Consider the following 56,315-nt stretch of genomic DNA (forward strand, 5'->3'; position numbering starts at 1 on the left):
GAAGGGGATCGTCCCGTCGATCACCGAAAGGTCGCTGTGGCAGAGCCCGGCCGCGGTGATCGCGACCAGCACCTCCCCCGGTCCCGGGTCCCGTATCTCCAGGTCCCCGACCACCTGGGCCTGCTTGCCGTCGAACACGACGCCTCTCACCTGGGCTCCTTAGGCAGGCCGAGCACCCGCTCGGCGATGATGTTCCGCTGGATCTCGTCCGAGCCGCCGTAGATCGTGTCGGCCCGGCTGAACAGGAACAGGCGCTGCTCCTGGTCGAGTCCGAACTCGTACGGGACCCCGCGCGCCCAGGGCCCCGGCCCGGCGGTGGCCCGGGCGCCCCCGACCGCCACCGCCAGCTCGCCGAGCCGCCGGTGCCAGCCGCCCCACAGCAGCTTCGCGACGCTCGGCGCACCGGCGTCCCCGGCCTCCCCGAGGGTCCGCAGGGCGTTCCAGCGCATGGTGCGCAGCTCGGCCCACTGCCGTACGAGCCGCTCCCTCAGCACCGGATCGGGCGCACCCGAAGCCGCGTACGCCGCGACCACCCGCTCCAGTTCCGCCGCGAACCCGATCTGCTGGACCAGGGTGGAGACCCCGCGTTCCAGGGCCAGCAGTCCCATGGCCACGGTCCAGCCGTTGCCCTCGCCGCCGACGACCTCCTCCGCGACGGCCCCGTCGAAGAAGACCTCGTTGAACTCGGCCGTCCCCGACATCTGCCGGATGGGCCGGACCTCCACCCGGCCCGGCTGGTCCATCCGGACCAGGAGGAAGGACAGGCCGCGGTGGCGGCGCGAGCCGGGCTCGGTGCGGGCGAGGACGAAGCACCAGTCGGCCTCGCGGGCCAGGGAGGTCCAGATCTTCTGGCCGGTGACGCGCAGCAGCCCGTCCGCCGGGTCCCGGACGGCCGCGGTGCGCAGCCCGGCGAGGTCGGACCCGGCGTCGGGTTCGCTGTAGCCCTGGCACCACAGCTCCTCGCCACGGGCGATGCCGGGCAGGAAGCGGGCCTGCTGCTCGGGGGTGCCGTGGGCGAGGAGGGTGGGGGCGAGGAGGTTCTCGCCGATGTGGCCGACCCGGCCGGGGGCGCGCTGCGCGGCGTACTCCTCCGCCCAGACCACCTGCCCGGTGAGGGAGAGCCGCTGCTGTCCGTAGGCGCCGGCCGGGGCGTCCCAGCCGGTGCCGATCCAGCCGCCGCGGCCGAGCTCCCGTTCCCAGTCGCGGCGGGCTCCGAGGCCCTCGTGCTCGCTGCCGGGCCCGCCGAGGCCGATGGCCGCCTCGTACGGGCCGACGAGGTGTCCGGCGAGCCAGGCCCGGGCGCGGGCGCGCAGTTCCCCGGCCTCCGGGCCGAAGCTGAAGTCCACGCTGCTTCCCCTTCCTCCCCCCTTCCCCGGCCCTCAGGCGTTCGGGCGGTCCTTGGCGGCGGCCGCCTTGGCCATGGCCTCCAGCTGGGCGAGCATCGGCATCGGGTCGGTGCCGACGGTGCCGGGGAGGAAGTCGGCGATCTTCTCGGGGGTCCAGGCCCCTTCGGCGTACCCGGCGCGCAGTTCGCGCGGCTGGGCCCAGACGGCGATCTTCGGACCGGCGATCGTGTAGACCTGCCCGGTGATGCCCTCGGTCCTGGCGCGGTCGCTGAGCAGGTACGTCACGAGCGCGGCGACGTCCTCGGGCTCGCCGATCTCCTTGAGCTCCATGGGCACGTTGGCGGACATCCGGGTCCGGGCAACGGGGGCGACGGCGTTGGCGGTGACCCCGTACTTGCTGAGCCCGAGGGCGGCGCTGCGGACGAGGGAGATGATCCCGCCCTTGGCGGCGCTGTAGTTGGCCTGGGCGACGGAGCCCTGGTGGTTGCCGCTGGTGAAGCCGATGAGCGTGCCGGTGCCCTGCCGGCGCATGACGGCGGAGGCGGCGCGGAAGACGGTGAAGGTGCCCTTGAGGTGGGTGGCGACGACGGGGTCCCACTCCTCCTCGGACATGTTGAAGAGCATCCGCTCGCGCAGGATGCCCGCGACGCAGACCACGCCGTCGATGCGCCCGTACTCGGCGAGGGCGGTGTCGACGACGCGCTGGCCGCCGGCCATGGTGGAGATGTCGTCGGCGACGGCCACCGCCTCGCCGCCGGCCGCGAGGATCTCCTTGACGACGTCCTCCGCCACCTCGCTGGTGGGCGCGTTCCCCTCGATCCCGACGCCGTAGTCGTTGACGACGACCCTGGCGCCCTCGGCGGCGGCGGCGAGCGCCACGGCGCGGCCGATGCCCCGGCCCGCGCCGGTGACGGCGACGGCCTTGCCTGACAAGAAGTTCCCCACGTCCGGCCCCTTCCCGCTTTTTCTGACGGTCCGTTAGATTCTATGACCAGTCAGATCCCTTCCCACAAGCCCCTGTTCGTCCAAGGAGTGGATGGCGGCCATGACCCTGCCCCCCGAGTTCCACGAGATCGCCAAACGCGTCAACAACTGGGGACGGTGGGGAGCCGACGACGAGATCGGCACCCTGAACCTGATCACCGAGGAGGTCGTCCGGGCGGCGGCCGCGGAGGTCCGCATGGGGCGCCGCGTCCCCCTGGCCCTCCCGCTGAAGGAGGACGGGGTGCAGGCCGGCATGATCCCGGGGCGGATCAACCCGCTCCACACCATGGTCCAGATCAACCAGGAGCTCTTCGGCCCGGGCACGGTGGCCTGCAGCGACGACGCCGTGACGATGGGCCTCCAGGCGGCCACCCACTGGGACGCCCTGACCCACGTCTCCCACTCGGGCCGGATCTACAACGGCCGCCCCGCCTCCACGATCACCGCGCACGCCCGGGCCCTGTACAGCGGTATCGACAAGGCCGCCCCGATCGTCTCGCGCGGGGTCCTCCTCGACGTGGCCCGCGCCAAGGGCGTGGACCGCCTCCCGGGCGGCCACGCGGTCACCCCGGAGGACCTGGCGGAGGCGGAGGAGTTCGCCGGGCTGACGGTCCGCGCGGGCGACATCGTCCTGGTCCGCACCGGCCAGATCCAGGTCTACCTGACGGGCGACAGGCACGGCTACGGCTTCCCGTCACCCGGCCTCTCGATCCACACCCCGGAGTGGTTCCACGCCCGCGACGTGGCGGCCGTCGCGAACGACACCCTCACCTTCGAGATCTTCCCGCCCGAGATCGAGAACCTCTGGCTGCCGGTGCACGCGCTGGACCTGGTCGAGATGGGCATGCACCAGGGCCAGAACTGGAACCTGGAGTCCCTGTCCACAGCCTGTGCGGAAGCGGGCCTCTACGCCTTCCTCCTCTCGGCGATGCCGGAACCCTTCGTGGGCGGCACGGGCACGCCGGTGGCCCCGGTCGCGATCCTCTGACCCCCGACCACCAGACTGAACCACACCGCCTTCACGCACTCCCCCTGCGCCACGGCGGCCCAGTCGTCGGCATAGGCGGCCACGAGCCCGAGCCCCCGCCCACAGGTCGCCAGCCCCCCGAACCCACCGCCGCCGCCCTGCGGCCAGCGCTCGGGGGCGCAGTCGGACACGTAGACGGTCACCCGGTCGCCGGTGAACGCGACCTCGACCCCGATCTCAGGCGTATCGGTGTGCCGGTAGGCATTCGTCACCACCTCGGACGCACAGAGCCGCGCCCGCTCCTCCAACTCACCGTGCCCGGCACTCCGCATGACGGAAGCCACCCAGTCACGGGCGATCCGAGGGGTGTCGGCCCGACTCGGCGCGACCATGCGGTAGCTGAGCCCGGCCCCGGGGGCGGGCTCGACGTGCAGTGATGCGCTCGTGTTCATCGTGGGTTCATCTCCCTACGCGGACGACCGTGAGCCCGGCCCCTGCAACCCGTGTCCCTGGCCATCCGCACACCCCAACAGGGCTGCGGGCGGCTGCACTTCGGGCGTCGGTCCGGCTTCCCAACCATCGGAACGTAGGGCACAACATTGGGACGGCGCAACAGTGGTACGCCCGTAACATCCGATCGAGTGGACCCGCACCTGATCGAGGCGGCACACTCGTAGCCGGATGAGACGGAGGGGCCATGCCGCCAAGGAGCTATCCGACCGCACGTCAGCGGAGGTTGGGCGCAGAGCTGCGCAAGCTGCGCGAGAAAGCCGGAATGAACGGGGCGACCGCAGCAGCCTACTTGGGCGGCGAACGCGCCCAGATCAGCCACATCGAATCCGGCCGGTACGGAGTCAGCGACGAACGCGTCCGACGCCTCGCCACGCACTACTCCGCCACAGACAAGCACCTCATCGACGCACTCGCGAGCATGGCCGAGGAGCGCGGTAAGGGCTGGTGGGACGAGTACCGGGGAGTCCTGTCGCCCGGCTTTCTCGACGTGGCGGAGCTGGAGTTCCACGCCACGTACATCCGCGTCATCCAAATGCTGCACGTCCCTGGACAGCTCCAGACCGAGGCCTACGCCCGCAGCCTGATCCGAAGCGGCATGTCCGACCTCCCCACCAGCGAGCTGAACACGCGCGTCGAGCACCGCACGCGGCGCCGCACCATCTTCGACCGCCCCCACCCCACGCCCTTCGAGGCGTTCGTCCACGAGGCCGCCCTGCGCATGCGTTACTGCGACGCGGAGGTCATGCGGGAGCAGCTCGCCTTCCTGGACGAGGTATCCCACTGGCCGTCGGTCACCGTCCGCATCATCCCTTTCGACCGGAAGATCACGGGCTCCGTGCACTCGATGCTCTACGCCGGGGGCATCATCCCGGCACTCGACACCGTCCAGATCGACAGCGCTTTCGACGGCGGGTTCCTGGACGCAGAGGCTCAACTCGCCAAGTACCGAGGGTTGCTCGAATCCATCGAGTCGATCTCGCTCGGACCGGAAGAGTCGAGAGAACACATTCACCGCATCGCTCAGGAAGTGTGAGTCAAGGCGCATGACCGACGGAATCAAGTGGCAGAAGTCCTCGTTCTCGGGACCGGACGACAATCAGAGCTGCGTTGAGCTGGCGCCCGTCGCGGGCGCGATCAAGATGCGGGAGAGTGACGACCCCGAGGTGATCGTGACGACGACCGTGGAGAAGCTTCGCGCCTTCATCCTCGGCGTCAAGGCCGGCGAGTTCGATCACCTGATCTGACGAACCTCAACCGCGAGTGCCCCCCATCTGGGCAGATGAGGGGCACTCAGCATATGCCGGTACAACTTTGGGACGGCGCACCATTGCGACGGAAGGTTGCGTAACGCTATCGTCGCCGTACGTCACCGGAGTGGACGGCCCGCCAGGCCGCACCCCGTGTCGTAACTCGCGCCAACCTATGCGCCGGTTGGCGCGAGTACCCACTCTCCTCGACGGCAGGAGACCGGCCACATGCCCGCGCGACACCACACCCCGCACATCACCGGGACTAACCCCCTGGACCACACGGTGTCCATCCTCACCGGCTACTGGTTCGAGGCCCTCTGCCACCACGACGCCTACGACGGTCCACCCGAACTCCTCGACCGCACCATGCTGGACACCCGCGAGGAGGCCATCCGCCTCATCCGCGTCCAGATCCGCACCGCCCACCCCTTCGCCCTCTCCCCCACGGAAGTGGACCGGGCCCTCGCCTGGGCCGACGGCGACGGCCGCGTCCACGCCCTCGCCGCCCTCCACCGCGGCGAAACCGCCGGCTTCAGCATCGTCCTGCGCAACGGCCTTCGCCCCGAATGGCGCGTCCGCCCCGTCGACTACCTCTCGCTCACCCGCACACACACCAGAACTCCTTGAGTCCGGGTGGCCGACTGGGCCCGCCCCGCCGGGATGAAGTCGGGCGGACGATCAATGCCCTCAAAGGCTTCCGCGCGGTGGTCGCGACGAGCGCGCCTACGCCTTCCAGGGCGCCGATACCGTCGCGGCAATCCGGCTCTGCCTCCGGGATGGATCCATTATCGCGGTCCGCGGAGGCACCTGTCACCGTTCTCCAGAATGATCTTTACGCCCGTTATGCACCCCTAAGGTTTCGGGGAACGAACACAACGCACCTACCTGACCTGGGAGTCGAGAGTGGCGCACGACGTTGCCGCGTTGGCGGAGGAACTCACCACCATGGCCGCAGCCGACCATCTGTCCGCGGTCCACGCGAACAGCGATGACCCCGCTGAGCAGTTGGCGTGGCGACGACTGACCGCACGGCACGCCGACCGACTCGGCGAGATCATGGACGAGTACGGCTGGCCGACGGCGGACACGGTCGGCGAGGAGGCCGCCCGGGCAGCGTGGCTGATCGCCCAGCACGCCGACCGGCAGCTCGACGTTCAGCGACGCGCCCTGGAGCTGATGCAGCAGTCGGTTTCGGCAGGCTTGGCAGGCGGGCGCGAGCTGGCCTTTCTACACGACCGCACGCTGGTCAACGAAGGCCGCAAACAGATCTACGGCACACAGATGGCCGGTGTGATGGACGGAGCACCGGTCCCGTGGCCCTGCGAAGAGCCCGAGCGCATGAACGAACTCCGTGCCGAAGTCGGCATCGAGCCCTTCGACGAGTACATCGCCAAGTTCTCCATAGCCTGACGCCCGTCACGTCCGGCGGATCATGCTCCGAAGCCCACCTGCCGCAAGCGTGGTCCGCCGGACAGGTCCCAAGCCTGTCCCGATGCCCGGTGCCGCTTCGCATACGACCAGGTCACCGCCGTCATCAGGGCAGGTATCGCGAACAGCGGGGCGAAGGTGAACCACCAGACGGTCAGTGCCATATCGCTGGACATGTACGTCTGCCTCTCGACGGCGAAGGCGACCACGAGTTGCCACAGTGCCCCCAGGACCAGGACGCCCGAGGCGGTCCAGGCCAGCCTGGCGAGGGCCCGGGGTCGCAGTGGCCGCCACCGGTCACTCACGAGCAGCAGCGGAAACAGGGCGGCCACCTCGGCAAGGACGGAGAGCCCGACGACGTACGCGATGCCCCATCCCGGGATGTCGAAGACCTCGCGCAGCACCTGATCGCTGTATCCCACGTACACACCGGAGGCCATGGCGATGCGCCACAGACCGGACGGGACCGCGCACAGGGCTATGGCGTGCACGGCGCGGCGAGCCCAGACAGGGGCGGGGGTGGGGAGGGGAGCGTCGGCTGTCGTCATGACGTCCATGCTGGCTTCGCACGCGGCTGCCCCACATCGTCCGCCGCGGCGGTCCGTCTCCCCCTGCCGGGGGACAGGGCGCCCGCTGGGGGATGACCGGAGCGGGACCCTCGACCGCCCGACGGACCAGGCCGTCCCACCGGCCGATCGGACCCTCTCCCCACACGGACTCCCCCGGCCGGACCCCTCAGATCGGCAGCCCGACCACCCCCCACCCCCGCCGCTCGGCCTCACCGACCACCTCACCCCAGCCGCCCACCAGCTCGGCGAACTCCTCGAACCCGGCGATCCACTGTCCCGGCGACCGCGCGGCGAGCTCCGCGTACGGCTCCCGCAGCCGGCCCAGCTCAGGCGCGGCCTCGACCCACCTCCGCCGCAGCCGCGCCACGGTCTGCGGCCCCCGCACGATCAGCGGCCCCGACCGCCACAGCCCGTCCAGGGACGGAAGAACACCCGCGTCGACCTGCTCGGCATCGACGTCGGCCTCCGGCCCCCACCAGATCAGCCCCTCCAGGAACTCGTCCAGCGCCGCCCGCACCCCGTCCCCGACCGCACCCCGCACCTTCTCCCAGCCGTCCGCGACCCAGAAGTGCGGCTTGTACGAGCCGAGCGTGCCCCGGAACTCGTACCGCCCCAGCCAGGACCGCTCCGCCCCGACCGGCCACACCCACCCGTCGACGACGTCACCGTCCCCGTCTGCGTCGTCGTCCGCGTACGCCGACTCCTGCACCACCCGCAGCCGGTCCTCCGGAGCCAGGTCCATCACGTGCGCCCAGTCGACGACCAGGACCGTTATGTCCACACCCATGCGGCGATGCTAGCCAGGCGATGCCCGTCACCGGCCCCGGCGCACCCGGGATCGATCCGCGCCCTGGCGCGCCCGGGATTACGCCGAAGGCGGCAAGTCCGCGCGCCACCCCGCACCCGCACCGATGACTTCTCCCCGGCCCGGCAGTCTCCCTTCCACCACCACAGGAAGACGAGGCAACCGACATGACGAGCAACCCCCAGCTCCTGCGGGTCCACAACTTCATGGTCTCCCGGGACGGCATCGCCGCCGGCGAGGACCAGAGCCTCGAGCATCCCTTCGGCGGCGCCATCGACCCCTCCGCCATGTTCGCCTGGGCCGGTGCCACCGCGAGCTGGCCCAACCGCACCGAGCCGGGCGGCAGCCGCGGGCTGGACGACTACTTCACCCGCGACTGGGGGCGCAACATCGGCGCCGAGATCATGGGCCGCAACAAGTTCACCCCCTACCGCGGCCCGTGGGAGGACCACGCCGACTGGCAGGGTTGGTGGGGTGACGAACCCCCGTTCCGCACACCGGTGTTCGTCATGACCCACCACCCGCGCCCCTCCCTCACCCTCTCCGACACCACCTTCCACTTCGTCGACGCCGACCCGGCCACCGTCCTGGACCGGGCGCGCGAGGCCGCGCAGGGCAAGGACGTCCGCCTCGGCGGCGGGGTGACCACCGTCCGCGAGTTCCTCGATGCCGACCTGGTGGACACGCTCCACGTGGCGGTCTCACCCGTGGAAATCGGCTCCGGCCTGCGCCTGTGGAATTCCCCGGACGAACTCCTCGACCGCTTCCACAGGGACGTGGTCCCCAGCCCGAGCGGGGTCACCCACCACCTGTTCTGGCGCCGCTAGCCGGGCACCGGCACCCTGGTGCGACCCGGCGTCCGACGGACCCGACCGCTCGCGGGGTAGGCTCGTCCGGGCAGACAACACCCTTGGGGGAGGGGACGATATGGCTGACCACGTACCGATCAATCCGTGCACGATGGGCGAATACATCACCGAGGCCCGGCCGATCGTCGCCCGGAAGCTGCCGGCCCCTCAGCCGACCCCGACGCCGGCACCGGCCGCGTACGCCGCCGCCCCCTCCGCCGTCTCCCCCGCCCAGCCCACGTACCCGTCGGGACGGACGAGGAACACCCCGTCGCCGTACGTCCCGTACGACGGGATCCGTACCGTCCGTACGCCCGGCAGCTCCGCCGAAGCAGAAGCCGCCTCCCCCACCACCAGCAGGGTCCAGTGCGTCCCGCGGAAGGCGTCGAAGAGCCGCGCGTCCTCCCACGCCCCGTCCGGGGCCCGGTCGCCGGCCCGCAGGGCTTCGGCGGGGAGGGCCGTACGGGTCTCCACCGCCAGGGAGGAGCCCCGGTAGCCGAGGCCGAGCTGCTGGGTGGCCGCGCCGCGGCGGGCCTCGCCGCGGTGGATCCGGGTGGACAGGCCGAGCATGGCGGCGGCGACGGGCCGCCGCTCCTCCTCGTACGTGCCGAGCAGCGACTCCGGCGCGGCGCCGCTCAGCACGGCGGCCAGCTTCCAGCCCAGGTTGTACGCGTCCTGCACGCTGGTGTTGAGGCCCTGCCCGCCGGCCGGCGAGTGGACGTGCGCGGCGTCCCCGGCGAGGAAGACGCGCCCCTCCCGGAACCGGTCGGCCAGCGCCGCCCGCGGCCGGAAGTCGGAGGCCCAGCGGACCTCCGTCACCGCGGCCGGGTCCAGGTGCGAACGGGCCGCGATCAGGGACCGCAGCCCCTCCAGGGAGAGGTCGATGGCCGGGCCGCCCTCCGCCATCTGGGCGCTGACCTGGAAGTCCTCCGTCCCGGCGAGCGGGCAGAGGGCGAGGAAGCCCGCACCGTCCGCGGGCGGGAAGATGTGCCAGTGGTCGCGGTCGAGGCCGGTGATGCGCACGTCGGCCACCAGTACCGGGTTCGGGTCGACGGTCTCGCCGGTCATCCCGATCCCGAGCAGCCGCCGCACCGTGGACCGCCCGCCGTCGGCGGCGACGGCGTACCGGGCCCGAACGGGGGCGCCGTCGGCGAACCCGGCCGTCACCCCTTCCCCGTCCTGCGTGATCCCGACCAGCTCCCGCCCGAAGGCGACCCGCCCGCCGAGCTCGGTGAGGCGGGCGAAGAGGATTTCCTGGGTGCGCCACTGCAGCACCATCCAGGGCTCGCGGTACGGCGAGCCCTCCTCCAGCTCCGTCTCGTCCCACATCGCGTGCTCGCCGAGCCGTTCGCCGTCCCGCCAGAGCATCCCGGCCGGGTACGGGCCGCCCGCCGCCCGGACGGCGTCGCCGACCCCGAGGTCGTCGAAGACCTCCCTCGTCCGCGGCTGGATCCCCTTGCCGCGCGACCCGGGGAACAGCCGCCCGTCCCGCTCCACGACCAGGGCCCGTACACCCCTGCGTGCGAGGTCGACCCCGAGCGCCAGCCCGGCGGCACCGGCCCCGACGACCAGCACGTCCACGTCCACACCCATGACGACCTCTCTCCTTAACAGCGTTAAGTTCCAACCCCCGAACCATGCACTTAACGCTGTTAAACTGTCAAGCGTGGCTACTCGCAGATCCCCGAAGCTGGACAAGAAGCAGGCGGTCGACACCTCCCTGCGGCTCCTCAACGAGGTCGGCCTCGACGGCCTGAGCCTGCGCGCGATCGCCAAGGAGCTGGACGTCCAGGCGCCCGCCCTCTACTGGCACTTCAAGAACAAGCAGGAACTCCTCGACGAGATGGCCACGGAGATGTACCGCCGGATGACGGCGGACTCGGCGCTCGCCCCCGGCCTCTCCTGGCAGGACCGCCTCCTCACCGTCAACCGCGGCCTGCGCACCGCCCTGCTCCGCTACCGCGACGGCGCGAAGGTCTTCAGCGGCTCCCGCTTCACCGGCACCGAGCACGCCGCGGGGATGGAGGAGAACCTCCGCGCCCTCACCGAGGCCGGCTTCACGCTCCCGCAGGCCGTCCGCGCCACCACCACGGCGTACTTCTTCACCCTCGGCTTCGTCACGGAGGAACAGGGCGTCGAACCCCTCCCGGGCGAGCGCCGCGATGGCTTCGACGTCGCCGAACGCGCCGAACGCCTCGCCGACTACCCCCTCGCCGCGGGCGCAGGAGCCGACCTCTTCCAGGACTACGACGCGGGCTTCGAGGAGGGCCTCGCCCTGGTCGTCGCGGGCATCGAAAACCGGTACGGGCCGACGCCCCGCGGCTGACACCCTGGACGGATGACGACGGAGCGGCGGCGATGAACGGGACGGCGTACGGATTCCTCACGGCCGCCGCGCCCGACGCGGACGCCCTGACCCGGGCCCTCGCCCAGGGTTTCGGGGTGCCCGCGGCGCGCGTGGACGTGGCCCCGGACGGGACGGTCGACGGCCGGAACTGGGACACCGCCCTGGTCACCTGTGAGTACGAGATCCTCCGCGCCGGCGACCTGCGCGGCATGGTGAACGTCTACGCCACCCCGGCCGTCACCACACCCCCCGCCCCCGAGGCTCTCGCCGCCACCCTGGCACGGGAGTCGGGAACGCCGGTGCTGGTCGAGTGGGGCAGGGAGCCGTGGATCCGGAAGGTGCTCCTTCCGCAGGGCTGGGCCACCTACGCGGCCGTCGAGGACCTCGACCTCGCGGAGGACCAGCCCTGGTTCCGCGTGTACGCCGTCCAGGCCGGGCTCCCCGCCTTCCCCGACGCGGAGGTGGAGGGGCTGCCCGCCGTCGTCCACGGTCTGCCGCCCCGGACCCCCCTCGCGGACGGGCTCGGCGCCCACCGCGCACTCCTCCACCCCTGGGAGGCCCTGATCTCCCGCATGGCCGCCGGCTGGCCCCCCGCACGCTGGTACGGCGCCGACCTGTACCGCGAGGACCTGGAGGCCCGCGACCGCCTGGAAGCCGCGCTCCCCGCCCTCCCCGGCCCCGTGCGCACCGCCCTCGCCGACCTCGACGCCCGCTTCCGCGAGCTGACGGTCGACGACGGCGGCGAGGAGCTGGGCGCCGACCCGTCGACCACCCCCTGGTACCGGCACCGCCGCCCGGCCGTCCTCCCCTGGCGCATGCTGCTGCCCGTCGACCCGGAGGCGGCACACTGGCTGTGGAAGTGGGTGGAGGAGGGCGCCGAAGGCAAACCCGGCGGGGTCGACCTCTCCTCCCTCGACCTCGGCGGCGCCGACCTGGCCGGGGCCGACTTCTCCTGCTCCCTCTTCTGCGGCACCCGCCTGACCGGCGCCCGCCTCACCGGCACCGAGTTCTACCGCTCGCACCTCCAGGGCGCCGACCTCACCGGCGCCGACGCCACCGGCGCCTGCTTCGTACGGGCCGACCTCGACCGGGCCGTCCTGCGCGGAGCGAACCTGGACGGCGCCGACCTGACCCGGGCGGACCTCCACTCCGTCGACGCCCGCGGCGCCCGCCTCCGCGGCACCCGCATCCGGGGCGCGAGCCTCATCGACACCGACCTCCGCGGCGCCGACCTCACCGGGGCGGAACTCCGCGAGAACTCCTTCGAGGTGACCCTGGACGACACCACGGTGGTGACGGGCCTGACCGGCACCCTCTTCGGACCCGCCACCCTCACCACCGGGACCGGCACCCGCTCCCTGGCCGGCCCCGCCCTCGAGGACTGGCTCCGCTCACGCGGGGCCGACGTACGGGTCGTCGCACCGCGATGCCCACGCGGTACGCCGGGCCCTGCTCGGCCGGCACCTTGAAGGGTGCACCCTCACCCTCGCCCTCGCCCTCACCCTCGCCCTCGTCCGGGCAGGGCGCCGTGTGCTCGCGGATCAGGGCCACTACCGGCTCCGGCGTCGAAGCGTTCAGGGCGAGGGCGAGGGCGAGGGCGATTTCCCGCGCGTACAGGCCGGCCATGACGGCCGTGCCACCGACCGACCTGCGGGTGGCGGCGTGCGGTCGTGCACGCCCCGAGCGCGGCACGGCAGCCGCCACCCCACGACCCGCACTCGTCAAGGCACAGGACCCTTGGCGTCCCCTCGCGACGAATCGCTCACCACCAGGGTGATCAACCCGTGACGAACCGTCAACACCTCGTTAGAGGTACACGCGCGGTTCCCGCTTCAGTACGACCTTTTTCGGGGACCCCGCCGGGGCCGCCGGAGCCTGTGCCGCCGCACGGTCGATCTCGCACCAGATGCGCTTGCCCGCGCCCTCGCGCTGCCAGCCCCACCGGTCCGCGAGGCCGTCCACCAGCTCCAGGCCGCGCCCGCCCGTGTCGTCGCCGCCGGCCTGCCGGCGGGACGGGGCGCGGTCGCTCGCGTCGGCGACCTCCACCCGTACGCCCGGCCCCCCGAGGAGCATCCGGAGCACGGCCGGACAGCCCGTGTGCACAACCGCGTTCGTGACCAGCTCGGAGATCAGCAGGATCAGCGTCTCCGCGAGGGGTTCGTCGTCCCCTATGCCCGACCCCGCCAGCCGGGAACGCGCCCACCGGCGCGCCCGGCCGACCTCGGCGGGGTCCGGTCCTACCTCCAGCTGTACCTGAAGCACCTGCACCGCTCACACCATCCGAACCGGCGGACACTTCGCCTCGCGACAGGACGGGATCACCGACCGTGATCCCCTTGTCGAGCAGCATGGTTGACGTACAGTCACCACAACAAGCGCTTCGGGCATATTCCAGCGCGAAGGAGTAGGCGTGGTGCATACTGTGCGACGCCCATGCCGCTCGTGCCGCTCAACCACTCGCATCGTGGGAGCGTACCGTGGCGCACCCCCGCCTCCGGGCCGTATCGGGGAGTGGGCAGGACACAAACCGATATCAACTCTCTGTAATCGGACATGAGTCCCGCGTTGTTCCTCCCGTGCCCTTCCGTGACAGCCTGCTATCCCCTCGGCCCGTGGTGATCCGCCTCCGCCTCCTCCCCCAGGCGGGACGCCAGGAGTTCCTCGGCCTCCGCCGCCGTGCGCCACTGCTCCGCCCGCACCCAGGCCCGTTTCAGGTGCAGGTGCACGTCCGCCTCCCAGGTGAAGCCCATCCCGCCGTGGACCTGGAGGCAGTCCCGCGCACCGCGCACCGCCGCCTCGTCCGCGAGGAGCTTCGCCGCCGCGATCTCGGCCGCGTCACCTGTAACCGCCGCCGCGTACACCGCCGTACGGGCCACCTCGGCGCGCACCAGCATCCCCGCGCACAGGTGCTTGACCGCCTGGAAGCCCCCGATCGGCTGCCCGAACTGCTCGCGCTCCCCCGCGTACCGCACCGCCAGCTCCACCGTCCGCAGCGCGCTGCCCAGTTGGAGCGCCGCCGTCAGCAGCGCCCCCTCCTCCCGGAACCCGGCGGGCGGCACCCCGGCGGACCGCCACAGCGGGGTCAGCGGGTCCACCGAGCGGACCGCCTCGCCGGCGGGCGGAGGGCCCTCCAGCCCGAGCACCGCGTCCGCCTCCCCCAGGTGCGCCACCAGCGGCCCGCCCAGGTCGAACGCCGTCACCACCGCCGAGCCCGAAGCCGCCCCCGGGACCACGCCGGCCGCCAGGTGCGTCGCCACCAGCGGCCCGGGGAGCAGGGCCCGCCCGGCCTCCTCGAACACGAGCACCGCCTCCGGCAGGCCCAGCCCGGCCCCTCCCTCGGACTCGGCGAGCCGCAGCGAGAAGAATCCCGCCTCGCCCAGCTCCCGCCACAGCACCCGGTCCACGGACGTGCCGCCGGACACCGACTTCCGCAGCACCTCCCGCCCGTACCGGCCCGCGAGCAGGTCGCGGACGCCCGCCCGCAGGGCCCGCTGGTCCTCCGTCAGCCGGAAGTCCACGGCCGCTCACCGCCCCTTCGGCAGGCCGAGGATCCGCTCGGCGACGATGTTCCGCTGGATCTGAGAGGTCCCCGCCGCGATCGTGTACGAGAGCGACGAGAGCCGCTCCGCCGTCCACTCCTCCTCCAGGGACAGGGCGCCGGCCCCCAGCACCTCCGCCGCCGCGTCGTACAGCTCCTGCCGCGCGTGCGAGTACGCCAGCTTGAAGACGCTGCCCCCGACGCCGGGGACCCCGTCCGAGCCCTGCGCCTCGCTGACGTTCCACTGCGTGAGCCGCCACAGCGCGCCGAACTCCCCGTGCAGGCGGCCCAGCCGGCGCCGCAGCACGGGGTCGTCCCAGCGGCCGTTGGCCTTCGCCGCCCGCGCCAGCGCGCCCAGCGTGCGCCGGCAGGCGACGACCTCGCCGACGAAGGCGGTGCCCCGCTCGAAGGAGAGCGTCACCATCGTGACCCGCCAGCCGTCGTTCTCTGCGCCCACCCGGTTCGCCACCGGCACCCGCACCTCGTCCAGGAACACCTCCGCGAACTCGGCCGATCCCGCGAGGGTGCGCAGCGGCCGGACCGTGACGCCGGGCGCGTCCATCGGCAGGGCCAGCCAGGAGATCCCCCGGTGCCGCGGCGCGGCCGGGTCGGTGCGTACCAGCAGCTCGCACCAGTCGGCGACCTCCGCGTGCGAGGTCCAGATCTTGGAGCCGGTGACCACGTACGCGTCCCCGTCCCGGACCGCCTTCGTCCGCAGCGCCGCCAGGTCGGAGCCGGCGCCGGGCTCGCTGAACCCCTGGCACCACACCTCGTCCCCGCGCAGCACGGGCGGCAGCCAGCGCGCCCGCTGCTCCGCGGTGCCCTCGGCGGCGATCGTCGGTCCGGCGTGCAGCAGGCCGACGAAGTTCGCGCCGACGTAGGGGGCGCCGGCGCGCTCGGTCTCCTCCAGGAAGATCAGGTGCTGGGCCGGAGTGGCGCCGCGCCCGCCGGCGTCGACGGGCCAGTGCAGGCCCGCGTACCCGGCGTCGTACAGCCGGCGCTGCCAGCCCAGGTCGTAGGCGCGGCGGCCGGGCCAGTCGTCCGGCGAGGGCCTGGGCGGCAGTTCGGGCAGCACCTTGGCGAGCCATTCCCGCAGCCGGGCCCGGAACTCCCGTTCCTCCGCCGAGTGGGACAGGTCCATCAGCGGTCCTCGTCGAGGGGCAGACCGAGCATGCGGATGGCGTTGCCGCGCATCAGCTTGTACACGGTCTCGTCGTCCAGGCCCTCCACGTGGTCGAGGGCGACCTCCTTGGTGTGCGGGAAGGTCGAGTCCACGTGCGGGTAGTCGGTCTCGAAGGTGGCGTTGTCGCGGCCGACGACGTCGAGCGAGGCGATGCCGTGCTTGTCGCGGAAGAAGCAGCAGTAGATCTGCCGGTAGTAGTACGTGGACGGCGGCTCGGGGATCAGGCCGCGGACCCCGCCCCAGGCGCGGTGCTCCTGCCAGACGTCGTCGGCGCGTTCCAGGGCGTACGGGATCCAGCCCATCTGGCCCTCGCTGTAGGCGAGCTTCAGCGCCGGGAACCTGACCAGGACCCCGCTGAAGAGGAAGTCCATCATCGAGGCCATGGCGTTGTTGAAGCTCAGCGAGGCCTGGACGGCGGGCGGGGCGTCGGGGGAGGCGGCGGGCATCTGCGACGAGGACCCGATGTGCATGTTGACGACCGTGCCGGTCTCCTGGCAGACGGCGAAGAAGGGGTCCCAGTGGCCGGAGTGGATGGACGGCAGCCCCAGGTGGGTCGGGATCTCGGAGAAGGTCACGGCGCGCACGCCGCGGGCGGCGTTGCGGCGGATCTCGGCGACGGCGAGGTCGATGTCCCACAGCGGGATGATGCACAGCGGGATCAGCCGGCCGCCGCTGTCGCCGCACCACTCCTCGACCATCCAGTCGTTGTAGGCGCGCACGCAGGCGAGGGCGACCTCCTTGTCGTGGGCCTCGGCGAAGGTCTGGCCGCAGAAGCGTGGGAAGGTGGGGAAGCAGAGGGAGGCCTCGACGTGGTTGAGGTCCATGTCGAGGAGCCGCGCCTTGGGGTCCCAGCAGCCGCGGCGCATCTCCTCCCGGGTGATGCCCTCCAGGGTCATGTCGTCGCGGTCGAAGCCGACGGCGGCGATGTTGCGCTTGTACGGGAACTTCAGGTCCTCGTAGATCCACCAGTCGGCCGGCGGGCCGTCGGGGTCCATGGAGATCACGTACTTGCCGCCGGTGTACTCCAGCTCGCCGATGCCGGCGGTGAGGGCCTTGGGGCCGCGGTCGCGGTACTTCGCGGGCAGCCACACGTCGAAGAGGTGGGCGGGCTCGATCACGTGGTCGTCGACGCTGATGATCCGAGGCAGTTCCAGTGCCATGTGCGCGCTCCCCAATCTGATGGATCGTCAGAAACAAGCTAGCCCCGCCACCCCTGGACCGACAAGCGCCGGAGCCCTACGCTCTGCCCTTGATCTGACTAACCGTCAGCTGGCTGTGTGCCGGCGCGCCCAGGGGGAGGTCCGGGATGACGACGACGGACGGCACGGCAGCGGACGGCACGGCAGCGGACCGCGCGGCGAAGGCCACCGCCACGGAGCTCGGCCGCTCCCGCACCCTCTGGGAGCTGGTCGCCCGCCGCGCCGCCCTCACCCCCGAGGCCCCGGTGCTCATCGAGGCCGCCGAGGACCCCGACGCCGACCGCACCCTCACCTTCGGCGCCCTGCGCGACCGCGCCGAACGCGTCGCCGCCGGCCTGTACGGCAGGGGCGTGCGCCCCGGCACCGTCGTCGCCTGGCAGCTCCCGACCCGCATCGAGACCGTCCTGCTGTCGGCCGCCCTCACCCGCCTCGGGGCCGTCCAGTCGCCCGTGATCCCCTTCTACCGCGACCGCGAGGTGGCCTTCGCCCTGCGCGAGTCCGGGGCCGAGCACTTCGCCGTCCCCGGCACCTGGCGCGGCTTCGACCACACCGCGATGGCTACCCGCCTCGGCGCGCGCGGGGTGTTCGAGGCGTACGCGGACCTGCCCGACGGCGACCCGGCCGTCCTGCCCCCGCCGCCGTCCGACGGGACCTCCGTCCGCTGGATCTACTGGACCTCCGGCACCACCTCCGACCCCAAGGGCGTCCTGCACACCGACCGCTCCCTGATCGCGGGCGGCTCCTGCCTCGCCCACGCCCTGCGCCTGAGCCCGTCCGACGTCGGCTCGATGGCCTTCCCGTACGCGCACATCGCCGGGCCCGACTACACCGTGATGCTGCTGCTGTACGGGTTCCCGGCGGTGCTCTTCGAGAAGTTCGCGATGCCCGGCGCCCTGGCCGGCTACCGCCGCCACGGGGTCACCATCGCCGGCGGCTCCACCGCCTTCTACTCCATGTTCCTGGCCGAACAGCGCAAGGACCCCGCCACGCCCCTCGTCCCGAGCCTGCGCCTGCTCGCGGGCGGCGGCGCGCCCAAGCCGCCGGAGATCTACCACGCGGTGGTGCGCGAGCTGGGCTGCCAGCTCACCCACGGGTACGGCATGACCGAGGTCCCGATGATCACCATGGGCTCCCCGGACGACACCCCCGAGAACCTCGCCACCACCGAGGGCCGCCCCCCGGAGGGCATGTCCATCCGCATCACCACCCCCGACGGCACCCCCCTGCCCGCCGGCACGGACGGCGAGGTCCGGCTCCGCGGCGAGGCCGTCTGCCAGGGCTACCTCGGCCGGAAGGACACCGCCGGGGTCTTCGACACCGACGGCTACCTGATCACCGGCGACCTCGGCCACCTCACCCCCTCCGGCCACCTGGTCCTCACCGGACGCAGCAAGGACGTGATCATCCGCAAGGGCGAGAACATCTCGGCCAAGGAGATCGAGGACCTCCTCCACCAGCTCCCCGCGGTCGGGGACGTCGCCGTCATCGGCCTCCCGGACGAGGAGCGCGGCGAACGCGTCTGCGCCGTGGTCGAGCAGCCGGCGGGCGCCGCCCCGCTGACCCTCCCCCAGGTGACGGCCCACCTGCGCTCCCAGGGCCTGTCCCCGTACAAGCTCCCCGAACAGCTGGAGCTGGTCGACGCCCTGCCCCGCAACGACGCCCTGCGCAAGGTCCTCAAGTACCGCCTGCGCGAGCGCTATTCCTGACGCCGCGGGACCGCTGTCACCAAGGCCCAGATGCTCGCCGCCCCGCAACTGGTCGGCCACCCGTGCGCGGCTCCGGGCCCCCGGAGCCGCGCACGGGTGCGCGTGTCCCTACAGCCGGCTCAGCGACGCCGCCGCGAACAGGACGTCGCGGATGGCCTCGCGGTCGCCGGTCTGGCCGACCGCGGCGTCCTCCGGGGAGATGTGTCCGGCGGCCAGCTGGCAGAACTCCAGGCCGTCCAGCGCGACCTCCGCCACCGTGTGCTCCCGCGAGGGTTTCGCCGCCGGGGAGTCCAGGGCGATGTCCCAGCCGCCCCCGCCCGCGCCCTCGATCTCCAGGTGCAGGGTGCGCCCCGGAGCCCCCGCCGCGACCAGCCCGCGGGCCGGGGCCGCCAGGCCCGCGCGGCGGCGGCCGGCCAGGGCTTCGGGCAGCAGCCGGGCCGCGAGGTCGATCATGCGGTGCAGGTGCGGGCCGGACGGCGGCTCGTACGGGTAGTCCACCGCCTCGGCGATGTCCCAGGCGTGCACCCAGCACTCGAAGGCCCGCTCCAGGAAGGCGTCCCCGAGCGGCAGCGCGAAGCCCCCGTAGTCCACGGCCAGCTCGGCCACGCCCCGGCCCGCGAAGGAGACGGTGCGGACCAGGGTGTGCCCCTGCTCCCGCCAGGGTTCGCGGACCTTCCGGCCCGCCGGGGCGGCGGAGTTCCAGAAGTGCTCGGTGCGGCCCGTGGGACCGGCCGTCGGTGCCTGCGGGCCGAGCGGGTCGTCCAGGCCCAGCGCGGTGGCGACCAGCCCGTCGACCGTGAGCAGGTGTCCGATCACGCCCGCCACCGTGGTGCGCCGGCTGCGCCGGTGCTCCTCCTCGAACCACTTGAGCCGCACCGGGGTGTCCCACTCCGACTCCCCGAAGTCCCGTAGCAGGGCGTCGAGCCGTGCGGTCTCGGTGTCGTACGGGGTCGCCCACACGGGTACGGGGATCCGGGCCGGGCGCTTGCCCAGGCAGTCCTCCAGCACCCGCGAGCGCAGCAGCGGCTTCAGGTCGAGGCTCTCCTCCGGGTGCAGCAGCCCGACCGCGTCGCGCAGCCGCAGGGCCTCGTCGGCGCAGGGCGCGCACTCGGTGAGGTGGTCCTCGACGGCCTGGGTCTCCTCGGCGGAGCAGGCGGCCAGCGCCCACGCCCCGAGCAGGGACTTCAGTACGGCGTGCGTGGGCGGCGCGGACGGCAGGACCTCGGGCGGTTCGAGGTCGTCACCGGCCGCGCGGGGACCCGGTATCCGCGTGTAACCGCCCGCCGGGAGCTCGTACGCGTCGTCGGGGGTGTCATCGGTGGGTCCGGTCATCGGGTGGTTCCGTATCCGCGTGGGCCGTATCCGGGCGGGGCGGTGTCCTCCCTCGGGAGGACGTTGGCGGTCGACAGCAGCTGGAGCCCGAGCCGCAGCCGGCGCCGCGCCTCGTCCTCGCTGATCTGCAGGTCGGCGGCGGCCTGCCGGTAGTCGCGGCGCTTGAAGTACGCGAGTTCCAGGGCGGCCCTCAGCGGCGCGGGCATGGAGGTGACGATGTAGTCGGCGCGGGCGGCGGCGTTGGCGCTGCGCACCTTCTGTTCGAGTTCCTCGCGCGAGCCCCGGCCCAGTTCGGCCTGGCGCAGCCGGGCGACGGCCTGGCCCTGGGTGATCCGGGCGACCCAGGAGCGCATGGAGCCCTGCTTGGGGTCGTAGGCGTCGGGGTTCTCCCAGATGTAGCCGAAGACCTCGCGGGTGATGCGGTCCGCGGCCTTCTCGTCCCCGAGCACCCGGTGGGCGAGGCTGTGCACGAGCGAGGCGAAACGGTCGTAGAGCTCGCCGAGCGCGGCGGCCTCACCGCGGGCGAGACGCTGCTGCATGCGGCGGTCCCAGCGCGGTGGAACGTCCTTCGCCATGATGCCTCCAGCCGTGTGTCGACCCGTCAAATGTAGTCGCCACCGGCCGGAGCGCGCCTGTTTTGGGGGAACCTCCTCCGCAAGCGCGACCTGCGTGCTACCCGATTCGCCGGCCCCGTCCGCGCACACACGTACGCGCCCCGCCGCGCTCCCCGTGCGCGGGTTCGATGCGGCCACCTCGCCGACCGCTCCGCTTAACGCGCAGGCCATCGAGGGCTTACGCTCCTGCCTGTCTTGATCTGCACCTCAAGTGCACCCCAACGCACATGTGAAGGCGGAACGCCGCATATGGACAGCGCAGAGTACGAGCGCAAGATCGCCTCCCGATTCGCCACCTTCGACCAGGACGGATCCGGCTACATCGATCGCGAGGACTTCAGTACGGCCGCCCGGGCCGTGCTGGCCGAATTCGGTGTGACCGCACGCTCGGACCGCGGCCAGGCCCTGTTCGCCGGCGCCGAGGCCTTCTGGCAGGGCATGGCCGGCATCGCGGACGTGGACGGGGACCAGCGGGTGTCCCGCGAGGAGTTCGTCACCGGGGCGGCGAAGCGGCTGCGGGACAACCCGCAGCGGTTCGCGGAGATCGCCCGGCCGTTCCTGGCGGCGGTGGTCGCGGTGGCGGACGAGGACGGCTCGGGCGCGACCCCGCAGACGGCGGCCCGCGTCCTGCGCGTCCTGGGCACCGCCCCGGACCTGGCGGCCCAGGTGGCCGCGGCCCTGGACGCGGACGGCGACGGCCGCATCGAGGAGCCCGAGATCCTCACGGCCTTCGCCGCCTACTGCGGCGTCGACCCGGACGCGTAGCGCCCGGCCGGAAGGGCGGGGCGGGGCGGGGCCGTGCGGCGCCGCCCCGGCCCGGCTACGCGAAGACGACGGTGCGGGAGCCGTTCAGCAGGACCCGGTGCTCGCTGTGCCACTTCACGGCACGCGCCAGCGCCTGGCACTCCACGTCGCGCCCGACCGCCACGAGCTGGTCCGGCGTGACCTCGTGCCCGACGCGCTCGACCTCCTGCTCGATGATCGGCCCCTCGTCGAGGTCGGCCGTCACGTAGTGGGCGGTCGCGCCGATCAGCTTCACACCGCGCGCGTGGGCCTGGTGGTAGGGCTTCGCGCCCTTGAAGCTCGGCAGGAAGGAGTGGTGGATGTTGATGATCCGCCCGCTCAGCTCCTTGCACAGGGTGTCCGACAGCACCTGCATGTAGCGGGCCAGGACCACGAGCTCGACGTTCTCCGCGCGCACCAGCTCCAGCAGCTGCGCCTCGGCGGCCGCCTTCGTCTCCTTCGTCACCGGGATGTGCACGAAGGGGATGTCGTACGAGCCGACCAGCTCGGCGAAGTCGGTGTGGTTCGAGACCACAGCCGCGATCTCCACCGGCAGCGCACCGATGCTCGCCCGGAACAGCAGGTCGTTCAGGCAGTGGCCGAACTTCGACACCATCAGCACGATCCGCATGCGCTCGTCGGAGCGGTGGATCTGCCAGTCCATCCTGAAGCTGTCGCCGATGGCCGCGAAGCTGGCGCGCAGCTTGTCCAGCGTGACCTCCGGCTCCGCCTCGAAGTGCACCCGCATGAAGAAGAGTCCGGTCTCCCGGTCTCCGAACTGCTGGCTGTCCACGATGTTGCAGCCGGTCATGAAGAGGTAACTCGACACGGCGTGGACGATGCCCTGCTTGTCGGGGCACGAGACGGTCAGGACGTACTGGGGCAGGGGCCGGGCCCCCGACTGCGGGTCGCTCATGACCCCATAGCCTTTCACACCGCGCGCGTGAGGATTTTCAGCACGTCCACCGAGGTCGGCCGCTCGTCGGGGTCCTCCCCGTCGGCGGTCGACATCCGTACGTGCGCCTCGCGCGACGCCCGCACGGCCTCGGGCCAGGCGGGGTCGTCCAGGTAGGCGGTCACGGGGGCGTCGGGGCCGACCTGGTGCAGGATCCGCAGCACCCGCAGCACCGCGAGGTCGACCAGGGCGGCCTCCTGCGCGTCGCGGAAGATCGTGCCTATGTACTTGTCGGCGGACCAGCTGTCGAGCCAGGTGTCCTCGACGAGGCGGTACACGGCGTCGGTGACGTCCCCGTACCCTTCGACGCCGGCGAGCCAGACCTCCTGCTGGAACGCGGGGTCGGAGAGCATGTGCAGCGCGGAGCGCACGTTGCTGCGCCAGCGCCACCACGGCATGTCGTTGAGGGGCATGCCGCCCATGGTGGAGGAGCGGCCGCCGCGGCGGGAAGAGTTCTTCGAACCTTGGGCGAATGTCACGCTTTCGATCGTACGTTCCCCACAAATGCGATCTTGACGCACCTATCCCCACCCAGGCCCCGGGCGTTCACCCGGGCGTCACCGGATGTTGTGTACACCTCAGCGCCGAGTTACCCCTGGGGCGGAATGGTCGGGGGACATGACCAAAAACCGACGCGCTACCACCCTGTCCCGCCTGCTCCTTGCCGCAGCGACGGGTGCGTGTCTCACCACGGCGTGTGGGGTGGTCCCCGGGAGCTCGGGGGGCTCCGGGGACACCCTCACGGTCATGACCTTCGCTCCCATGGGAACCAAGGCCACCAACATGCCCGGCATGCCGGGCATGGCCAAGGCGTACGAACGCTGGATCAACGCCAACGGTGGCATCAAGGGCCGCAAGCTGCGCGTCCTGACCTGCAACGAGAAGAACACCGCGACCGGCGCCGCCGACTGCGCCCGCGAGGCCATCACGAAGAAGGTGGTGGCCGTGGTCGGCTCCTACAGCCAGTACGGACGCGCCTTCATGGCCCCGCTGGAGGCCGAGGGCATCCCCTTCATCGGCGGCTACGGGGTCTCCCCGGAGGAGTTCCAGAGCACCCTGTCCTACCCCGTCAACGGCGGCCAGCCCGCGCTCCTCGCCGGCGCCGGCCACCAGCTCGGCAAGGCCTGCTCCCAGGTGTCCCTGGTCCGGCCGGACACCCTCGCCGGGGACACCATGCCGGTGCTGCTGAACGCGGGGCTGAAGGCCGGCAGCACGCCGGAGGCCTCCGACATCCGGGCGGCCGAGGACGCCGTGGACCTGATGCCGCAGGCCCGGGAGGCCCTCGCCGACGCCGGCGCGGGCGGGGGCGGGGGCGGCACGAAGGAGACGGCGAGCCCGGCGCCCGCCGCCAAGGGTGACGGCACGCCCAGAGCCACCACCACCCCCGGCCCTTCCGGCGCCGCCGGCGCCACCGGCGCCACCAGGGGGACGTCGTCCAAGAGCTGCGTCACGGCCGTGCTCGGCGAGCGCACCGAGACCTTCTTCGACGCCTTCCGCCGCGCCGACTCCACCCTCCACCGCAACCCGCAGATCTCCTCGGTCCTCGGCAGCGTCAGCCAGGCCCTGGTCGACCGCACCGGCGGCAAGGAGAGCCCCTTCGAGGGCGCCTACGTCACCAGCTGGTACCCGGTGTCGACGGACCCGCTCTGGGCGCCGATGCGCAAGGTGATCAGCGACCAGGCCTTCGGCGACGACACCGTCGAGGCCGACGACAGCGGGGCCCAGACCACCTGGATCGCGTACACGGTGCTCAGCCAGGTCGTCCAGAAGTTCAAGGCCGACGAGGAGGTCACGGCCCGCAAGCTGGCCCAGACGCTCAACCAGACCTCGGGCATCTCGACCGGCAACCTCACCCCGGAACTGAGCTGGCGCTACCAGGACATGCGGGCGGTGGCCGGCTTCCCGCGGCTGGTGAACGGCCGTGTCAGCTTCCAGGTCGTCCAGCAGGGCCGGCTCGTCGCACAGCCCGGCGAGCAGGACGTGGACATGACCCCGACCCTGGAGTCGGCCCCGCGCTCGGCCTGACCCGCTACAGCTGGGTCTTGTCGCGCCGGGTGAGCCCGTACTTGGCGGCGATCGTGTTCCACATGGTCGCCGCCGACTCCTTCGCCTTGGTGGCCTCGGCGCTGGACTTGTTGCCGTCGGCGGCGTCGTCGGTCGGCTTGGCCTTGCCGTCCTTGCAGCCGCCCTTGTCGTGGCCCGCGTCGTCCGCCCAGCCCGCGTAGCTGTTGTCGGCGTCCGCCGAGGCCTTCCACGCCTTGGTGAGCGCGGCCGTGAGGCGGGCGTGGTTGGGGAGCAGGTCCGTCTTGAGGTCCTGGAGGCGGGTGACCAGCTCCTCGCGCTGCCGGGCCGCTTCGCGCAGGTCCTGGGCCGCCTGGCCGAGGTTCTTGCAGTCCTTGATGTCGTCCACGGCCTTGATCACCGAGGTGCGGCTGTCGTTGGCGTCCGCGAGCAGGTTGTCGAGCTGGACGGCCTGCGGGCGCGCCGGGTCCACCGGCGCGGACCCGCCCGGGGCGTCGGCGGCCGCGGACCCGCCGCCCGCCGCCGGGGGCACCGCGACGGGGTCGTTGTTCTGTGCCTTGCCGTCGCTGAGCAGGGCGCCCACCCCGAGCCCGGCCACGGCCAGCCCGAAGACCGCGGCGGCGATCACCGCGGGCGGGATCCGACGCGCGGGCGCGGGCGGCGGCGGGGGCGGGGGCGGGGCTTGGAACTGCTGCCGCGGGGCGGCGGTCTGCGCCGGGGGCCGCCGCGGACCGCGCCGCTGCGGCGGCGCGGGCGGCGGCGTCCGCCGCGCCACCGGCTCCGTGACGGGCGGCAGCTGCTGGGTGTGCCCGGCCCCCGGGTCGGCGCCGCCGTCCCGGAAGAGCCCGTCGAACCCCTCGGCCCCGCCGCCGGCCGGACCAGGCCCCGCGGGGACGGGAGGGATGTACTGCGTCGCGTCCTCACCCGCGCCCGCCGGGACCGGCGGGATGTACTGCGTCGCCGCATCAGCCGCACCACCGGCCGGGACCGGCGGGATGTACTGCGTCGCCGCGTCGGCGGCCGGTGCCCCCGGCGCGGGTGCCAGCGACGGGACGACCTGCGTCTCGGCCCCGGCGATCATGGCGCCGGGCGTGCCCGGACCCCCCGGAACGGGCGGCGCGTACGGCGCCCCGGGACCGCCGGCGCCCACCTGCGGCACGTACTGCGTCGCCGCGTCCGCCATCTGCGCGGCCGGCCCCGCCTGCACCGGCGGCACGTACGGCGGCGCGCCGCCGCCCACCTGCGGCACGACCTGCGTCTCGGCCCCCGCCACCATGGCCCCCGGCGCACCGGGACCCCCCGGAACGGGCGGGGCGTACGGGGCCCCGGGACCGCCGGCGCCCACCTGCGGCATGTACTGGGTGGCCGCGTACGGCGCGTCCGCGTCCGCCGGCTGCCCCGCCGGCCCGCCCGGCGGCGGGTAGCCGTAGCCGTGCGGGGCGCCCGGCCCCTCGTAGCCGGGGCCGGCGACATGGCCCGCCTGCGGGTAGCCGTACGCCGGGCCGCCGGGCTCCGGCGGCGGGACGTAAGCGGGCTGGACCGGCCCGCCCTGCTGCCCGTACGCCTGCTGCCGCGGCGCGCCCTGCGGGTCCTGCGCGGGCGGGAACCCGTACGCGGGCGCCGCCCACGCCTGCCCGGCCTGCGGCGTCCCGGGCTGGGGGACGCCCCCTTGTCCGTTCTCCGTCACCGGGACTCCTTCTCGCCTTCTCCGACGTCCGCGCTCCGGGGGGAACCCGTGCGGCCGTCGGGTCACGCTACCCGGTCCCGGCGTGTCGACGTCAGGCCACCTGGACCTCCAGCCTCGCTCCGAACTCCCGCACCGCCGCTTCGTCCCGGTACGGTTCCAGCCGCGTCCGGAAGTCCTCCAGGTACTCCGCGCCCCGCCGCGAGCGCAGGGATCCCAGAAGGTCGGCGGCCTTCGCGGCGGTCTGGCAGGCCTGCTCCACCTCCCGCTGCTGCACCTGCGCCACGGCCAGCAGCAGCAGGCCGATCGCCCGTCGGCGGGCCTTCGTCACAGGGAGCCCCCGCAGCGCCTCCTCCGCGCGCCGGCCCGCCGCGTCTGCCTGGCCGAGGTCGCGGTGGCAGTGCGCGAGCTCGTCCGCCAGGTAGGCCTGGTCGAAGTGGCGGATCCACACCGGGTCGTCGCCCGACTCCGGCTCGGCCCGCTCCAGCGCCGTGACCGCCCGGCCCGACAGCACCGCCGCGGAGCGGGCGTCGCCGAGGAGCGCGTGCCCGCGCGCCTCCGCCGCGTAGAACATCGCCTCGACCCTCGGGGTGACCTGCCCGCGCGTGCCCTCCTGCGCGGCCCGCGCCAGCTGCGCGATCTCTCTCGGGTTGCCCAGTTCGGCCGCGAGGTGGCTCATCGACGCGGCCAGGACGTAGCCCCCGTAGGCGCGGTCGCCCGCCGCCTGCGCCAGGCGCAGCGCCTGGATGTAGTAGCGCTGGGCGAGGCCCGGCTGGCCCGTGTCCACCGCCATGTACCCGGCGAGTTCGGTGAGCCGGGCCACCGCCGCGAACAGGGCCCGCCCGACCGGTTCCCGGTACGAGCCGCCGATCAGCCCGGAGACCACGGAGTTGAGGTAGTGCACGACGACGGGCCGGACGTGCCCGCTGCCGAAGCGGTGGTCGAGGTCGGTCAGCGCCGCGGTGGTGGCCCGGACGGCCTCCACGTCGGACATCCCGACGCGCGCGCCGCCGTTGCGCGCCACCTGCGGGTCGGCCCCGGTGATCAGCCAGTCGCGGCTGGGCTCGACGAGCGCGGAGGCGGCCACGCTCGACCCGGAGAGGAAGTCGCGCCCGCCGACGTCGCTGCGCCACAGCTCGCAGACCTGCTCGATGGCGCCGACGACGGTCGGGGAGAACTGCAGGCCGACCCCGGAGGCGAGGTTCTTGCCGTTGGCCATGCCGATCTCGTCGATGGTGACGGTCCGGCCGAGTTTGCGCCCCAGCGCCTCGGCGATGATGCCGGGCGCCCGCCCGCGCGGCTGCTGGCCGCGCAGCCAGCGGGCCACGGAGGTCTTGTCGTAGCGGAGATCGAGGCCGTGCTCGGCCCCGCACATGTTGACGCGCCGGGCGAGCCCGGCATTGGAGCACCCGGCTTCCTGGATGAGCGCCTGCAGCCGTTCGTTGGGCTGGCGGGCGACGAGAGGCCTGGCTGCCATGAAAACCCCCTGAGACGCGGGTGATCGTAGGAATGATCACTTCCCGCCTGAAGTGCGGAGAATCTTCCTCTCTGCGACATGTCGTTACCCATCGGCCGCGCCCCGGCCTCCTGCGCGCCCCCGCGCATGCACCCGTGCGCCCCGCGTGCAGGATCGGTGCAGCGCCGACCGGCGCGTCTGTCCCCGTAACCCCGTGTGACCCCGGGAGTTGTGCTGGGCGTGGAAGAGACCATCGGAGTCACGGAGACCGCGCCCATCCCCCAGCAGCGCGGCGAGCTGCTGCTCGACCATGCCGTGCGGTACGTGGAAGAGCGGCACTGGGACGTCTTCGCTGGTACGTGGCTGGAGTTCGGCGACGGCCGGGAACTGTGCTCCTGCGGGGTCGCCGACTGCCCGGCGCCCGGGGCCCACCCGGCCGTGAAGGACTGGCGCTCCCTGGCCTCGGGCAGCGCCGTCGGTGTGCGGCGGATCTGGGGCAAGCACCCGGGCGCGTCGATCCTGTTGCCCACGGGCCGCACCTTCGACGTCCTGGACGTGCCGGACTCCGCCGGCTTCCTCGCGCTGGCCCGGCTGGAGCGGATGCAGCGCACGCTCGGCCCGGTCACCCTCACCCCCGACCACCGGATGCTGTTCTTCGTGCTGCCGGGCGCCGGGGCGAAGGTCCCGGACCTGGTGCGCAAGCTCGGCTGGCTGCCGCACGCCATCGACCTGGCCACGCGCGGCGAGGGCGAGTACGTCGCGGCGCCGCCGACCCGCTACGGCGGCCGGGGTCCGGTGCAGTGGGCCCGCAAGCCCACCCCGGCGAACCGGTGGCTGCCGGACACCGAGGAGCTGATCGACGCCCTCGCGTACGCCTGCGGGAGCGAGGCGGCCGCGGCCCGGGGCCGCCGCCCGGCATAGCGCGGAACCCGCCCGTCTGACATACGTGTCCGGAGGTTCATGACATTCGTAACTGCTGCGGCCTCTCCCCTTCCTCCTATGGTGAGGAAAGTACGACCACGGGGATGAGAACGAGAGGCAGGCGCATGCCGGACCAGGGTTATGCGGCAGCGGGCGGTAGCGGTGACGGCGGGACGGGTGGCGCGCGACCCGCGTCGGCCGTGGCGGCCGTGCGGATAGAAGGGCTGTGGAAGCGGTTCGGCGACCAGGTGGCCGTCGGGGGGATCGACCTGGAGCTGCCGGCCGGCCGCTTCGTCGGCCTCGTCGGCCCGAACGGCGCCGGCAAGACCACCACGCTGTCGATGGTGACCGGGCTGCTGCGCCCGGACATGGGCCGGGTCACGGTCGCCGGCCACGACGTGTGGGCCGACCCGGTCGAGGTGAAGAAGCGCATCGGCGTGCTGCCCGAGGGGCTGCGCATGTTCGAGCGCCTCTCGGGCCGTGAGCTCCTCGGGTACATGGGCCGCATGCGCGGACTGCCGGGCGAGGAGACCGACAAGCGGGCCACGCAGCTGCTGGACGTCCTCGACCTCGCGGGCTCGCAGCACAAGCTGGTCGTCGACTACTCCACGGGCATGCGCAAGAAGATCGGCCTGGCGGCCGCACTGCTGCACAACCCCGAAGTGCTCTTCCTGGACGAGCCGTTCGAGGGCGTCGATCCGGTGTCGGCGCAGACCATCCGCGGGGTGCTGGAACGTTACACCGCGTCCGGTGCCACCGTCGTCTTCTCCTCCCACGTGATGGAGCTCGTCGAGTCGCTCTGTGACTGGGTGGCCGTCATGGCGGCCGGGCAGATCCGCGCCGCCGGCCCGCTGGCCGCCGTACGGGGCTCCGCGCCCTCCCTGCAGAACGCCTTCCTCGAACTCGTCGGCGCCCGCGACCACGCCGCAGGCGACTCCCTCGACTGGCTCGGCGGCGCCCGATGAGCACCGCCGCATCCGGCGCCGCGGCCGCACCCGCCGTGCCCCTCACCCCGCTCTTCGTCCGCCTCAAGCTCTCGCTGATGCGCAACGGTCTGAAGGGCTCCTCGAAGCGCAAGGCCGCCTGGATCTCCAGCCTGGTCGTCTCGCTGCTCTTCTCCGCCTTCGCCACCCTCGGCCTGGCGATGCTGCGCGGCCACACCCACGCGAGCACGGTCGTCGTCCTGATGGGCGCGATCCTCGCGCTGTCCTGGACCGTGATGCCGCTGTTCTTCCCCACCGGCGACGAGACCCTCGACCCGAGCCGGCTGGTGATGCTGCCGCTGCGCCCGCGTCCGCTCGTACGGGCCCTGCTGGCCTCCTCCCTGGTCGGCATGGGCCCGCTGTTCACGCTCTGCCTGGCCGTCGGCTCGGTGGCCGCGGTGGCGCACGGTGCGGCGGGCGTCGTGGCGGCCGTACTGGGCGCCCCGCTGCTGCTCCTGGGCTGTGTGGCGCTCGCCCGGGCCGTGGCCACGGCGAACGTCCGGCTGCTGACCAGCCGCAAGGGCCGCGACCTCGCCGTCCTCAGCGGGCTCCTGATCGCGATCGGCGCTCAGGTGGCCAACTTCGCCAGCCAGCGCCTGTTCCAGCAGGGCGGGCTGTCGGCGCTGGAGCCGGTCGAGGCGGTCGTGCGCTGGCTGCCGCCGGCGACGGCGGTCGGCATGGTGGACTCGGCGGGCCGGGGCGCCTACGCCGAGGCCGCGGCCCAGCTGGCCCTCACTCTGGCCGCCCTCGCCGCCGTCCTGTGGTTCTGGGAGCGCAGCCTGACCAGGCTGATGGTCAGCCCCGACGGCTCGACCCTCGCGGCCGCCGCGCCGGAGAAGGACCGCGGCACCGGCGGCGCCTGGGCCTTCCTCCCCGACGGCCGCACGGGCGCGGCGATGCAGCGCACCCTGCGCTACGTGGTGCGCGACCCGAAGACGAAGTCGGCCTGGGTGTCGGCGCTGGCGATCGGCCTGATCGTCCCCGTCTTCAACGCCCTCCAGGGCACGGGCTCCGTCTACCTCGCCTGCTTCGGCGCGGGCATGCTCGGCGTGCAGATGTACAACCAGTTCGGGCAGGACACCTCCGCCTTCTGGATGGTCGCCCAGACCATCTCCTCCCCACGCGACGCGTACGTGGAACTGCGCGCCCGTGCCGGTGCGCTGGCCCTGGTCACCGTCCCGTACACGGTGCTCGTCACGGTCGTGACGGCCGCGCTGGTCGGCGACTGGGCGCAGTTCCCGGCCGCCCTGGGCCTGGGTCTGGGCCTGCTGGGCGCGATGCTGTGCACGGGTGCGCTGGCCTCGGCGCGCTTCCCGTACTCCATCCCGACGGACGGCGCCTTCAAGAACGTGGCCCCGGGGCAGGCGGGCCTGGCCTGGATGGGCATCTTCGGCGGCATGCTCGCCTCGGCGGTGATCTCCGCCCCGGTGATCGTCCTGGCGGTCTTCGTCAGCCTGTCGGACAACCCCGGCTCCCTGGCCTGGCTGACCCTGCCGGTCGGCGTCGTCTGGGGCGCACTGGCCGCCTGGGCGGGGCTGCGCCTGGCGTCCCCGACGGTCTCCCGCAAGCTCCCGGAGATCCTGGCGGCGGTCAGCAAGGGCTGACCCCCGTCCCTCCTCCCGCAGGGGGTGGCAGGCCGCCGGCCCGCCGCCCCCTGCGGCGTTCCCGGGCGGCCCCGGTGTCAGTGGGGGGCGTTAGCTTCGGGGCATGTCGATCAACGCACGACTGCGCGACTCGGCGTTCCTGCCGGGTGGGACCGCGCTGGTCAACGGATTCGCCTTCGAGAGCCGCAGTGGCGGTGCGCGGCGGGCGCTGCTGAGGAACGGGCACGAGCTGGAGGTCTTCGACCTCGAGGAGCTGTTCACCGGGGATCGGGCGCCGGGCGCCGTCTTCCCGCTGCCGTGGCCGGGCTGGGAGTGGGGGGTCCATTCCGTGAGCCCGGACGCGTCGTTCGCGGTGTTCTCCGGGCAGCGCGCCGTACGGGCCGTGGGCGCGGGCGGGGAGCCGCTCTGGGAGTACCGGCACGCCTGCTGGGGGCCGGAGCTGGGCCATCCGCACAGCGGGGACGAGCAGGAGGTGTGCCGGGGGTCGGAGCACGGTTCCTGCCGGGTCTCGGACGACGGCCGGCTGGTCTGGGCGCATGTCGTGACCGGGGATGGGGAGGACGACTGGCAGGAGATGTGGGTCGTCCTGGACGCGAGGGACGGGCGGGAGCTGGCCCGGCTCCCGCTGGACAGCGCGGCGGAAGGCTCGCACCACCTCTCCCACCCGGACGGGATCCACATGGGGCTGTCCATCGGCATGGGCCAGGACGGCATCCTGCTGCACTGGGCCCGCTGGGACGGCGAGCGGCTGACCGAGTGGGACCTCAACGAGAACCTGGACCGGATCCTGATCGACGTCCACCCGGGACACGCGGGCTACCTCACCGTCGAGCACTACGGATCGGACCTCGAACTGCACGCCCTGGACGGCGACGTCCTCGCCTCGGCGGAACCGGACGACGGTACCGCCGAGGCTCCGGCGAGCTGGGACTACGGCTGCGGCTTCGTCGACGCCGGCACCGTCATCGCCTCGGTCCCGGACGACGACGAGTTCCCCGACCTGGCCGGCCACTGGCTCCTCGACGCCCGGACCCTGCGGAAGCGGGGGCGCGTCTCCTATCCCGCCGGCTCCGTCACCGCGCAGCACCTGCTGCCGCTCGGCGACGGCAGCTGGCTGACCTACGACGGCGCCGCGCAGACCCTCAACCGATGGACCGAGTCGGCGGGTTGAGCGCGGCGTCCGGCCCCGGACGCACGCCGTGGACTCGGGGGACAACGTGCTGGCGGTCCGGCGGCTCCCTCGGGACAGGCCACAGAGCGTTCGGGCCGTCGCGGCCAGGCACATGCGGCGGGCCGCGCTGGGCTCACCGGAGGGCCGCGATCCACCCCGTCGGGTGAGCGCCGGACCGGCGGAGGACGGGCCGGGTCATCGGGAGGCCACGCCGGCGACCTCCTCCAGGAAGGGTTCCAGCGCCGCGCGCAGGGCGGCCGGACGGTCGAAGTGGACGTAGTGGCCGGCGTCCGGGATCTCGGCGTACTGGCCGGCCGGGAGGACGCGGACCATCTCCTGCGCCTCCGCACGGCCCAGTTCGCCGTCCAGCGCGCGGACGACGAGGGTGGGGCAGCGGACCTGGGCCAGCTCCTCCCAGTGCGCGTCGTGCACCCAGGTCTCGCGGGCCGTCAGCATCTGGCGGCGGGAGAAGAGGGGGCGCCAGCCGTCCGGGGCCTGGTGCATCACCTCGGCGAAGAAGGCGCCGCGGCCGGGGTCGGGACGCTCCACCCGGGGATCGTCCTCGCCGAACCAGCGGCGGGCGGCGTCCTGGGTGGGGAAGGGCAGCGGCCAGCGGCGGAACCACTCCTCCCACTCCTGCTGCGAGGCCTCGCCGAGCGCGGAGGCCCGCATGTCGCAGATCACCAGGGCCTGGACGAGGTCGGGGCGGCGGGCGGCGAGCTGCCAGCCGGTGAGTGCTCCCATCGAGTGCCCGACGACGACGACGGGGCCGAGGCCCAGCTGTTCGACGGCCGCCTCGGCATCGGCCACGAAGGCCTCGCGCCCGAGGGAGGGGGCGGGGGCGCCGGGGGCGGAGGGAGGGGCGCCGAAGCCGGTCGGGCCGCTCAGGCCCCTGAGTCCGCCCGGGGCGCCCGGCCCGTTGATCGCGGGGTGCTCGCTCTGGCCGTGCCCGCGCTGGTCCAGGGCGACCACGCGGCGGTGCTCGCCCAGCCAGTTCGCGGTGCCGGCCCAGTGGTGGGCACGGCCCATCAGGCCGTGCAGTAACAGGACCGCCGGCTGACGGGGCTCGGCGGGCGGATCGCGGAACTCCCAGGCGGCCAATCGGACGCCGTCGGCTGCAGTGACATCGATGCGCTGAACCACCGAGGATGCACCCCCTTCGCTCCCGGCCAGACTATCGAACCCGCATTCGAAAACGGGCGTCTCGCCGACAACACCGCTCTTTCGAGTGACCTTGCTCAAGGATTGGCGACCCCTGCCGATGGAGATCCTTTGAACAGGGAGGCGGGCCGCTCGGGGAAGACGGTCCGAAGGGGATGACCTTGAGAGCTCGGGGCTCCAGGTCAGCCAGGGGAGGACGGGTCCCGGCGCCGCGAGGCGCCGGGACCACTCGTCTTCACGGGGACTGCGTCAGCCGGATCGGCATGCGCGCCGCGGCGTCGACGGACGCCGCGGCCGCCGCGCGGGCTCCGCCCGCGTCAGCGCTTGGCGACGAACACGTGCGAGGCGATGTCCGCGTCCAGCTCGGCGGCCTCGCCGCCGCTGCCGACCAGCACCCCGCCCGGGGACTCGGTGACGCTCACGACCGAGCCCGGCTGCACGCCCGCGCGCCGCAGCGTGTACATCAGCTGGGCGTCGGTCTGGATCGGCTCGCCGATCCGGCGGACGACCACGGTCTTGCCCTCGCTGCCCGGGTCCAGGTCCGACAGGCTGACCATGCCGTCCTCGATGAACGGGTCGGCCTCGGCCTTCTCACCCAGCTCCTCCAGGCCCGGGATGGGGTTCCCGTACGGGGACTCGGTCGGGTGGCGCAGCAGCTCCAGCACGCGCCGCTCCACCGCCTCGCTCATCACGTGCTCCCAGCGGCAGGCCTCGGCGTGCACCTGCTCCCACTCCAGGCCGATGACGTCGACGAGCAGGCACTCCGCGAGGCGGTGCTTGCGCATCACGCGGGTCGCGAGCTTGCGGCCCTCGTCGGTCAGCTCCAGGTGCCGGTCGCTGGCGACCGCCACCAGCCCGTCGCGCTCCATGCGCGCCACCGTCTGGCTCACCGTCGGGCCGCTCTGGTCCAGCCGCTCGGCGATCCGGGCGCGCATGGGGACCACGCCTTCCTCTTCCAGCTCGAGGATGGTGCGGAGATACATCTCCGTGGTATCGATCAGTCCGGACATTCGTGCCCCTCGGATTGCGTGCGCTGGCCCTGTCCCCAATTCTGACGCATCGCACCGACAACCGTCCCGCGCCTGACGTCAAGGCATGTACGGGACATCCGCCCCGAACGCCGGGACGGCGCCCGGGACGCGCGGTGCGCGTGGCTCCGGTCCCGGGATTGACGCCCGTATTGACACGTCCTTGGTCCAGACCGCACGGTGAGCGGCGGACCATCGACGACGCATCCACCGCACCCCACCCTGGAAGGGCCTTCGGCGTATGAGCGAGAGCAAGCTGGCCGGGCAGTTCTTCGACGCGGCCATCGGCCTGCTGGAGCGGGTTCGCGACGAGGAGGGCGCGCGGATCGCCGAGGCCGGGACCGCGATCGCCGAGGCCGTCGCGGCGGGCAACCGGCTGTTCGCCTTCGGCGCCGGGCACTCCTCGCTGCCGGCGCAGGACGTGGTCTACCGGGCCGGCGGGCTGGCCCTGATGAACTTCCTCGCGGTGCCGGGCACGGCCGGGGTGGACGTCATGCCGGCCACGCTGGGCAGCGCGCTGGAGCGGGTCGACGGGCTCGCCGGGGCGGTCCTGGACAGCAGCCCGGCGTCCGAGGGGGATGTGCTGGTGGTCATCTCGCTCTCCGGGCGCAATGCACTGCCGGTCGAGATGGCCATGAACGCGCGGGCGCTGGGGCTGACGGTGATCGGTGTGACCTCGGTGGCGTACGCGACGGAGACGAAGTCGCGGCACGTGTCGGGGACCTTCCTGAAGGACCACTGCGACATCGTCCTGGACAGCAAGATCGCGGTCGGGGACGCGGAGCTGACGGCGGACGGCATCGACGCCCCGTTCGCCCCCGCGTCGACGGTGGTGACGAGCGCGATCATGCAGGCGGTGATGGCGGCCGCCGCCGGGGAGCTGGCCGCCCGCGGGGTGGAGCCGCCGCTGCTCCGGTCGGGGAACGTCGACGGCGGGCACGAGTGGAACGGGCGCGTGATGCGCGAGTACGGGGACCGGATCTTCTTCCGGCACTAGGAAGGCCGCGCCTTCCGGGCCGGGCCTGCCCGACCGGGCCGGCCCGTCAGCGGGCGGCCCGTCAGCGGGCGGCCAGGTCCAGGTCGGCGGCCACCCGTGCACCCACCTCCTCCGCGTACGCCGCGTCCGCGCGGTCGAACGCGGGGCGGGAGGGGCCGCGGACGAAGGTCAGGACGCCCAGGGTGCGCCCGCGGCTGCGCAGCACCGTGCACAGGCCGTGGGCGGCGCCCGCAGGCCACTGGCGGGCCCGCGCCCACCCCTCGGCGGTCTCGCTGCCCGGGGCCCCCGGCGCACTGGCGCGCACCGGGCCGATCCGGTCCAGTGCCTGGAGCGCCGGGTGCGCGGCCTCGTAGCGCACCAGGATCGCGCCCGGGCCCGGCAGGACGAGGGCCAGCCCCGACGGGGAGGCCGCCGAGCGGACCAGCCGCCGCCCGTCCCCCGCCACCACGTCGACCAGGGCGTGCTCCGCGAACCCGGCCAGCGCGAAGTCCAGCCGTACGGCCGCCGCCTCCGCCGGGTCCGCGCACTCGGCGGCGGCCCGCCCCGCCCGGTACAGCTGGTTGGACCGGAACCGCACCTGCCCGGTGTCCAGCTCCGCCTGCCGGGCCTCGGTGACGTCCTGGAAGAGCCACCCCACCCCCAGCGGCACCGGCTCCTCCGCGAGCGGCGAGGCGAGCCGCAGGAACCCGCAGCGCCAGCAGCGCCGCCGCTCGCCCTCCGGGGTGCGCAGCGACACCCACAGCTCCACCGGCCCCGGCGGAGCCCCCTCGGCCAGTACGTGCTGGAGCGCTCCCTCCAGCTCCTCGACGCCCTGGGACAGGAGCTCGCCGAGCGGCCGGCCGAGCAGCGTCGTGCGGCCGGACCCGAAGGCGCGGGCGGCGTGCGCGTTGACCACCGCCGGGCGCAGGTCCACGTCGACCAGGACGACCCCCCAGGAGGCGTCGTCCATCAGGGCCTCGCTGAGCGCGATGGAGCGCTCCAGGTCGATCTGGGCGTGGACCTCGCTGAAGGCGCAGTAGACCCCGGCGGGCTTCCCGTCGGCACCCGGCACCCCGGCGGACTGGGTCCGTACGAGGATCCGCCCGCCCTCCTTGGTCAGTAAGGGGAACTCGTGCACCTGCCGGCCCGGCGCCTCCTGCACCGACATCAGCCGTTCCTGCACGTCGTCCGCGTCGGCGGCGCGCACCGCCCAGCCCGCGAAGCCGCGCCGGCCCACCGCCTCGGCGGCGCTCCAGCCGAGGATCCGCTCGGCCTCGCGGTTCCAGTGCGTGATCACGCCGTCGGAGTCGAACGCGCACAGGGCGGCGTCCATCCCGTCGAGCAGCGCTGCGAGCAGATCGTCGGTGGTCTCACCACGTCCGGAAGCCCTCACCTGGCACCCCCTGCAGGTGTTCGCGTGTGCGGCACGTCAGATCATTGAACTGGAACGTGACCCAGACCACACCCGCTTCCCGGAATCCTCCCGGAATGTCCGGTTCGGAGGAGGGCGGGAGGGGGAGCGCTCAGGTGCTCGTGACCATCACGATCATCGCGATGACGAAGAGCGCGAAGAAGATCCCGCACCCCCAGACGGCGGCCTTCAGCATCCGCCCCTCGCGCACCTCCTGGCGCTCCATGCGCGCGTGCGCCTGCGGGTTCGGCACCCAGCCGGGGCCCCGGAGCTCCTCCCAGGCGGCCCGCATGACGGCCACCTCGCGCGCGACGTCGACGTGGTTGTCGTCCACGTACATGAGCTGGACCCGGCGCCCCTCGCCGTCGTAGGCGTAGGAGATGAGGCCGGGCTGGTTCTGCCCCATGCCCGCGCCCGGGTTGCGGACGGCCCGGATCTCCTGGATGTCCTCCCAGGCCAGCCGCCGGCTCCCGGTGAACCGGCGGACCCGGATGCCCTTGAGGTCGGCGGAGGTCGCACAGTGCCTGGAGGCCCAGACCAGCCAGCCGAAGAGGAGCAGGACCAGGGCGATGATCACCAGCTTCACCGGGCCGGGGACGTCGTCCAGGTTCAGCACGGACAGGGCTGTGCCCGGCAGCCCGACGCCCACGGCGAGGTAGACGGCGGTCATCTGCTGGGACCGGATCCGGTAGTCGCGTGGCAGCAGCTCGGCGCCCACGGCACCCCTCCCCCGATGACGGAGAGCCAGTGTAGGGAGGAACGGCCTTACACAGTAGGGCAGTTGCCGACATCCGCGCGGAGCCTGAGAAATAAGTTGAGGCCCTCCGGGAGGAGGCATAGGCTCTGCCGTACACGAGAAGGGAGGTGGTTCCCGAAATGTACGGAAACCGGACGCGTGAGGTGGCTGCGGGCTAAGGGCCCGTCGTCAGCAGCGCACCCAGTGCGGTGCCCGGCGGAATCCGCCCGGCGCCAATCCCGAGCAGTCACCCGACCCGCGGGCTCGCCGGCACGTCCGGCCGGCTCCTCTCACTGCAGGAGAGGAACCCGAGCCCGCGGGTCGTCTGCGTTCTCCCCGCCCTTACGGGCAGAGGCGCTCGATCCGCCACCCGCCCCCGTCGAGGACGTACCGCAGCCGGTCGTGCAGCCGGTTCTCGTGCCCCTGCCAGAACTCCAGCGCGTCGGGCACCACCCGCAGCCCGCCCCACTCCGGCGGCACCGGCACCTGCTCGCCCTCCGGGTAGCGCTCCGCCAGCTCCGCGTAACGGCGGTCCAGCTCGGCCCGCGAGGCGATCACCCGGGACTGCTCGCTCGCCCAGGCGCCCAGCTGGGAGCCGTGCGGCCGGGACCGGAAGTAGGCGGCCGTCTCGTCGCGGCCGACCCGGACCGCCCGGCCCGTCACGATCACCTGGCGGGCGATCGGATGCCAGGGGAAGAGCAGCGAGACGTACGGGTTCTCGTCGATCTCCCGCACCTTGCGGGAGCCGTAGTTGGTGAAGAAGACAAAGCCCCGCGTGTCGAACTGCTTCAGCAGTACGGTGCGGGAGCTGGGCCGGCCGTCGGCGGTGGCGGTCGAGACGACCATCGCGTTCGGCTCGAAGAGGTCCGAGTCGGCGGCCTGCTGGAACCACCGGGCGAACTGCGCCATCGGATCCTCGTCGAGACCCGCCTCCTCGACGATCTCGGAGCGGTACTGCGTGCGCATGGCGGAGGGGTCAATGTCCTGATCGGTCACACGGCCATCCTGCCGCAGCAACCCGACGGCGGGTGTGCCGTATGTCACGCTTCCGAAGGTCCGGTGGAACGGACAAAATCTTGGGGCCGGTCCGAGGGTCCCCGCACGGATGACCATCGGCCGTGCCGGGCATCAACGGTGATGACCGCGCCGGACCGCGAATCACGCCGGGAGCCGCGCGTGTTCGCACTATCTGAGGGAGCCGCCAGATGTCCGACTTCGTACCCGGACTCGAAGGGGTCGTCGCGTTCGAGACGGAGATCGCCGAGCCCGACAAGGAAGGCGGAGCGCTCCGCTACCGGGGGGTGGACATCGAAGACCTCGTCGGCCATGTCTCCTTCGGGAACGTCTGGGGCCTGCTGGTCGACGGTGCGTTCAACCCCGGCCTGCCGGCCGCCGAACCCTTCCCGATCCCGGTCCACTCCGGTGACATCCGCGTCGACGTGCAGTCCGCGCTCGCCATGCTCGCGCCCGTGTGGGGCCTGAAACCGCTCCTCGACATCGACGAGCGGACCGCCCGCGACGACCTCGCGCGGGCCGCCGTCATGGCGCTCTCCTACGTCGCCCAGTCCGCCCGCGGCCAGGGCCTGCCCATGGTGCCGCAGCGGGAGATCGACAAGGCCGAGTCCGTGGTCGAGCGGTTCATGATCCGCTGGCGCGGCGAGCCCGACCCCAAGCACGTCAAGGCCGTCGACGCCTACTGGACCTCGGCCGCCGAGCACGGCATGAACGCCTCCACCTTCACCGCCCGCGTCATCGCCTCCACCGGCGCCGACGTCGCCGCGGCCCTGTCGGGCGCCGTCGGCGCCATGTCCGGTCCGCTGCACGGCGGCGCGCCCTCGCGCGTCCTCGGCATGATCGAGGAGATCGAGCGCACCGGCGACGCCGTGGCGTACGTGAAGAAGGCCCTGGACAAGGGCGAGCGGCTCATGGGCTTCGGGCACCGCGTCTACCGCGCCGAGGACCCGCGCGCCCGCGTCCTGCGGCGCACGGCCAAGGAGCTGGACGCCCCCCGCTACGAGGTGGCCGCCGCGCTGGAGAAGGCCGCGCTGGAGGAGCTGCACGCGCGCCGCCCCGACCGGGTGCTCGCGACGAACGTGGAGTTCTGGGCCGCGATCATGCTGGACTTCGCGGAGGTCCCGGCGCACATGTTCACCTCCATGTTCAGCTGCGCCCGGACCGCCGGCTGGTCCGCGCACATCCTGGAGCAGAAGCGCACGGGCCGCCTGGTCCGCCCTTCGGCCCGCTACATCGGCCCGGGCCGGCGCGACCCGCGTGAGATCGAGGGATACGCCACCATCACGGACATCGCCTCCACCGCCTGACCGCTCCGCCGTCCGGGCGCCGCACCCCCTCGCAGGGGTGCGGCGCCCTCGCGCGTCTCAGCCCAGCGCGGCGTCGAGGATCCGGGACCACTGGGCGACGACCCGGTCCCGGCGGGCCGTGTCGTCGGTCAGCACGTTCGCCAGGCCCAGGCCCCGGGCCATGTCGAGGAGGCCCTGCACGGTCTCCCGCACGCCCGCCACCGACTCGTCCGCGCCGAGCAGCTCGACGGCGATGCGGTGCGTCTCCCGGCCGACCCGGGCCTCCAGCTCGGTCACCTGGGGGCGCAGCTGCTCCTCGTTGGAGGCGGCGACCCACAGTTGGAGCGCGGCCCGGAACAGGGCTCCGGTGTAGAGGTCGACCAGGGCCTCGACGACCGCCGGCCGGGGGGCCGGAGCGGACTGGAAGAGTTCTCGCAGGGCGGTGGAGCGTTCCTCGGCGACGTACTCGACGGCGGCCGTGAACAGCGACTCCCGGGTCGGGAAGTGGTGCTGGGCCGCACCGCGCGAGACCCCGGCGCGTTCGGCGACGACGGAGACGGTGGAGCCGGCCCAGCCGTGCTCGGCGAGACAGGAGACGGCCGCCTCCAGCAGGTGGCGGCGGGTGACCCGGCTGCGGGCCTGCTTGGGGACGGCGCCCGCGCCGGGGCGGGGGCGCGTGCCGGTGGTGTCGGCGCCGGTCAGCGTACCCATGACGGGTCCCGGCGCTCGAAGCGGGCGGTGATGCCCTCGCGGGCCTCGGCGGAGGCGAAGAGGCGCGCGGAGAGCTCCGTCAGGCGGTCGCCGTCCCGGTCCAGGGCCTCCCGTACGCCGGCGGCCACCATCGCCTTGGTCTCCGCCAGGGCCTGCGGGGAGGCCTTGCGCAGTCCGTCGAGTACGGGGGCCAGGGCGGTGTCCGGGTCCCCGTCCGTGTGGAGGGTCAGCAGCCCTATGCGGGCGGCCTCGGCCGCGTCGAAGGGTTCGGCGGTCAGGAAGTAGCGGGAGGCCGCGCGGGGGTCGAGGCGGGGCAGCAGGGTCATCGAGATCACGGCGGGGGCCAGGCCCAGGTGGGTCTCGGTGAAGGCGTACGAGGACTCCGGCCCGGCGGCGGCGATGTCGCAGGCGCCGAGCAGGCCGAGGCCGCCGGCGCGGACGTGCCCGGTGACGCGGGCGACGACCGGCTTGGGGAGCGTGGTGAGCTCGCGCAGCAGGGCGAGGAAGTCGGCCGGGTCGCAGGGGGACTTCAGGTCGGCGCCGGCGCAGAAGGTGTTGCCGGTGTGGGTGAGGAGCACCGCGCGGGTGCCGGTGTCCGCTCCGGCCTCGGCGATCGCGGCCCGCAGCTCGCCGACGAGCTGCGCGGAGAGCGCGTTGCGGTTGGCCGGGGAGTCGAGGGTGAGGGTGGTGATGCCGGCCGCCTGGGCGGCGTGCACGAGTGGGGCCATGTCTCCTCCGGAGGGTCTGCCGACGGGGCGCCATCCTCCCGGCCGGCCCCACCGGGGAGGGTACGCGGCGCGACCCGGGGGGCTCGGCCCCGCCCGTGGCCCGCCCCTGCGGGGCGGGCCCGTCGGCGGTCCGGCGTTCACCCGGTCGGGTCCACCGCCGCACCGGCCGGGGGGTGCGCGGTGACGGGGCGCGGGCGGTCAGTAGGACTTCGGGAGGCGCAGGGTCTGGTGGGAGACGAAGTTGAGGATCATCTCCCGGCTGACCGGGGCGATCCGGGCGACACGGGCCGCCGTGATCAGGGAGGCCAGCCCGTACTCACGGGTGAGTCCGTTCCCGCCCAGGGTGTGGACGGCCTGGTCCACCGCCTTCACGCACGCCTCCCCCGCCGCGTACTTCGCCATGTTCGCCGCCTCGCCGGCCCCCATGTCGTCGCCCGCGTCGTACAGCCGCGCGGCCTTCTGCATCATCAGCCGTGCCAGCTCCAGGTCGATGTGCGCCGCCGCGAGGGGGTGGGCGACGGCCTGGTGGGCGCCGATCGGCTCCTTCCAGACCTGCCGGGTGCGGGCGTAGTCGACCGCCTTGGCCAGTGCGTACCGCCCCATCCCGATGGCGAAGGCCGCCGTCATGATCCGCTCGGGGTTCAGGCCCGCGAACAGCTGGAGCAGACCCGCGTCCTCGTCCCCGACCAGCGCCTCGGCGGGGAGCCGGACCTCGTCCAGGACCAGTTCGAACTGCTTCTCCGCCGCCTGCAGTTCCATGTCGATCACCGACCGGGAGAAACCGGGGGTGTCACGGGGGACGATGAACAGGCAGGGCTTCAGCCGGCCCGTGCGGGAGTCCTCGGTGCGGCCGACGATCAGCGTGGCGTCGGCGATGTCCACACCGGAGATGAAGACCTTGCGGCCCGTGAGGACCCACGCGTCGCCGTCGCGCCGGGCGGTGGTGGTGATGCGGTGGGAGTTGGAGCCGGCGTCGGGTTCGGTGATCCCGAAGGCCATCGTGCGGCTGCCGTCCGCGAGGCCGGGGAGCCAGGCCCGCTTCTGGGCCTCGGTGCCGAAGCGGGCGATGACCGTGCCGCAGATGGCCGGGGAGACCACCATCATCAGGAGCGGGCAGCCCGCTGCGCCCAGTTCCTCCAGGACGATGGAGAGTTCGGCGATCCCGCCGCCCCCGCCTCCGTACTCCTCGGGGAGGTTGACCCCGAGGTAGCCGAGCTTGGCGGCGTCGGCCCACAGTTCGTCGGGGTGGCCGCCCTCGCGGGCGAGGCGGGCGAGGTAGTCGCGGCCGTAGCGCTGCCCGAGGGCGGCGACGGCGGCGCGCAGGGCCTGGTGCTCTTCGGTTTCGGTGGCGGGGCTCATGACGGCGTTTCCTCCTGGACTACGGCGAGCAGGGCGCCGAACTCGACCTGTTGGCCGGTGGCGGCGTGGAGCGCGGCGAGCGTGCCGGAGGCGGGGGCGAGGATGCGGTGCTCCATCTTCATGGCCTCCAGCCAGAGCAGGGGCTGCCCGGCGGTGACGGCGCAGCCGGGGGCGAGGCCCTCGGCGACGCGGACGACGGTGCCGGGCATGGGGGCGAGCAGGGATCCCGGTTCGGTGCGGTCCCGGGGATCGGGGAACCGGGGGACGGGGGTCAGGGCGTGGGAGCCGAGGGTGGAGTCCACGTAGACGGTGTTCGATTTTTGTTTCACGTGGAACGGACGTCGTACGCCGTCGACTTCGAGAGTGACGAGACCGGGTGCGACGGCCAGGACGCGGACGCCAGGATGGTCCACGGGGTGGTACTGGACCTCGTGCTCGGTGCCGGCGACGGTGTAGCGGCGCGTCCGCGGCTGGGAGCGGAGGTTGCGCCAGCCGCCGAGGCGGGACGCGAGCGGGGCGCCGGGGGCCGGGGCGGCTTCGGCGAGGGCGGCGGCGAGGCAGGCGAGGGCGGGGTCCGGGGCGCCGTCGGTGAGGGCGTCGAGGTGCCGGTCGTAGAAGCCGGTGTCGAACCGGGCGGCGGTGAAGTCCGGGTGGCGCAGGGAGCGTACGAGGAGTTCGCGGTTGGTGGCCGGGCCGTGGATCCGGGCCCGGGCGAGGGCGTCGGCGAGGACGCGGACGGCTTCGGCACGGGTGGGCGCGTGGGCGACGACCTTGGCGAGCATGGCGTCGTAGTGGACGGAGACGCTGTCCCCGTCGGTGAACCCGGTGTCGACGCGGACGTGCTCCGGGATGTCGAGGGTGTGCAGCACGCCGGTCTGCGGGCGCCAGTCCTGGCCGGGGTCCTCCGCGTAGAGGCGGGCCTCGACGGCATGGCCCGCCGGCTCGGGCGGGGCGGGCGGAAGGGCCTTCCCCTCGGCGATGCGGAGCTGGAGCGCCACGAGGTCGAGGCCGAAGACGGCCTCGGTGACGGGGTGTTCCACCTGGAGACGGGTGTTCATCTCCAGGAAGTACGGGCGGCCGTCGCCGGCGACGAGGAACTCGACCGTGCCGGCGCCCCGGTACGAGACGGCCCGTGCCGCGGCCACGGCTGCGGCGTGCAGGCGGGTGCGCAGGTCCTCGGGCAGGGCGGGGGCAGGGGCCTCCTCGATGACCTTCTGGTGGCGGCGCTGGAGGGAGCAGTCGCGGGTGCCCAGCGCCCAGACGGTGCCGTGGGCGTCGGCGAGCACCTGCACCTCGACGTGGCGGCCGCGCTCCACGTACGGCTCGGCGAAGACCTCGCCGTCACCGAACGCGGACAGGGCCTCGGCCGCGGCCGCGTCCAGGGACTCCTTGAGGGAGTCGAGGTCGCGTACGACGCGCATCCCGCGGCCGCCTCCGCCCGCCGCGGCCTTCAGCAGCAGGGGCAGGTCCGCGGCGGTGGCGGTGGCGGGGTCGACGGGCTCCAGCAGCGGCACCCCGGCGGCCCGCATGAGGTCCTTGGCCCGGGTCTTGGAGGCCATGGCCTCGATCGCCGCGGGCGGCGGGCCGATCCAGGCCAGGCCGGCGGCCTCGACCCGGCGGGCGAAGTCCGCGTTCTCGGAGAGGAAGCCGTACCCGGGGTGGACGGCGTCCGCACCCGCCGCGCGGGCCGCCCCGATCAGCAGGTCGGCGCGCAGGTAGGTGTCCGCGGGGGCGGCCCCCGGGAGCCGGACGGCCGTGTCGGCGGAGCGGACGTGCAGGGCGTCGGCGTCGGGGTCGGAGTGGACGGCGACCGTGGCCAGGCCCAGGGCGCGGGCCGTGCGGAAGATCCGTACGGCGATCTCGCCCCGGTTGGCGACGAGCAGGGAGGTGATCGGGTTCGTCATGGGCGGGCTCACATCCGGAAGACGCCGAAGCCGCCACGGGCGCCCTCGACGGGGGCGTTGTGGACGGCCGACAGGCACAGGCCGAGGACGGTACGGGTGTCGCGCGGGTCGATGACGCCGTCGTCGTACAGCCGCCCGGACAGGAACAGGGGGAGGGACTCGGACTCGATCTGCGCCTCGACGAAGGCGCGCATCCCGGCGTCGGCCTCCTCGTCGTACGGCTGCCCCTTGGCGGCGGCGGACTGCCGCGCCACGATCGAGAGCACGCCGGCCAGTTGCTGCGGCCCCATGACGGCGGACTTGGCGCTGGGCCAGGCGAAGAGGAACCGGGGCTCGTAGGCGCGGCCGCACATGCCGTAGTGGCCGGCTCCGTAGCTGGCGCCAATGAGGACGGACAGGTGCGGGACCCGCGAGTTGGACACCGCGTTGATCATCATCGAGCCGTGTTTGACGATGCCGCCCTGCTCGTACTCCTTGCCGACCATGTAGCCGGTGGTGTTGTGGAGGAAGAGGAGCGGGATGTCCCGCTGGTTGGCGAGCTGGATGAACTGGGCGGCCTTCTGCGACTCGGCGCTGAACAGCACGCCCTGGGCGTTGGCGAGGACCCCGACCGGGTAGCCGTGGACGGAGGCCCAGCCGGTGACGAGGCTGGTGCCGTAGAGGGGCTTGAACTCGTCGAAGTCGGAGGCGTCGACGACGCGGGCGATGACCTCGCGGGGGTCGAAGGGGGTCTTGAGGTCCGGCGGGACGATCCCGAGGAGCTCCTCCGCGTCGTACAGCGGCTCCTCGGCGCGGGGCGGTTCGGGGTACGGCTTGCGGTGGTTGAGCCGGGCCACGATGCGGCGGGCCTGGCGGATGGCGTCGTACTCGTCGACGGCGTAGTGGTCGGCGAGGCCGGAGACACGGGCGTGCATGTCGGCGCCGCCGAGGGACTCGTCGTCGCTCTCCTCGCCGGTGGCCATCTTGACGAGGGGCGGACCGCCCAGGAAGACCTTGGAACGGTCCTTGATCATGACGGTGTGGTCGGACATCCCGGGGATGTAGGCGCCGCCGGCGGTGGAGTTGCCGAAGACGACGGCGACGGTGGGGATGCCGGCGGCGGAGAGGCGGGTGAGGTCGCGGAAGACCGCCCCGCCCGGGATGAAGATCTCCTTCTGGGAGGGCAGGTCGGCCCCGCCCGACTCGACGAGGCTGATGCAGGGGAGCCGGTTGCGCAGGGCGATCTCGTTGGCCCGCAGGGCCTTCTTCAGGGTCCAGGGGTTGCTGGCACCGCCGCGGACGGTGGGGTCGTTGGCGGTGATCAGGCACTCGACGCCCTCGACGGTGCCGATGCCGGTGACCATCGAGGCACCGACGGGGTGGTCGCTGCCCCAGGCGGCGAGCGGGGACAGTTCGAGGAACGGGGTGTCGGGGTCGAGCAGAAGCTCGATCCGCTCGCGCGGGAGCAGCTTGCCGCGGTCCCGGTGGCGGGCGGTGTACTTCTCGCCTCCGCCGGCGAGGGCCTTGGCGTGCTCGGCGTGCAGGGCGTCCAGCCGTTCGAGGGCGGCGGTACGGGCCTGCGCGTACTCGGGGGCGAGGGGGTCGACGGCGGTACCGAGACGGCTCATGGGCGGATCCCCTCCGGGGCGGGTGGCGTACGGTCGGCCGCCCCGGCGGGGGCGGGGGTGCCTTGGGGGGCGGAGGGCCCCTCGGGGGCGGGAAGCCCCCCGGCGCTGGAAGGCGCCCCGGAGGCGGAGGTGTCCCCGGCGGCGGAAGGCCCCCCGGGGGCGGAACCCTCCAGGGCGGGGGTTCCCTCCGGGGCGGGGGTTCCCTCCAGGGCAGGAGCTCCCTCCAGGGCAGGAGCTCCCTCCAGGGCAGGAGCTCCCTCCGGGATGGAGGGGTCCTCGGGGGCCGGGGGCAGGAGGTGTGTCGGGATGTCCACGTGGCGGGCGCGGAGCCATTCGCCGAGGGCCTTGGCCTGGGGGTCGAACCGGTGCCCCGAGGCGACCCCGTCGCCGAGGATCCCGGTGACGGTGAAGTTCAGCGCCCGGAGGCCGGGCAGTTCGTGGCGGGCCACCCCGAGGGGGGCGGTCTCGGGGAGCAGGGTCCGGAGGGCCTCGACGGTGAGCGTGTCGCGGAGCCATTCCCAGGCCGCGTCCGTCTCGGCCCAGACCCCGACGTTGGCGTCGCCCCCCTTGTCCCCGGACCGGGCCCCGGCCAGCACCCCGAGGGGCGCGCGGACCGTGGGCCCGTGGGCCTGCGCGCCGGTCGGCGCCGCCCGGGCGGCGGGTTCCGCGCCGGGCACGGCGGGAGGGGCGGGAGGGGGCGGGGCGGCGAAGCCCTCGTGCGCGGCCCCGGCCGGCAGCCCGGAGCCGTCCCGGACCGCCCCCGCCTGCGGGACCGGGGCGGCCGGGTCCCCCACGACGGCCGCGGCCCCGGCCGGCAGCAGCCCGGAGCCGGCCTGCACCGACCCCGCCTGCGCGCCGGGGGCAGCCGGGTCCCCCGAGACGGTCCCGACCGGGACCCGGGTGCCGTCCGGGAGGACCGCCACGTGCGCGACGGATTCCGCCGGGACCAGGGCCGACGTGAACACCCCGTAGGGCTGGGCCGGCCCCGGCGGGGCCGTGACGTGGAAGCCCGGGTAGCTCGCCAGGGCCAGTTCGACCGCCGCGCCGGTCAGGCCCCGGCCCACCCGGTCCGGCGACGGGTCGCGGACCACCAGGCGCAGCAGGGCGCTCGCCGCCTCCTGCGTGTCGGCGTCCGCGTGGTCGGTGCGTGCCAGGGTCCAGCTCACCCCCGCCACCCCCGTCAGCGCGTCCGCCAGCTGCTCGCGGACCAGCGCCGCCTTCGCCTCGACGTCCAGGCCCGTCAGCACGAAGACGACCTCGTTGCGCCAGCCCCCGACCCGGGTGACCCCGACCTTCAGGGTGTCCGGCGGCGGCTCCCCCACGGTGCCGCTGATCCGGACCCGGTCCTCGCCGTCCGGGGTCAGGCGGACCGTGTCCAGGCGGGCCGTCACGTCGGGGCCCAGGTAGCGCGCGCCCTGGGTCTCGTACAGGAGTTGCGCGGTGACCGTGCCCCGGGAGACGAGCCCGCCGGTGCCGGGGTGCTTGGTGACGACCGCCGAGCCGTCCTCGGAGACCTCCGCCAGCGGGAAGCCGGGCCGGCGCACGTCGTGGGCGGTGAAGAAGGCGTAGTTGCCGCCGGTGGCCTGCGTTCCGCACTCCAGGACGTGGCCCGCGACCACCGCCCCCGCCAGCCGGTCGTACTCCTCGGGCCCCCAGTCGAACCACCAGGCGGCCGGCCCGCTCACCAGTGCCGCGTCGGTGACCCGGCCGGTGACGACCACGTCCGCGCCCGCCCGCAGGCAGGCCGTGATCCCGGCGCCGCCGAGGTAGGCGTTGGCGGTCAGCGCCCCCTCCCACGCCCCCGCGCCCGTCCACGCACCCGCGTCCGCGCCCGTCACCGCGTCCCCGTACGGCATCAGGTCGTCGCCCTCGACGTGCGCGACGCGGACGGGCACCCCCACCTTGCCCGCGAGCGCGCGCACCGCGTCCGCCAGCCCGGCCGGGTTCAGCCCGCCCGCGTTGGTGACGATCCGTACGCCCCGTTCGTGCGCGAGCCCGAGGCCTTCCTCCAGCTGCCTCAGGAAGGTCCTGGCGTAGCCGAGGCCGGGGTCCTTCAGCCGGTCGCGGCCGAGGATCAGCATGGTCAGCTCGGCGAGGTAGTCGCCGGTGAGGACGTCCAGCGGGCCGCCGGTCAGCATCTCGCGGACCGCGCCCAGCCGGTCTCCGTAGAAGCCCGAGGCGTTGCCGATGCGCAGCGGGCGGCGGGCGGTCACCGGCGCCCCTGCGGTTCGCGGCCCGGGCCGGCCGGGCCGGCGAAGGCCTGGGCGATGTCCAGCCAGCGGTCGGCGTCGGGACCCTCGGCGGTGAGGGCGAGGTCGGCGCGGTGGGCGCGCCGGGTGACCAGCAGGCAGAAGTCCCGCGCGGGCCCGGTGACCCGCTGCCCGGCGTCCTCGGGGCCGTACGCCCACACCCGCGCTCCGTCCGGGGCGGTCAGCTCCACCCGGAACTCCTCTGCCGGCGCCGCCAGTCCGCGCACGGCGTACGCGTAGTCGCGTGCCCGTACCCCGATCCGCGCGACGTGCCGCAGCCGGTCCGTCGGGGCCCGGCGCACACCGAGCGCGTCGGCGACGTCCTGGCCGTGGGCCCAGGTCTCCATCAGCCGGGCGCCGGCCATCGAGGCGGCCTTCATCGGGGGCCCGTACCAGGGGAACCGGGCGTCGGGCGAGGCCTCGGCGAGGGCCCGGTCCAGCGCCTCCCGCCCGGCCCGCCACCGCGCCAGCAGCTCGGCGGGGGCCAGCCGGGCCCCCTCCTCGGCGCCCTCGTCGACGAAGGAGTCCGGCGCCTTGAGGGCCGCCTCCACCTCCCGCGCGAACCCCTCGGCGTCGGTGAGGGCGAGGAGCGCGGCCCGGTCGGTCCAGTGCAGGTGGGCGATCTGGTGGGCGATGCCCCACCCCTCGGCGGGTGTCGGCCGCGCCCACTCGGGCCCGGTCAACCCCCCTACGAGGGAGTCGAGTTCACGGCCCTCCTCGCGGAGATCGGCGAAAACGGCGACGACGGACGGCTCGGGCACGGCGTGCTCCCCTCTCGGCGTGAGGGGAAGCCTGGCAGCCGGCCAAGAAACAATCAAGCATGCTTGCATGATTTTCATCCGAACCCGACGGGTTCCCGCCACCGGCCAACCCGCCTGCATCCCCGGCGACTTGAGCCCACCCGCCCCTCCCCCGGGGCCCACGGAGCCGCCCGCGACGCCCACCCCCACGGGCGATTCCGGCCGTACGCCGCAAGCCCCCCGAGCACGCCCCGCGCACCACCCCGATACTGAGTGCTCCGCTCACGCCGCCGGAGCAGAAGCAGCGCACCCACCCCCGCATCCGTACCCGTCCATGCCACTCGACGACGAGACGACGAGGATGATCCGACGTGCACCCAGCTGCCCACTCCCTCTACCCCGAACTCGACGCCACCGCCCTCGGCGCCTTCGCCGCCGCCCTCGAAAGCGGTGAGACCGCCGGCCTGCCGCCCGCGCGCGCCGCCGAGGCCGAGGCCGTACGGGCCGTCGCCGTCTTCGGCCGCGGCAAGGTGACCGGCGCCGACGGGGACCTCCTCGACGCCGCGCTCTGGCGGCACACCGGGTCGGGGCCGCGGCCCGCGGTCGTGATGCCCGCGCCGTGGACGGACCTGGGCTGGCCCGTGTACGCCATCCAGGCCGCCCGGTTCGCGACGCGCGGCTACGACGTCCTCGCCTACAGCCCGCGCGGGTTCGCCGCCTCCGAGGGTCACGCCGACTTCGCCGGGCCGCTCGACGTCACCGACGGCCGCCACGCCCTGGACCACCTCCTGGAGCGCGCCGCCGGACCGGTCACCCGGATCGGCCTCCTCGGCGTCTCCTACGGCGCCGGCATCGCCCAGCTCGTCGCCGCGCACGACGCCCGGGTGGACGCGGTCGCGGCCCTCAGCGGCTGGGGCGACCTCGGGGAGGTGCTCCGGGAGAACTCCACCCGCCGCACCGCCGCCGCCCACGCCCTGCTCACCGCCTCCCCGCGGGCCCGGCTGAGCGGGCCGACGCAGCGCGCCCTGGAGAACGTCCTCGCCCACCGCGCCGTCCACGAGACCCTGGCCTGGGCGGAGCAGCGCTCACCGTTCACGCTCGTCAAGGAGCTGGGCCGGCGCCGGGTGCCGGTGTTCTACGCCCACGCCTGGCACGAGACCCTCTTCCCCGCCAACCAGGTGCTGCGGATGTTCCAGGAGCTCGACGGGCCCAAGCGCATCGACCTCTCCATCGGCGACCACGGCGGCCCCGAGATGACCGGCCTGCCCGGACTGCCGAACCGGATATGGACGGACGCCCACCGCTGGTTCGACCACCACCTCTGCGGCGCCGACAACGGCATCGACGCGGAGGGGCAGGTGCTGTCCGAGGTGATGTGGAGCCACGCCCTCGAACCCTCCCCCGCCTGGCCCGTCCCCACCCGCCGCGTCCGCCGCCTCCACCTGACGGGCACCGGCGAACTGTCCGACGCCCCCGACCCCGGCTGGGCGGCGGGCGTGCTGTGCGGGGTCGGCACCCCGGTGACCGTCGCCGACGCGATCGCCCGCTCCGGGTACGCGGAGCTGGCGGGCCGGCCCAGGCCCTACCCGGACGCCGCCGCCATGGACCGCACGGCCACCGCCGTGTGGACCGCGGCCCCCACGTCGGCGACCACCCGCCTGCGCGGCACCCCGCGCCTGCGCGTCACGTACCGCGCGGCGAACTCCGGCTCCACCTTCGTGGCCTACCTGCTGGACCTCGCCCCCGACGGCTCGGCCCGTCTGATCACCCACGCCCCGTCCAGCGACCTGGACGCCCCGCCGGACAGCCTGATCACCGCGGACATCGACCTCCAGGCGACCGCGTACGACCTCCCGCCGGGCCACCGCGCGATGCTGGCCCTGACGGCCCGCGACCCCTTCTACGCGGACGCCAACCTCCCCCGGGCCACCCTGTCCTTCACCTCACCGGAGCCGACACCGTCGTACGTGGAGCTGCCACTCGGGTGAGATCTCTTACGAGGACACGGTGCGGGCCGGCTTCTTCCCCTGCCGGCGGTCCGCCTGGGCCGGACGGCACCGCCCGGCCCAGGCCGTCAGTGCCGCTTCTGGGCCTGTACCGCGCCCATGCTGGCCGCGATGACCAGGGCTATCGCCAGGGCGTCCAGCGGGGACATGGCCTGGTGGAGGACCAGGAAGCCGGCCGTGGCGGCGATCGCCGGTTCCAGGCTCATCAGGATCGCGAACGTCGGGGCCGGCAGACGGCGGAGGGCGAGGAGTTCCAGGGTGTAGGGGAGCACCGAGGAGAGGACCGCCACGCCGAGGCCCAGGGCCAGGGTGCTCGGGACCAGGAGGTCGGAGCCCGCCTCCACCACGCCCAGGGGGAGCGAGATGACCGCGGCCACCGCCATCGCCAGGGCCAGGCCGTCCGCCTGGGGGAAGCGGCGGCCGGTGCGGGCGCTGAAGACGATGTACGCCGCCCACATCGCGCCCGCGCCGACCGCGAAGGCCGCGCCGAGCGGGTCCAGGGAGCCGAAGCCGAAGTCTCCGCCGCCGTGGCCGGAGAGGAGGACCACGCCGCCCAGGGCCAGGCCGGCCCACAGGAGGTTCACGAGGCGGCGGGAGACCAGGACCGAGAGGGCCAGGGGGCCCAGGACCTCCAGGGTGACCGCCGGGCCGAGGGGGATGCGGTCGATGGACTGGTAGAAGAGGCCGTTCATGCCCGCCATGGCCACGCCGAAGGCGACGACCGTGCCCCAGTCGGCGCGCGTGTAGCCCCGCACCTTGGGCCGGCAGACGGCCAGCAGGACCAGCGCGGCGGCCGCGAGGCGCAGCGTGACCACGCCGGCCGCACCCGCCCTCGGCATGATCATGACCGCGAGGGCGGCACCGAACTGCACCGAGACCCCGGCCGCGACGACGAGTGCCACCGGGCCGAAGCGGCTGCCGCCCTGCGGGAGGGGGGTGGAGCCGGACGGGGCGGGCCGGGACTGGGCGGGGGTGGTCGCGGAGGACGGGAAGGGTGCGGGCATTTTTACAGATTAAGGGGTGAGTAAGGGTCGTGCGTGCGTGTTCTGGCTTACATGGGGTGCCGGTCCCGGTCCGGGTCCTGCTCCGGTGGGAGGGCCTCGGCGAGGAGTTCCGCCAGGTGGCGGGCGCGGTGGTCGGAGAACTGGGCGATCTGGGTGCGGCAGGAGAAGCCGTCCGCCAGGACCGCGGTTCCGGGGACGGCGGCGCGCAGGGACGGCAGGAGCTGTTCCTCCGCGCAGGCGACGGAGACGGCGTGGTGGCCGGGTTCGAAGCCGAAGTTGCCCGCGAGGCCGCAGCAGCCGCCGCTGAGCTCGCCGGTGAGGCCGGCGCGGTCGCGGAGCCGGCGGTCGGCGGCGTCGCCGAGGACGGCGTGCTGGTGGCAGTGGGTCTGGCCCGCGACCGGCCGGTCCAGGCGGGGCGGGGTCCAGTGGGGGGCGTACTCCTCCAGGGTCTCGGCGAAGGTGCGGACCGCCGCCGCGAGGCGGTGGGCGCGGGGGTCGTCGGGGAGGAGGGCGGGCAGGTCGCCGCGCAGGGCGGCGGCGCAGCTGGGTTCCAGGACGAGGACGGGGCCCTCCGCCTCCCCCAGGGCGTCCAGGGTGCGGCGCAGGACCTTGCGGGCGCGGGTGAGGCGGCCGGTGGAGACGTAGGTCAGGGCGCAGCACACGGGGCCGTCGGGGACGGTGACGGGAAGCCCGGCGGCGGCCAGCACACGGAGGGCCGCGCGGGCGGTGTCGGGGGACAGGTGGTCCGTGAAGGTGTCGGGCCACAGGGTCACCCGGGGCGGCGTCGCCCCCGGGGCCACCTGGACGCCGGCGGGCGGCGCGGCCGGGGCCAGGGGCACGACCGCAGCCCCAGCCGGGACCGACGACGGGGCCGGGGGCACGGCCGGGGACGGGGCCGGGGGCGGGGGCACGACCGGGGACGGGGCCGGGGACGGGGCCGGGGACGGGGCCGGGGACGGGGCCGGGGACGGGGCCGGTGGCACGACCGGGGACGGGGCCGGGGACGGGGCCGGGGGCACGACCGCAGCCGTGGACGGGGCCGGGGACGGGGGCGAAGCCGGGGGCACGACCGGGGCCGGGGGCGAAGCCGAGGGCGGCGGCGAAGCCGGGGACGCGGACGTGGACGAGGCCGGAGTCCCGGTCGCAGCCGGGGCCGGGTGCCGGCGGAGCCGCCGTCGGCCGGTGAACGGGGTCGGTGCCACCTCCGGCAGCCGCCGTTCCCGTGCCAGCCCCGGTACCCACAGGAGCCGTCCCGCGGCGTTGACCAGCCGGGCGGCCCGGAGGGCGGCGATCATGCGGAGCCAGGTCGGGAGGCCACCCAGGAGGTAGTGGGACAGGGGGCGCGGGCGGCCCTTCCAGTGGCGGTGCAGGAACTCGGACTTGTACGCGGCCATGTCCACGCCCACCGGGCAGTCGCTGAGGCAGCCCTTGCAGCCCAGGCAGAGGTCGAGCGCCTCGGCCACCTCCGCGGAGCGCCACCCGTCGCGGACGACCTCCCCGGCGAGCATCTCGTGCAGCAGCCGCGCGCGTCCCCGCGTGGAGTGCCGCTCCTCGCCCGTGGCCCGGTACGACGGGCACATCACCTCCGCCCCGCCGGTCTCCTCGGACCGGCACTTGGCGACGCCGACGCAGCGGGCCACCTCCCGTGCCAGCGGGGCGGAGGGCGGCAGGACGGCGAAGCGGAGGTTGTCGTCGAGGCGGGCCGGGCGGACCAGTACGCCGGGGTTCATGCCGCCCGCCGGGTCCCAGACGTCCTTGACGGCGCCGAAGAGCCCGATCACCTCGGGGGCGTACATGCGCGGCAGCAGTTCCGCGCGTGCCTGGCCGTCTCCGTGCTCCCCGGACAGGGAGCCACCGTGGGCGACGACCAGGTCGGCCAGTTCGGAGGAGAAGGAGCGGAAGCGGGCGATCCCGGGCCCTGACACCAGGTCGAAGTCGATCCGGACGTGGACGCAGCCCTCCCCGAAGTGCCCGTACGGGGTCCCGCTCAGCCCGTGCCGGGCCAGCAGGGCCCGGAACTCGCGCAGGTACGCGCCCAGCCGGGCCGGGGGCACGGCGCAGTCCTCCCAGCCGGGCCAGGCCATCCGGCCGTCGGGCAGCCGGGTCGCGGTGCCGGCGGCGTCCTCGCGGATCCGCCACAGCGCCCGCTGCCCGGCCGGGTCCGCGACGACCACCGCGTCGAGGGCGTCGGCGGCCCGTACGAGGCCGTGTGCCGCCCCCTCGTCCCAGGTCTCGACGAACAGCCAGGCCCCGCCCCTGGGCAGCCCGGCGGCGCCCCGGACCAGGTCCTGGGCCATGCCTTCCACGGTCAGCGGCCGGTACGGGAGCAGCCCGGCCGCGGCGTCGGCGGCGGCGCTCTCGTCGGGGTAGCCGAGCACCGCGAGGGCGGGTGCGGGCGGGAGTTCCACGAGGCGGACCACCGCCTCGGTGACCACGCCGAGGGTGCCCTCGCTGCCGCAGAAGGCCTGGGCGACGCGCGTGCCCCGTTCGGGGAGCAGCCGGTCGAGGCCGCCGTAGCCCGAGATCCGGCGCGAGAACCCCCCGTCCGGCCCCCCTCCGAGTCCCGTGCGCAGGACCGCGAGGTTCCCCGCGACCAGGTCCCGCAGCCCGGGCGGGGCGCCGGTCCAGCCCTCGGCGAGCCGGTGGCGGGCGCCTCCGTACGTGGTCACCGACAGCTCCGCGACGTTGTCGGCGGTGGTGCCCCAGGCGACGGAGTGGGCTCCGCAGGCGTTGTTGCCGATCATGCCGCCGAGGGTGCAGCGGGAGTGCGTGGACGGGTCGGGGCCGAAGGTCAGCCCGTACGGGCGCACCGCCTCGCGGAGCCGGTCGAGGACCAGTCCGGGCTGGACGACGGCGGTACGGGCGGCCGGGTCCACCGCGACGAGGGCGTCCATGTGCCGGGTGAGGTCGAGGACCACGCCGGTGCCGGTGGCCTGCCCGGCGATGGAGGTGCCGCCGCCGCGGGGGACGACGGGGACGCCGGCGCCGGCGCACACGCGCAGCGCGGCCGCCACGTCCTCGGCGTCGCGCGGGGCGACGACACCGACCGGCACGCGCCGGTAGTTGGAGGCGTCCATGGTCGCCAGGGCCCGTGCGGCGGCCCCGAAATCCACCTCCCCGCGCACCTCGGCCCGCAATGCCCGCTCAAGATCCCCTGGAGACGTCACGGACACACCCTCCCATCACCCGCGTATCACCCGCCCGTGTCTCACCGGGTGGACGCGGCTCCGACGGCCGGTCCGAGACCCGATACGCTCCGCTCGTGGCTGAGATCCAGATTCCCGCTGACATCAAGCCCGCCGACGGACGCTTCGGCGCGGGCCCCTCCAAGGTGCGGACCGAGGCGCTGGACGCCCTCGCCGCCACCGGTAACTCCCTGCTCGGCACCTCGCACCGCCAGGCCCCGGTCAAGAACCTGGTCGGCTCGGTGCGCCAGGGCCTCCGGGACCTCTTCTCCCTCCCCGAGGGCTACGAGGTGATCCTGGGCAACGGCGGCTCCACCGCCTTCTGGGACATCGCGACCGCCGGTCTCATCGAGCGGAAGTCCCAGCACCTGACCTTCGGCGAGTTCTCGTCCAAGTTCGCCAAGGCGGCGAAGCTCGCGCCGTGGCTGGACGAGCCGTCCGTCATCTCCTCCGAGCCGGGCACGCACCCCGAGCCGGTGGCGGAGGCGGGCGTGGACGTGTACGCGTACACGCACAACGAGACCTCGACGGGTGTCGCGGCGCCCGTCAAGCGCGTCGCGGGCGCCGACGCCGGGTCGCTGGTCCTGGTGGACGCGACCTCGGGCGCGGGCGGTCTGCCGGTGGACATCACCGAGACCGACGTCTACTACTTCGCCCCGCAGAAGTCCTTCGCCTCGGACGGCGGCCTGTGGCTGGCCGCGTTCTCCCCGGCCGCCCTGGAGCGCGCCGCCCGCGTGCACGCGTCGGGCCGGCACATCCCGGAGTTCTTCTCGCTGCCGACGGCGATCGACAACTCGCTGAAGAACCAGACGTACAACACCCCGGCGCTGGCCACCCTCTTCCTGCTGAACCAGCAGCTGGAGTGGATGAACGGCCAGGGCGGCCTGGAGTTCACGACCTCCCGTACGGCGGCCAGCGCGCGCAACCTGTACGGCTGGGCGGAGGCGTCGAAGTACGCCAGCCCGTTCGTGCAGGACGCCGACAAGCGCTCGGCGGTCATCG

The 56,315-nt window shown here is 73.8% G+C and carries 50 protein-coding genes (2 of these 50 running past the window's edge); 19 read left to right on the forward strand and 31 right to left on the reverse strand.

From position 1 onward, the window contains the following. The 3 genes in view from ACFY15_RS24035 to ACFY15_RS24045 are tightly spaced (at most 33 nt apart) and all read right to left on the reverse strand, a layout consistent with a single transcriptional unit that may run on beyond the window. Positions 1-150, reverse strand: the start of a protein-coding gene (locus tag ACFY15_RS24035; protein ID WP_390687828.1) for a Zn-dependent alcohol dehydrogenase. The gene continues 927 nt to the left of window position 1, outside the view; 150 of the gene's 1,077 nt are visible here — the first part of the coding sequence; it begins with the start codon at positions 148-150; its stop codon lies beyond the left edge, outside the window. Continuing rightward, complete coding sequence (locus ACFY15_RS24040) at positions 147-1,346, reverse strand: acyl-CoA dehydrogenase family protein (protein ID WP_390687829.1); 1,200 nt, start codon at positions 1,344-1,346, stop codon at positions 147-149. The genes ACFY15_RS24035 and ACFY15_RS24040 overlap by 4 nt, the downstream gene beginning before the upstream one ends. Before the next feature lie 33 nt (positions 1,347-1,379). Next, on the reverse strand, positions 1,380-2,291 hold the full coding sequence (locus tag ACFY15_RS24045) for an SDR family oxidoreductase (RefSeq protein WP_390687830.1): 912 nt from the start codon (positions 2,289-2,291) through the stop codon (positions 1,380-1,382). A 100-nt stretch (positions 2,292-2,391) separates the two neighbouring features. On the opposite strand from ACFY15_RS24045, the gene ACFY15_RS24050 reads away from it, so the two are divergent. Beyond that, positions 2,392-3,318, forward strand: coding sequence for a cyclase family protein (locus ACFY15_RS24050; protein ID WP_390687831.1), 927 nt, complete (start codon positions 2,392-2,394; stop codon positions 3,316-3,318). Here ACFY15_RS24050 and ACFY15_RS24055 read toward each other — a convergent pair. Further along, on the reverse strand, positions 3,237-3,749 hold the full coding sequence (locus tag ACFY15_RS24055; RefSeq protein ID WP_390687832.1) for an ATP-binding protein: 513 nt from the start codon (positions 3,747-3,749) through the stop codon (positions 3,237-3,239). The genes ACFY15_RS24050 and ACFY15_RS24055 overlap by 82 nt on opposite strands. Before the next feature lie 245 nt (positions 3,750-3,994). Here ACFY15_RS24055 and ACFY15_RS24060 point away from each other — a divergent pair, with 245 nt between their 5' ends. The 4 genes from ACFY15_RS24060 (at position 3,995) to ACFY15_RS24075 (ending at position 6,470) form a co-directional block, all read left to right on the forward strand. Next, the gene (locus tag ACFY15_RS24060; RefSeq protein WP_390687833.1) at positions 3,995-4,843 is read left to right on the forward strand and encodes a helix-turn-helix domain-containing protein; all 849 of its coding nucleotides are present in this window, start codon (positions 3,995-3,997) and stop codon (positions 4,841-4,843) included. Positions 4,844-4,853: 10 nt separating this feature from the next. Beyond that, positions 4,854-5,054, forward strand: coding sequence for a DUF397 domain-containing protein (locus tag ACFY15_RS24065; protein ID WP_390687834.1), 201 nt, complete (start codon positions 4,854-4,856; stop codon positions 5,052-5,054). Between the two features lie 231 nt (positions 5,055-5,285). Further along, a complete protein-coding gene (locus tag ACFY15_RS24070) occupies positions 5,286-5,687 on the forward strand; it encodes a hypothetical protein (protein ID WP_390687835.1) in 402 nt (133 codons plus the stop codon). A gap of 276 nt (positions 5,688-5,963) precedes the next feature. Continuing rightward, positions 5,964-6,470, forward strand: a complete 507-nt coding sequence (locus tag ACFY15_RS24075; RefSeq protein WP_390687836.1) for a DUF6624 domain-containing protein — start codon at positions 5,964-5,966, stop codon at positions 6,468-6,470. A gap of 20 nt (positions 6,471-6,490) precedes the next feature. Here the strand turns inward: ACFY15_RS24075 and ACFY15_RS24080 are convergent, their stop codons facing one another. Together ACFY15_RS24080 and ACFY15_RS24085 are read right to left on the reverse strand one after the other, a co-directional pair. Beyond that, the gene (locus ACFY15_RS24080) at positions 6,491-7,045 is read right to left on the reverse strand and encodes a hypothetical protein (protein ID WP_390687837.1); all 555 of its coding nucleotides are present in this window, start codon (positions 7,043-7,045) and stop codon (positions 6,491-6,493) included. A 178-nt stretch (positions 7,046-7,223) separates the two neighbouring features. Beyond that, positions 7,224-7,844: a hypothetical protein gene (locus tag ACFY15_RS24085; RefSeq protein ID WP_390687838.1), complete on the reverse strand. Its 621-nt coding sequence runs from the start codon at positions 7,842-7,844 to the stop codon at positions 7,224-7,226. A gap of 185 nt (positions 7,845-8,029) precedes the next feature. Between ACFY15_RS24085 and ACFY15_RS24090 the strand changes: the two genes are divergently transcribed. Next, on the forward strand, positions 8,030-8,689 hold the full coding sequence (locus ACFY15_RS24090) for a dihydrofolate reductase family protein (RefSeq protein WP_390687839.1): 660 nt from the start codon (positions 8,030-8,032) through the stop codon (positions 8,687-8,689). A gap of 189 nt (positions 8,690-8,878) precedes the next feature. On the opposite strand, the gene ACFY15_RS24095 is transcribed toward ACFY15_RS24090, so the two are convergent. After that, positions 8,879-10,303, reverse strand: a complete 1,425-nt coding sequence (locus ACFY15_RS24095) for an FAD-dependent monooxygenase (protein ID WP_390826042.1) — start codon at positions 10,301-10,303, stop codon at positions 8,879-8,881. Between the two features lie 73 nt (positions 10,304-10,376). On the opposite strand from ACFY15_RS24095, the gene ACFY15_RS24100 reads away from it, so the two are divergent. Both ACFY15_RS24100 and ACFY15_RS24105 read left to right on the forward strand, forming a co-directional pair. Next, complete coding sequence (locus ACFY15_RS24100; protein ID WP_390687843.1) at positions 10,377-11,036, forward strand: TetR/AcrR family transcriptional regulator C-terminal domain-containing protein; 660 nt, start codon at positions 10,377-10,379, stop codon at positions 11,034-11,036. Positions 11,037-11,068: 32 nt separating this feature from the next. Continuing rightward, positions 11,069-12,526, forward strand: coding sequence for a pentapeptide repeat-containing protein (locus ACFY15_RS24105; RefSeq protein ID WP_390826043.1), 1,458 nt, complete (start codon positions 11,069-11,071; stop codon positions 12,524-12,526). A gap of 337 nt (positions 12,527-12,863) precedes the next feature. Here the strand turns inward: ACFY15_RS24105 and ACFY15_RS24110 are convergent, their stop codons facing one another. The 4 genes from ACFY15_RS24110 to ACFY15_RS24125 form a co-directional block, all read right to left on the reverse strand. Continuing rightward, on the reverse strand, positions 12,864-13,325 hold the full coding sequence (locus ACFY15_RS24110) for an ATP-binding protein (RefSeq protein WP_390687845.1): 462 nt from the start codon (positions 13,323-13,325) through the stop codon (positions 12,864-12,866). A 329-nt stretch (positions 13,326-13,654) separates the two neighbouring features. Then, the gene (locus ACFY15_RS24115) at positions 13,655-14,575 is read right to left on the reverse strand and encodes an acyl-CoA dehydrogenase family protein (RefSeq protein ID WP_390826044.1); all 921 of its coding nucleotides are present in this window, start codon (positions 14,573-14,575) and stop codon (positions 13,655-13,657) included. 6 nt (positions 14,576-14,581) lie between these two features. Next, complete coding sequence (locus ACFY15_RS24120; protein ID WP_390687847.1) at positions 14,582-15,736, reverse strand: acyl-CoA dehydrogenase; 1,155 nt, start codon at positions 15,734-15,736, stop codon at positions 14,582-14,584. Next, positions 15,736-16,938: an amidohydrolase family protein gene (locus ACFY15_RS24125; protein ID WP_390687848.1), complete on the reverse strand. Its 1,203-nt coding sequence runs from the start codon at positions 16,936-16,938 to the stop codon at positions 15,736-15,738. The genes ACFY15_RS24120 and ACFY15_RS24125 overlap by 1 nt, the downstream gene beginning before the upstream one ends. A 146-nt stretch (positions 16,939-17,084) precedes the next feature. Between ACFY15_RS24125 and ACFY15_RS24130 the strand changes: the two genes are divergently transcribed. After that, the gene (locus ACFY15_RS24130) at positions 17,085-18,683 is read left to right on the forward strand and encodes an AMP-binding protein (protein WP_390687849.1); all 1,599 of its coding nucleotides are present in this window, start codon (positions 17,085-17,087) and stop codon (positions 18,681-18,683) included. 108 nt (positions 18,684-18,791) lie between these two features. Here the strand turns inward: ACFY15_RS24130 and ACFY15_RS24135 are convergent, their stop codons facing one another. Both ACFY15_RS24135 and ACFY15_RS24140 read right to left on the reverse strand, forming a co-directional pair. Beyond that, positions 18,792-20,015, reverse strand: a complete 1,224-nt coding sequence (locus ACFY15_RS24135; protein ID WP_390687850.1) for a maleylpyruvate isomerase N-terminal domain-containing protein — start codon at positions 20,013-20,015, stop codon at positions 18,792-18,794. Then, positions 20,012-20,590 (reverse strand): sigma-70 family RNA polymerase sigma factor, encoded by a 579-nt coding sequence (locus ACFY15_RS24140; RefSeq protein WP_042816979.1) that lies wholly within the window; start codon positions 20,588-20,590, stop codon positions 20,012-20,014. Before ACFY15_RS24140 ends, ACFY15_RS24135 begins: the two co-directional genes overlap by 4 nt. A gap of 288 nt (positions 20,591-20,878) precedes the next feature. On the opposite strand from ACFY15_RS24140, the gene ACFY15_RS24145 reads away from it, so the two are divergent. After that, positions 20,879-21,394, forward strand: coding sequence for an EF-hand domain-containing protein (locus ACFY15_RS24145; RefSeq protein ID WP_390687851.1), 516 nt, complete (start codon positions 20,879-20,881; stop codon positions 21,392-21,394). Between the two features lie 55 nt (positions 21,395-21,449). Here the strand turns inward: ACFY15_RS24145 and purU are convergent, their stop codons facing one another. Both purU and ACFY15_RS24155 read right to left on the reverse strand, forming a co-directional pair. Further along, positions 21,450-22,328, reverse strand: coding sequence for a formyltetrahydrofolate deformylase (purU, locus tag ACFY15_RS24150; protein ID WP_390687852.1), 879 nt, complete (start codon positions 22,326-22,328; stop codon positions 21,450-21,452). Between the two features lie 14 nt (positions 22,329-22,342). Beyond that, positions 22,343-22,789 (reverse strand): hypothetical protein, encoded by a 447-nt coding sequence (locus ACFY15_RS24155; RefSeq protein WP_390687988.1) that lies wholly within the window; start codon positions 22,787-22,789, stop codon positions 22,343-22,345. Between the two features lie 196 nt (positions 22,790-22,985). Here ACFY15_RS24155 and ACFY15_RS24160 point away from each other — a divergent pair, with 196 nt between their 5' ends. Then, positions 22,986-24,392 (forward strand): ABC transporter substrate-binding protein, encoded by a 1,407-nt coding sequence (locus tag ACFY15_RS24160; RefSeq protein ID WP_390826045.1) that lies wholly within the window; start codon positions 22,986-22,988, stop codon positions 24,390-24,392. A 4-nt stretch (positions 24,393-24,396) separates the two neighbouring features. On the opposite strand, the gene ACFY15_RS24165 is transcribed toward ACFY15_RS24160, so the two are convergent. Together ACFY15_RS24165 and ACFY15_RS24170 are read right to left on the reverse strand one after the other, a co-directional pair. After that, the gene (locus ACFY15_RS24165) at positions 24,397-26,076 is read right to left on the reverse strand and encodes a hypothetical protein (RefSeq protein WP_390826046.1); all 1,680 of its coding nucleotides are present in this window, start codon (positions 26,074-26,076) and stop codon (positions 24,397-24,399) included. 91 nt (positions 26,077-26,167) lie between these two features. Next, positions 26,168-27,550: a transcriptional regulator gene (locus ACFY15_RS24170; RefSeq protein WP_390826047.1), complete on the reverse strand. Its 1,383-nt coding sequence runs from the start codon at positions 27,548-27,550 to the stop codon at positions 26,168-26,170. Between the two features lie 219 nt (positions 27,551-27,769). Between ACFY15_RS24170 and ACFY15_RS24175 the strand changes: the two genes are divergently transcribed. The 4 genes from ACFY15_RS24175 to ACFY15_RS24190 all read left to right on the forward strand — a co-directional run bounded on the left by ACFY15_RS24175 (position 27,770) and on the right by ACFY15_RS24190 (position 32,208). Further along, entirely contained in the window at positions 27,770-28,450 is a 681-nt protein-coding gene (locus ACFY15_RS24175; RefSeq protein ID WP_390687856.1) for a bifunctional DNA primase/polymerase, read from the forward strand. Positions 28,451-28,575: 125 nt separating this feature from the next. Next, positions 28,576-29,415 carry an ABC transporter ATP-binding protein gene (locus ACFY15_RS24180; protein WP_390687857.1) on the forward strand — a complete coding sequence of 280 codons (840 nt, stop codon included), beginning with the start codon at positions 28,576-28,578 and terminating at the stop codon, positions 29,413-29,415. After that, a complete protein-coding gene (locus ACFY15_RS24185) occupies positions 29,412-31,037 on the forward strand; it encodes a transporter (protein ID WP_390826048.1) in 1,626 nt (541 codons plus the stop codon). Before ACFY15_RS24180 ends, ACFY15_RS24185 begins: the two co-directional genes overlap by 4 nt. 103 nt (positions 31,038-31,140) lie before the next feature. Next, positions 31,141-32,208: a hypothetical protein gene (locus ACFY15_RS24190; RefSeq protein WP_390687859.1), complete on the forward strand. Its 1,068-nt coding sequence runs from the start codon at positions 31,141-31,143 to the stop codon at positions 32,206-32,208. A gap of 195 nt (positions 32,209-32,403) precedes the next feature. Here ACFY15_RS24190 and ACFY15_RS24195 read toward each other — a convergent pair whose 3' ends face one another. Next, positions 32,404-33,351 (reverse strand): alpha/beta fold hydrolase, encoded by a 948-nt coding sequence (locus ACFY15_RS24195; protein ID WP_390687860.1) that lies wholly within the window; start codon positions 33,349-33,351, stop codon positions 32,404-32,406. Positions 33,352-33,686: 335 nt separating this feature from the next. After that, a complete protein-coding gene (locus ACFY15_RS24200; protein WP_042820656.1) occupies positions 33,687-34,379 on the reverse strand; it encodes a metal-dependent transcriptional regulator in 693 nt (230 codons plus the stop codon). Positions 34,380-34,638: 259 nt separating this feature from the next. Between ACFY15_RS24200 and ACFY15_RS24205 the strand changes: the two genes are divergently transcribed. After that, entirely contained in the window at positions 34,639-35,394 is a 756-nt protein-coding gene (locus ACFY15_RS24205; RefSeq protein WP_390687861.1) for an SIS domain-containing protein, read from the forward strand. A gap of 61 nt (positions 35,395-35,455) precedes the next feature. Here the strand turns inward: ACFY15_RS24205 and ACFY15_RS24210 are convergent, their stop codons facing one another. From ACFY15_RS24210 to pdxH, 3 genes are all read right to left on the reverse strand, one after another. Continuing rightward, positions 35,456-36,766, reverse strand: coding sequence for a PAS domain-containing protein (locus ACFY15_RS24210; RefSeq protein ID WP_390826049.1), 1,311 nt, complete (start codon positions 36,764-36,766; stop codon positions 35,456-35,458). Between the two features lie 130 nt (positions 36,767-36,896). Further along, positions 36,897-37,502, reverse strand: a complete 606-nt coding sequence (locus ACFY15_RS24215; protein ID WP_390826050.1) for a PH domain-containing protein — start codon at positions 37,500-37,502, stop codon at positions 36,897-36,899. Between the two features lie 360 nt (positions 37,503-37,862). Next, positions 37,863-38,486, reverse strand: a complete 624-nt coding sequence (gene pdxH, locus ACFY15_RS24220; protein WP_390687989.1) for a pyridoxamine 5'-phosphate oxidase — start codon at positions 38,484-38,486, stop codon at positions 37,863-37,865. A 239-nt stretch (positions 38,487-38,725) separates the two neighbouring features. Here pdxH and ACFY15_RS24225 point away from each other — a divergent pair, with 239 nt between their 5' ends. Further along, positions 38,726-39,841, forward strand: coding sequence for a citrate synthase 2 (locus ACFY15_RS24225; RefSeq protein WP_390826051.1), 1,116 nt, complete (start codon positions 38,726-38,728; stop codon positions 39,839-39,841). Positions 39,842-39,898: 57 nt separating this feature from the next. On the opposite strand, the gene ACFY15_RS24230 is transcribed toward ACFY15_RS24225, so the two are convergent. From ACFY15_RS24230 to ACFY15_RS24260, 7 genes are all read right to left on the reverse strand, one after another. Continuing rightward, entirely contained in the window at positions 39,899-40,531 is a 633-nt protein-coding gene (locus ACFY15_RS24230) for a TetR/AcrR family transcriptional regulator (protein ID WP_390687865.1), read from the reverse strand. Further along, entirely contained in the window at positions 40,519-41,259 is a 741-nt protein-coding gene (locus ACFY15_RS24235) for an enoyl-CoA hydratase family protein (RefSeq protein WP_390826052.1), read from the reverse strand. The genes ACFY15_RS24230 and ACFY15_RS24235 overlap by 13 nt, the downstream gene beginning before the upstream one ends. A gap of 198 nt (positions 41,260-41,457) precedes the next feature. Next, positions 41,458-42,618, reverse strand: a complete 1,161-nt coding sequence (locus ACFY15_RS24240) for an acyl-CoA dehydrogenase family protein (RefSeq protein ID WP_390687867.1) — start codon at positions 42,616-42,618, stop codon at positions 41,458-41,460. After that, on the reverse strand, positions 42,615-44,522 hold the full coding sequence (locus ACFY15_RS24245) for a biotin carboxylase N-terminal domain-containing protein (protein ID WP_390826053.1): 1,908 nt from the start codon (positions 44,520-44,522) through the stop codon (positions 42,615-42,617). Before ACFY15_RS24245 ends, ACFY15_RS24240 begins: the two co-directional genes overlap by 4 nt. A gap of 8 nt (positions 44,523-44,530) precedes the next feature. Then, complete coding sequence (locus ACFY15_RS24250; protein WP_390687869.1) at positions 44,531-46,129, reverse strand: acyl-CoA carboxylase subunit beta; 1,599 nt, start codon at positions 46,127-46,129, stop codon at positions 44,531-44,533. Next, positions 46,126-48,342 (reverse strand): acyclic terpene utilization AtuA family protein, encoded by a 2,217-nt coding sequence (locus tag ACFY15_RS24255; protein ID WP_390826054.1) that lies wholly within the window; start codon positions 48,340-48,342, stop codon positions 46,126-46,128. The genes ACFY15_RS24250 and ACFY15_RS24255 overlap by 4 nt, the downstream gene beginning before the upstream one ends. Continuing rightward, a complete protein-coding gene (locus tag ACFY15_RS24260; RefSeq protein WP_390826055.1) occupies positions 48,339-49,139 on the reverse strand; it encodes a TIGR03084 family metal-binding protein in 801 nt (266 codons plus the stop codon). The genes ACFY15_RS24255 and ACFY15_RS24260 overlap by 4 nt, the downstream gene beginning before the upstream one ends. A 350-nt stretch (positions 49,140-49,489) precedes the next feature. Between ACFY15_RS24260 and ACFY15_RS24265 the strand changes: the two genes are divergently transcribed. Beyond that, entirely contained in the window at positions 49,490-51,106 is a 1,617-nt protein-coding gene (locus ACFY15_RS24265) for a CocE/NonD family hydrolase (RefSeq protein ID WP_390826056.1), read from the forward strand. 86 nt (positions 51,107-51,192) lie between these two features. Here the strand turns inward: ACFY15_RS24265 and ACFY15_RS24270 are convergent, their stop codons facing one another. Next, positions 51,193-52,128, reverse strand: coding sequence for a DMT family transporter (locus ACFY15_RS24270; protein ID WP_390826057.1), 936 nt, complete (start codon positions 52,126-52,128; stop codon positions 51,193-51,195). 47 nt (positions 52,129-52,175) lie between these two features. After that, a complete protein-coding gene (locus ACFY15_RS24275; RefSeq protein ID WP_390826058.1) occupies positions 52,176-55,295 on the reverse strand; it encodes an FAD-binding and (Fe-S)-binding domain-containing protein in 3,120 nt (1,039 codons plus the stop codon). 95 nt (positions 55,296-55,390) lie between these two features. Here ACFY15_RS24275 and serC point away from each other — a divergent pair, with 95 nt between their 5' ends. Continuing rightward, positions 55,391-56,315, forward strand: the 5' portion of a protein-coding gene (gene serC / locus ACFY15_RS24280; RefSeq protein WP_390826059.1) for a phosphoserine transaminase. It continues 194 nt past the right edge of the window; 925 of the gene's 1,119 nt are visible here — the first part of the coding sequence; the start codon lies at positions 55,391-55,393; its stop codon lies off the right edge, out of view.

Source organism: Streptomyces sp. NPDC001373 (assembly GCF_042895815.1).
Classification (GTDB): Bacteria; Actinomycetota; Actinomycetes; order Streptomycetales; family Streptomycetaceae; genus Streptomyces.

Bases quoted from the DNA above. Each gene is read 5' to 3' on its own strand.
- ACFY15_RS24050 (WP_390687831.1), top strand. From the start codon at position 2,392: ATGACCCTGCCCCCCGAGTTCCACGAGATCGCCAAACGCGTCAACAAC.
- ACFY15_RS24055 (WP_390687832.1), bottom strand. From the start codon at position 3,749: ATGAACACGAGCGCATCACTGCACGTCGAGCCCGCCCCCGGGGCCGGG.
- ACFY15_RS24060 (WP_390687833.1), top strand. From the start codon at position 3,995: ATGCCGCCAAGGAGCTATCCGACCGCACGTCAGCGGAGGTTGGGCGCA.
- ACFY15_RS24065 (WP_390687834.1), top strand. From the start codon at position 4,854: ATGACCGACGGAATCAAGTGGCAGAAGTCCTCGTTCTCGGGACCGGAC.
- ACFY15_RS24070 (WP_390687835.1), top strand. From the start codon at position 5,286: ATGCCCGCGCGACACCACACCCCGCACATCACCGGGACTAACCCCCTG.
- ACFY15_RS24080 (WP_390687837.1), bottom strand. From the start codon at position 7,045: ATGGACGTCATGACGACAGCCGACGCTCCCCTCCCCACCCCCGCCCCT.
- ACFY15_RS24085 (WP_390687838.1), bottom strand. From the start codon at position 7,844: ATGGGTGTGGACATAACGGTCCTGGTCGTCGACTGGGCGCACGTGATG.
- ACFY15_RS24090 (WP_390687839.1), top strand. From the start codon at position 8,030: ATGACGAGCAACCCCCAGCTCCTGCGGGTCCACAACTTCATGGTCTCC.
- ACFY15_RS24095 (WP_390826042.1), bottom strand. From the start codon at position 10,303: ATGGGTGTGGACGTGGACGTGCTGGTCGTCGGGGCCGGTGCCGCCGGG.
- ACFY15_RS24105 (WP_390826043.1), top strand. From the start codon at position 11,069: ATGAACGGGACGGCGTACGGATTCCTCACGGCCGCCGCGCCCGACGCG.
- ACFY15_RS24120 (WP_390687847.1), bottom strand. From the start codon at position 15,736: ATGGACCTGTCCCACTCGGCGGAGGAACGGGAGTTCCGGGCCCGGCTG.
- ACFY15_RS24125 (WP_390687848.1), bottom strand. From the start codon at position 16,938: ATGGCACTGGAACTGCCTCGGATCATCAGCGTCGACGACCACGTGATC.
- ACFY15_RS24130 (WP_390687849.1), top strand. From the start codon at position 17,085: ATGACGACGACGGACGGCACGGCAGCGGACGGCACGGCAGCGGACCGC.
- ACFY15_RS24135 (WP_390687850.1), bottom strand. From the start codon at position 20,015: ATGACCGGACCCACCGATGACACCCCCGACGACGCGTACGAGCTCCCG.
- ACFY15_RS24140 (WP_042816979.1), bottom strand. From the start codon at position 20,590: ATGGCGAAGGACGTTCCACCGCGCTGGGACCGCCGCATGCAGCAGCGT.
- ACFY15_RS24145 (WP_390687851.1), top strand. From the start codon at position 20,879: ATGGACAGCGCAGAGTACGAGCGCAAGATCGCCTCCCGATTCGCCACC.
- purU (WP_390687852.1), bottom strand. From the start codon at position 22,328: ATGAGCGACCCGCAGTCGGGGGCCCGGCCCCTGCCCCAGTACGTCCTG.
- ACFY15_RS24155 (WP_390687988.1), bottom strand. From the start codon at position 22,789: ATGGGCGGCATGCCCCTCAACGACATGCCGTGGTGGCGCTGGCGCAGC.
- ACFY15_RS24160 (WP_390826045.1), top strand. From the start codon at position 22,986: ATGACCAAAAACCGACGCGCTACCACCCTGTCCCGCCTGCTCCTTGCC.
- ACFY15_RS24170 (WP_390826047.1), bottom strand. From the start codon at position 27,550: ATGGCAGCCAGGCCTCTCGTCGCCCGCCAGCCCAACGAACGGCTGCAG.
- ACFY15_RS24180 (WP_390687857.1), top strand. From the start codon at position 28,576: ATGCCGGACCAGGGTTATGCGGCAGCGGGCGGTAGCGGTGACGGCGGG.
- ACFY15_RS24185 (WP_390826048.1), top strand. From the start codon at position 29,412: ATGAGCACCGCCGCATCCGGCGCCGCGGCCGCACCCGCCGTGCCCCTC.
- ACFY15_RS24190 (WP_390687859.1), top strand. From the start codon at position 31,141: ATGTCGATCAACGCACGACTGCGCGACTCGGCGTTCCTGCCGGGTGGG.
- ACFY15_RS24200 (WP_042820656.1), bottom strand. From the start codon at position 34,379: ATGTCCGGACTGATCGATACCACGGAGATGTATCTCCGCACCATCCTC.
- ACFY15_RS24205 (WP_390687861.1), top strand. From the start codon at position 34,639: ATGAGCGAGAGCAAGCTGGCCGGGCAGTTCTTCGACGCGGCCATCGGC.
- pdxH (WP_390687989.1), bottom strand. From the start codon at position 38,486: ATGCGCACGCAGTACCGCTCCGAGATCGTCGAGGAGGCGGGTCTCGAC.
- ACFY15_RS24225 (WP_390826051.1), top strand. From the start codon at position 38,726: ATGTCCGACTTCGTACCCGGACTCGAAGGGGTCGTCGCGTTCGAGACG.
- ACFY15_RS24230 (WP_390687865.1), bottom strand. From the start codon at position 40,531: ATGGGTACGCTGACCGGCGCCGACACCACCGGCACGCGCCCCCGCCCC.
- ACFY15_RS24235 (WP_390826052.1), bottom strand. From the start codon at position 41,259: ATGGCCCCACTCGTGCACGCCGCCCAGGCGGCCGGCATCACCACCCTC.
- ACFY15_RS24240 (WP_390687867.1), bottom strand. From the start codon at position 42,618: ATGAGCCCCGCCACCGAAACCGAAGAGCACCAGGCCCTGCGCGCCGCC.
- ACFY15_RS24245 (WP_390826053.1), bottom strand. From the start codon at position 44,522: ATGACGAACCCGATCACCTCCCTGCTCGTCGCCAACCGGGGCGAGATC.
- ACFY15_RS24250 (WP_390687869.1), bottom strand. From the start codon at position 46,129: ATGAGCCGTCTCGGTACCGCCGTCGACCCCCTCGCCCCCGAGTACGCG.
- ACFY15_RS24270 (WP_390826057.1), bottom strand. From the start codon at position 52,128: ATGCCCGCACCCTTCCCGTCCTCCGCGACCACCCCCGCCCAGTCCCGG.